Genomic DNA, 52009 nt, shown 5'->3' with positions numbered 1-52009 from the left:
CTGATTTCAGCTATCGGAGTATCTTTTTTACTTCAGGATATTGTTCGTTTTATTGCCGACTTGAAGACTGGGAGCTTCTTAGTGACAGGCATCTCGCTCTACAATGAGAACATTATCATTAAATCTTCTTCCATTTGGGACAGTTTTGATGACGCATTTTTGAAAATGAACTCGATTATCGTGCTTGCTGTTGCCGTATTGCTCATGATCGGACTCGATCTCTTCATCAATCGCACCAAATGGGGCGTAGCTATGCGCGCCGTTGCGCAGGACCGCGAAACGGCTTCTCTGATGTCCATCAATGTGAGCAAAGTCATTGCGTTGACGTTCTTTATCGGATCCGCATTGGGCGGCGGTACGGGCGTTTTGTTCGCCCAACAGTACGGTACGATTGATCCTTATATCGGTTTTATTTTAGGCTTGAAAGCTTTTACCGCAGCCGTGCTTGGAGGAATCGGCAACGTTCGCGGCGCGATGTTCGGAGGACTTTTTATCGGCGTGTTGGAAATGTTCTCCGCTGCGAACCTCGGGATCATTACGGGAGGCAATTTCGGCGGGGAGTATAAAGACGTGGTCGCATTCGTTATCTTGATTACGATCCTGATTTTCAAACCGGAAGGGTTATTCGGCAAAGCCGTCAAGGAGAAAGTGTAGGTGATCTTCATGGATAAATGGAAAACGTTGCTCAAGAAAAATCTGCCAACCCAGGCTTCGATCTATACGCTTTTTGTCGTTGTTACTGCATTGAGCGTCTATTTTTTGGATAAGTCCGTTGTTGCGTTTTTGCTCCTGCTTGGTTCGTTGCTCCTGCTATACTTTACTTCGTTTAAGAACTCCGTGAAGTGGGCGGTTGGCGGCATTCTTTTGTTTATCGTTATCCCGTTCGCCACCTCGGGAGGACTTGCCCACGAATCCTACATGGAAGTCGCTACGCAATGCGGCATCTATATCGCGATGGCGCTCGGACTGAACATCGTGGTCGGGTTCGCTGGTCTGCTTGATTTGGGGTTTGTCGCTTTCTTCGCGATCGGGGCATACACGTATGCCATTTTTGCCACTCCCCAAGCGAACAACTTTATTTCAGGCCAATTATTCCCGCTCTCCGGGTCGTCGTTCTGGGTGTTTATCCTGATTGGCGGATTTATTGCCGCCTTGTTCGGCGTGCTTCTCGGTCTGCCGGTGCTTCGGGTCAAAGGGGATTACTTGGCGATCGTTACGCTGGGGTTCGGCGAAATCATTCGAATCATCTTTAACAACATGGAAAAACCGATCAATATTACGAACGGGGCAATGGGACTTTCGTCGATTCAACCCCCGAATCTGTTCGGTTTAAAGTTTACGTTTCCGCATCAATTTTATTTTATCGTCATCGTGATTTTGGTACTCGTCATTTTCACCGTAAGAAGGCTGGAGCATTCCAAGATGGGGCGTTCGTGGAAAGCGATTAGGGAAAACGAAATCGCGGCCCAATCGATGGGTATTCCTTTAATCCGCACCAAATTGACTGCTTTCGCCGTAGGCGCATCTTTTTCCGGGATGATGGGCGTCGTATTTGCAGCTAAACAAACGTTTATCGATCCGACCAGCTTTACGCTTCTCGAGTCGATAACGATTCTGGTCATGGTCATTTTGGGCGGAATGGGAAGCGTTCCCGGGGTCATTCTTGGTGCCGCTCTGGTTACGATACTCAACCTGCAGGTGTTGACGGAGCTGACGAATTGGCTGAACCAATTGACGATGAATGGCACGATTAGTATTCCCAATGCGTTATCACCGTCGAAAATGCAGAGGTTCATTTTTGGCGCGATTTTGGTGTCCATCGCGATTTTCAGGCCGAACGGATTAATCGTCGCCAAAAATCGCAAAGTGGATGCCGAGCTTTTTAAAGCGGAACGTACTTTAGCTGCCATTCCCGTTCAGCAATCGCCCGGGCAAAGCGGGGGTGTTGCCAAATGACGATTCTCAAAGTGACGAATTTGGTCAAACGTTTTGGCGGTTTAACTGCTGTGGACAAAGTCGATTTTGCGTTTCCGAAAGGAAAAATATCCGCGGTTATCGGTCCGAACGGTGCCGGTAAAACTACCTTTTTTAATGTGATTACCGGAATCTATCAGCCGGATGAAGGCGACATCGTACTGGACGGTAAATCGATCTTGAATTTGAAACCTCACCAGATCACGGAAAGGGGCATCGCGCGTACGTTTCAGAATATCCGGCTGTTCGGCAGCATGACCGTTCTGGAGAACGTCATGGTCGGAATGCATATTCATTTGAAAGCGGGATTGTTCGGAACGCTGCTCCGTCTGCCTAGCAACCGGGCGGAAGAAAATAGATCGCAAGAAGAGGCATACCGGTTGCTCGAATATGTCGGGTTGGAGACCTTGCTTAACGAGCAGGCGAACAGCCTTTCGTATGGCGCCCAAAGACGTCTGGAAATTGCCAGGGCATTGGCAACCCAGCCGAAAGTTCTGCTGCTGGATGAGCCCGCGGCGGGAATGAATCCGCGCGAAACGGTGGAGTTGATCGACCTGATCAAGCGAATTCGGCAAGAGCTTGACATCACGATTATATTGATCGAACATGATATGAAATTGGTTATGGAATTGTCCGATTATATCTTGGTGCTCGATTACGGCACTAAGATCGCGGAGGGCGTTCCGGAAGAAATACGCAGCAACCCCAGGGTAATAGAAGCTTATTTAGGCAAAAGCGCAGCGCAATAAGGAGTGATAACATGAGCTTGCTTCAGCTTCAAAAGGTACATGCTTATTATGGCGCGATTGAAGCATTGAAAGGAATCTCGCTGACAGTGAACGAAGGGGAGATTGTAACGCTCATCGGATCGAACGGAGCCGGTAAGTCCACAACGCTCAAGTCGATTTGCGGTCAGGTGAAGACGCAAGGGGCGATTGTATTCAACGGAAAAGAGATAAGTTCCCAACCTCCTCATCAGACGGCGTTGGATGGCATTGCGCATGTGCCGGAAGGCAGGCGTATTTTCTCGCGGCTAACCGTTAAGGAAAATTTGGAGATGGGAGCGTTCTCGGTTAAAGATAAGAAGCTAATTAAAGAGAGAACGGAACGGGCATTCGCCTATTTCCCTCGCTTGAAAGAACGTTTTGGCCAATTGGGAGGAACGATGAGCGGCGGAGAGCAGCAGATGCTCGCCATCGCCCGAGCGCTGATGATGCAGCCTAGAATATTGCTTCTGGACGAACCGTCGATGGGATTGGCCCCAATCATCGTCGAACAAATTTTCGATATCATTCAGGAGTTGAACCGCGAAGGGATGACCATTTTGCTAGTGGAGCAAAATGCCTTTCAGGCGCTTCAGATCGCCCACCGAGGTTATGTGATTCAAACCGGCGAAATCATCATGGAGGGCGAGGCGAAATCATTACTCTCTGACGATCAGGTCAAGGAGGCCTATTTGGCATAATGCGTCCGATTCTGTATGGCATCTTGGCATCATTCTTCTTTTCATCTACCTTTGTATTGAATCAGGCGATGAAATTGTCCGACGGAAATTGGATGTACACCGCTTCACTGCGTTTCTTATTTATGATTCCTTTTCTGCTCGCAATTGTCGCGTTCAGAGGGAATCTGAAACCGTTGCTGTCGCATATGAAAAAGCGATTCTTGACTTGGTTCGGATGGAGCTTCGTTGGATTCGGTGTAATGTACGCTCCCGTATGTTTTGCGGCAGAATACGAACCGGGATGGCTGATAGCGGGAACCTGGCAAATTACGATCGTTGCAGGTTCTTTGCTCGCCCCCTTGTTTTACAAAGTTGTATCAACGCCAAACGGTCCTGTTCGAATAAGGGAAAGCATTCACTGGAAAGGCTTGAGTATGTCCCTCATTATCCTGTTCGGCGTGGGGGTCATGCAACTGAGTCAGGCCGGGCATCTCTCCGCAACAGATTTGCTGTTCGGCGTGGTGCCCGTTACTATTGCCGCGTTTGCTTATCCGCTCGGCAATCGGAAGATGATGGAGGTATGCGAGGGAAAGCTGGACGCCTATCAGCGGGTACTCGGAATGGCGTTGGCGAGCCTTCCGCTATGGATCTGCATGTCGATCTATGCATTTGTTCAGGATGGACTGCCGAGCGCAGGTCAAACCGGACAGTCAGTGCTTGTCGCCGTCAGTTCCGGTGTGATAGCGACCGTTCTCTTCTTCAAGGCGACGGATATGGCCAAGGGATCCACGCAGAAATTGGGCGCCGTAGAAGCGACGCAATCGGGAGAAGTCGTCTTCGCTGCGGCCGGTGAATTGCTGCTTCTTCCCGTCCCCATTCCACCGGCGCTGTCCTGGATCGGGATGTCCCTGATCATTGGCGGAATGACCCTTCATAGCTTATTTTCGGGAAGACCTCGCGGCGTCCGGACCAGTTTAGGGAGGATCGCTAAATGAAGATCTCCAGGGAGAAATGGAAGAGCAGAAACGATTTCGGCTTTCGATCAGCAAAAAAATGTTGATCGGTTTTTTATTTGTCGGGTGACCTGACTTCCAAAGAGATCAAAGTGAGAAGCCGTGACGAGGTTAGCGACTTGGCCGGTTCATTTAATGAAATGTCGAGGAGTCTTCGCATTTGATCCGTCAGGTTGGTACAGGCGCCGAACAAGTCAGTAAGGCAACGGAGCAAATTGCGCTAACGGTTCATGAAGCGGCGGAAGGGTCCAAGAAACAAGTACACAGCGTGGACGAGTGCGCTAAAGCGATTCATGAAGTGTTGTCCGCCGTACAGCATATTACCGCTAGTGCGCTTTTTTATTTGAACCTTCGTATGTGATAATTGCCTTCATTCCTTTTACCGACTCATTGTCGCCATGATCTTCGATCATCCACTGTCCGGGATTATTTGCTTCAAATTCAAAACCATAGCGTTCGCCAGGCGGACGACTTTGTCTTTCAGGATGCCGAGATTGTTTATCGCTTGTCCGTGGGTTGCCGTTATCTTAAATTCATGTCCGTGCAAATGGATTTGATGAGAGAGATATCCGGCATTGATCAAACGAATCCGTATTTTTCACCTTCCTTAACGAGTAACTTGTTTACAAGTGATCCGGATTTCCCGTTGATCGTGTAGGAGTAGATGAACAAGAGTCTGGTGTATTTGCAATAATGAACAAGCCCACTATCCTAAGATAGCGGGCTTCATTGCAATGCTCAAACAGTAACGTAAAAAGAAAGACTTGTGGTAAAAATGGGTTCGGAAGGAGGTCGTTACTCTTGAAGGTACCTCGGATGAAAATGCACGAAGAGGGATTGAATCGGTTTTTCGGGTCTCTTGAAGCACAGATCATGAAGATCATATGGGAGCATGAGGAAGTTACCATAAAGCAAGTTCAATCGCTCTTGGACGGTGAGCTTTCGTACAACGCGGTTATGACAGTTATGAACCGTCTTCACGAGAAGGGGCATTTGAATAAAAAGACAACAGGCGCAGGAAGAAATCGTCTCAGCACTTATCAATCTATCCAAAGCAAAGATGAATTTCTTCGTTTTTGATGTGGTTCAAAAAGCTGATCCGCAGCTGCTAAAACTTCTTGAAGCTAGGTTAAAGGAATGGAAGCGTGATCCTTCATGAGGATTAAACATCACTTTATATTCGGACTTATCATTCTAATCGGTGGCTTGTATGGGCGCAGATCTACATCTTAACGCAAGTGCTTCCGAGTCTTAGATTTGTCTTTTGTTTACGTTTTTTTTCTTATCCATCCATGTTGGTTTGATCCATTGTGCTCATATTGGTCTCCGTACTGAATAATAGATCTTCCCTCCAATCAAACTTCATAAATATTCACTATGAACTACTCTGTTACTCATTGAATATCGAAATGTTCAACCCAGAAGGATATCAAGTATAAAATGGCTAAATGCGCCGGATAAAAACTCCGATATAGCCATTTGCCAATGACAACCGAACGATATGGAATAGGATAGGCATTGGCGATTAGAACAGTCCCAAATATGCTAAATAATTGAATCCAGTAGCCTGGTCCATAGATTAATGAAAACATCAGGTTTAAAAGCATGTGGCAACCAATCATTCCCCATTGATTAAAATAACGCAATATAAAGATTAACAATATTCCATATAGGCCATAATCCATAGGTACAAGGATAGCAGAACTGAACACTCCACTGATCACAATTATTTTTAACGCCGGTGTCAAATGGTCCAAAGCATAAAGCGCAATTAGTGATAACAAAAGAGTGAAAATCACATTAAACTCCAATTGTTGTAAGGCTAGGGAGTAGGGGATCTGGGAGGCACACGCCAACCAGAAAAGTCTCTGCATATATTTCTTATGGTTTCTTGTATGCAGGTACCCTTGTACCAAAAACCAACTATATAGAGGAAACGCGATTCGTCCCACTATGCGAAATAATGAAGTATCAGGGAAAAAAATCAAACCAACATGGTCAACGAGCATAGTTATCATTGCGATTATTTGCAACATCTTTAGTCACCTTTAGGAACGGTTTTGTTTTTCGTAGTACCAAAATATTACAATATGTAGTTTTAAGTATCAAGAATTCAGTATAATTAACAATGATGCATCTGTTCAAGGTTTATTCAACCTGGATTGGATATGAGTTAAGACCTTTGTTCATAATAAAACAGTTGGGATTTACGACTCTGGCCCACATTATCTTATTAATGGTAAAACTGAGATGTTATTGGACAAAATTTGTAAAAGGAGTATCTATGGATCTGACCTCACTCTTAGAATCAGTCACAATCGATTACCCCTCTTCAACTGAAATTATTATATCGGGTATTCAATTTCATTCCAGTAAAGTAAGAAAAGGTGATTTGTTCGTTGCAATACGGGGGTTAAAAGTCGACGGCCACAATTATATCTTGGAAGCCATTAAAGCAGGGGCAGTGGCTATCGTAGGTGAAGAGAACTTAAATAATTTATCAGTTCCTTATTACCGTGTTAGCAATGCCCGTAAGGCTTTAGCTCTACTTGCCAGTGAATTTTACGAAAATCCGTCTCGACGGCATATGATGATCGGTATTACCGGGACTAACGGAAAAACAACGACAGCGCATTTACTTCGATATATATTGGAATCAGCCGGCATTTCTTGTTCTCTTATTGGGACCGTTTCTCATTACATCAATGGAATGGAAATACCTTCAACACAAACAACACCCGACGCTTTACAGTTACAGCAGTTACTGTATCAGAGTCAAGATCAGGTGGTAATAATGGAAGTCTCCTCTCATGGCATTGATCAAGACCGGATTCATGGAATTGAGTACGACCTCGCTTTATTTACTAACCTAAGTCATGACCATCTTAACTATCATAAGACACTGGAAGACTATTTTCAGACTAAGGCCCGATTATTTACACAAATGAAACGAAATGGAGTAGCAATCATAACAAGCCGATGCAATTGGGGAAAACGTCTTATAGATCAACTTTTGACTAAAAAGAGCAGTGTAAAGACTTTTGGAGACTCGGATAGAGATCAAATCGAACTTATCGTAGTCAAATCGGAATCTCCATTGAAGGTTGAGATAAGGGAGGGGGACAAGCATTATATTGTCAGTACATCACTCGAAGGAATTTATAATTTCTGGAATGTGGCTGCAGCTTGGTTGACAGCCCGTCAAATCGGTATAAAAGCCGCCATTATTCAGAATGCCTTACAATCTTTCCCGGGTGTTCCTGGCCGATATGAGGTTTACTCCCACCCTAACGGTGCACAGTTTATTATTGATTACGCTCATACTCCTGATGGATTCTTTCAATTTCTTCGAACATTGCATGCACGTAAACCTAGTCGGGTCATTCATATTTTTGGGTTTCGGGGAAATGGAGACCCCACCAAGCGACACGTCATGCTAGAGATATCGGCAGCTTGGAGCGACCGAATTATTTTAACTCAGGATGATTTGAACGACGTGGAACCCGAGAGCATATTAGAGCAACTTCATGGTTTTGCGAATGATTTTGAAGGAAAGCATTGTATGGTTATTGAGGATCGAACAAAAGCGATTGAATATGTGTGGGAACAAGTTGGAAAGGGGGACCTGGTTGCCATTACCGGAAAAGGAATTGAAACTTACGATCAATACTTTGCCTTGCCATGTAAATCAGATCGGGATACAATTCAATACTTGTTAAATAAGGAGACACGATGAAGTCGATGGCAAGGATAGAATTTGCAGTCACTCCCGGTTTCGAAGTGGGAGGCAGTATTTTTAAGCCAGAGCAGCTCGCTGTTCTGGGGTCAATTGTCGGCGAAGATTCGCGGATTGACTGACAACCTTCAAACAGATGTACGTGGAGGAGAAGAAGATCGCTTGGACGAAGTGAAACAGAAGCTGAAGGACACCGGGCTAGAAATTCATCCGTCTGGATTTTACAGCAAGAGTTTGATTGCATGCAATTTTTGTAGAGGGACCGAGGATGCAGGATTGGACATTGCGAAAGCTTTAGGTGGTGCCATTGCAGGACATGAAGTCCCGAGTCCGCTCAAAATCGGCTATGCCGGCTGCGCGCTCGGTACGAGTGAACCTTTGCTCAAAGACATTGGCGTCGTCAAAATGAGGGATACGTTCGACATCTATGTAGGTGGGGAAGGTAAGTCATTGAAAGCGACCCTTGGGTCCCGTTTGTGACCGACGTATCTGCGGATAAGTTGGTACCGATTGTTCTGCGGCTCATTCAAACGTTTCAGCAAGAAGGGAAAAATTAAGAGAAATTCTCCAAGTTTATCGAACGTATGTCGATGGAAAAGTTAAGGGAAGACGTAAGCTAATACTTGATAGTGAAAGTAAAGATCGCTTCCGGAGAGGAGAAGATCTCAGTATACTGATTATTTAATACAATGAGCGCTTTGGGAAAACCCCAAGGCGCTTTATTTCATTTCATTTAGCCTCCAAGGAAAACCGTCTCCCATCGAGTCTGTTCAAGCTGAGATGTCCGTGGAAGTGAATTAGACAACTAACCATAGTGCGAATGGGTGCATACACATGTCGAAGGGGAAATTCGACTGTTGGATTTTTTGTGGATTCACTCCGCAGACAGTTGATTATTTTCGTTCAGTATTATTCCAGTTCCTGGTTAGGGAGCCGGAGCAAGCTATTATTTAACAAACGGAGGTTATTAAAAATGGATGGTTTCAAACAAGAACTTCAGACGTTGAGTGTCGACAATTTTGCGGGAGGAACGGTGAGGCCTTGGGATAATCAAGACCAGTATAATAGTGTTCTAGCTCAACAATACGGTGCTGGGCATTGTCATGCTGCTCAATGTCATGCACATTGTCATGCTACTCATTGTCATGCACATTGTCATGCTACTCATTGTCATGCACATTGTCATGCTACTCATTGTCATGCACATTGCCATGCCACTCATTGTCATGCTACTCATTGCCATGCACATTGTCATGCTGCTCATTGCCATAGATAATAAAGTGTGAACATAGACAATAATTCTGAAGAAAACCGTAGTTACCTAAGAAAAAAATTGCCCCTGAGTACGGAAACGATTTGTATTATTAAAAAGCCGCTAGTCCAAACTCCGCCGATGTAAGTTTTTCGGCGGAGTTTTGTTCTTTAAGAGTTGTCCTCCTTGGCTTCATGAATCTTCACGACAGATATTATCGGCTAAACTTATGGCTCTAAAAATAACGAATCGTTGCCGTACCCATACATAAGATAAGTGTATATGATAGAGCAGTTTTTAGAGTGGCTCATGGATAGGAGAGACGGAATGACATATTTAAACCCTTCAATGCGTTTGAAAGTGAAAGGGGACACTTTTTATATCCCTGATCCAAACGGCGGTGTATATTTTCGGAATAACTTATGCTCGTTCCGTTTAGAAGGCAGGACGATCGATCAGTGGATTGAAAAACTGATACCGATGTTTAATGGGGAGTATACGTTGCACGACTTGACGGACGGATTGTCGGATCCATACATAGATCAGGTGTATAATATTGCCGAAATATTATACCAAAACGGCTTTATTAGGGATATAAGCCAAGACCGTTCGCATCAATTGCCGGATGAGGTGCTCGAAAAGCACGCTTCTCAAATTGAGTTTTTGGAAAATATAAGCAATTCGGGTGCGTACCGTTTTCAATCCTATCGTCAGGCCAAAGTGTTAGCGGTCGGGTCTGGCCCATTTTTTGTTTCGTTAGTTGCGGCATTGTTAGAATCCGGATTACCGAGGTTTCATGTGCTGATTACAGACTCATTGCCAACGAATCGGCAGCGATTAATGGAACTGGCGGCGGATGCCCGTAAAACGGATCCTGAGGTGACTTTGGAGGAGGTCACCTTACTGAAGGAGAGCATGAATTCTTGGCGGGAAGCTGTGCAACCGTTTGACTGGATTTTGTATGTGTCGCAGGCTGGCGATATCAAGGAAGTACGGGCACTTCATACGGTTTGCAGAGAGGAGAAGAAGGCATTACTTCCCGCCATGGTTCTGCAGCAGGCAGGTCTGGCGGGTCCGCTGGTGCATTCGGCTAATGAGGGAAGTTGGGAGTCGGCGTGGCGCCGCATACACCGATCCGCACTTTGCAAAGACTCGCAGTTGCACACCTTCTCTTCGACTGCGGGAGCATTGTTGTCGAATGTAATCGTATTTGAATTGTTTAAAACCGTTACAGGCGTGACAGATTCGGAACGGAATCATAAATTTTACTTGTTGGATCTGGAGACGCTGGAAGGAAACTGGCATTCGTTTTTGCCTCATCCGCTGGTGACAGGGCATACAGTGGCCGAACGGGTACAAGATCTCGAAATGCTGCTCGAACAAAATTCTGAAAGAAATAAGTCGAGCGGATTGCTTCCTTTCTTCAGCTTGTTGACATCGTCGGAATCGGGGATTTTCCATATTTGGGAGGAGGGGGAATTGAAGCAGCTTCCGCTCTCCCAGTGCCGCGTTCAAGTAGCCGATCCGCTTTCGGAAGGACCGGCTGAGCTTTTGCCGGAGATGATATGCACAGGTCTGACGCATGAGGAAGCGCGCCGGGAAGCGGGTCTTGTCGGAATTGAAGCGTATGTGTCACGAATGGCCGGTCTACTCGGTACATCGATTCCCGTACATCAGGAAGTAGAGTGTAGTATGGTAGAACCCCACGAATTTGTCGGCATCGGAGCGGGGGAGACGGCTACCGAAGGCATAAGTCGTGGGCTGCAAAAATGTTTGAACGAGGAGCTGCGCAAGCAACAGGCAGATCAAAAGCCTTCTATTTTTAAGGTGCACTTAAATGCAAATGCATTAGAAGATGAGCGAAGCCTGTTTTATTTGCAGGCATTGATCACGATGGAAAGATTGCCGATAATCGGCTTGGGAGCGGAAGTATGCGGCTTCCCAGTGGTGTGGGTAGGTACGGGCGGCCTCTGGTATGGATGCGTTGGATTGAATGTGACAATGGCGCTGCGGAAGGCGCTGCAATATTCGCTGTCGAAGGCTCAAAACAAATCGGCGTGCCTCGCGACACAAGCGATGGAGATTTCGTCCGTTCTTCTGGAAGAAAAGGGGCCGCAAAATCTTATGATCCCAGCGTGTGAAGAGGCGGTTCAATCGGAAGTCTTGCAGTCCGCCTTGCAGATCTTGAAACGGAACCATAAGCAGCTGTTAGTATTCGATCTGGCGCTGGAACCGTTTTTGAGAGAGGGAATGGCAGGCGTGTTCGGCGTGTTGTTGCGAGAGGAGGAATCCCGATGAGTGCTATCGTGTTAGTCGCCGGAGAAGGATTGTTGGCAGACTTCGTGTGCGGTGAACTGTCAGCGCAATACCACGTTATTCGTCAGACCGACTTCAAGGCAAGCGTTCCGGAAACAACAGATTTAGCTCTGGTGCTGCACGATTTCTGGCATCCCTCCATTCATCTCGAAGCGGAAAAGGTGTTGGTACCAGCGGGCATCCCTTGGCTTCGCGGCTTCGTTTCATTTGGCGAAGGCGTGGTAGGGCCATTGGTTGTTCAGGGTACGCCTGGATGCTCCCAATGTGCGGACTTGCGACGCCTTATGGGAGGATTCGACCGCAAGGATATGCGGGAATTAGAGCGGAAACTGGCGGTTCACGGGGGAATCTCACGTGACCCTTGGGCATCGCGGACGGGCCTTTTGCAGATGGGTCACCTGATTGTTGCGGAGACACAGAGGGTATTGCAAGGCCGACGGTGCCAATTAAAAGGACGGGTATTTTTGTTCAACCTGAAAACGCTGAAGAGCTCACGCCACTTCTTCCTGCCCGACCCGTTATGTTCGGTTTGTGGAGAATGGCCCGATGATTCGTCGATAGAGGCTTCAATTTCACTTGGGCCAAGTCCGAAGATTAGCGCTGACAGTTACCGCTGCCGTTCGATCGATGATTTGAAGGAAGTTCTGATCAAAGATTATCTGGACTATCGGACTGGTATTTTAAATGGGAAAAGGTTTGACCTCGCGTCCTCGTTTGCCGATACAAGCGTGAATCTGCCGTTATTCACGGAGGATGTAGTTACAGGTGGTCGGACTCATTCCTATGCAGAAAGTGAGTTGGCAGCCACTTTGGAGGGCTTGGAGAGGTACTGCGGTTTGGCACCCCGTGTCAAACGGGCGGTGGTCCGCGACAGTTTCCGCAATCTGTCAAATCAAGCGCTCAATCCCGTCAAGGTAGGGCTTCACACGAAGGAACAATATGAGCGATCCGATTTCCCTTTTAGACCGTTTGATCCTGACCGCTCAATGGATTGGGTATGGGGTTATTCCCTTTTACAAGAGCGTCCCATTCTGGTTCCGCAGGAGCTTGCCTATTATAACACGGGTTGTGGGGATGGCTTCGTCTATGAAACTTCCAACGGATGCGCGTTAGGCGGAAGTTTGGAGGAAGCCATTTTCTATGGCATTTTGGAAGTGGTGGAACGAGATTCATTTCTGATGACTTGGTACGCGCAATTACCTGTCCCGCGAGTTGACCCTTATTCTGCTGACGACCGGGAACTAATGTTGATGGTCAATCGTTTGGAGGCGGTGGCGGGATATGATCTCTATTTGTTTAATACGACGATGGAGAACGGGATTCCAACCGTTTGGGTAGTAGCGAAAAACAGGAAACTAGAGGGAGTGAATCTCATCTGTGCGGCCGGTGCTCATCTGGACCCCATACGGGCGGTGAAAAGCGCGATTCATGAGCTGGCCAGTACGATGCTGATGCTTGATAAAAAGTTTGAGGCGAACCAAGATAAGGTTAAGCAAATGTTAAACGATCCGTTCCTGGTGCAGCACATGGAGGACCATTCCATGCTGTATAGTTTGCCGCAAGCACAGGAGCGCCTGCAATTTTTGTTGGATGAAAATCGTCCAATTCGAACGTTTGAAGAAGAGTTCAAGCGGAAGGTGAAGCATGCGGATCTGACCGAAGACCTGAAGGATATTCTCCACGTGTTTCGCCTTCTGAACCTCGATGTGAATGTAGTGAACCAGACGAGACCGGAAATCAGTCGAATTGGATTGCATTGCGTAAAAGTGCTGATTCCGGGGATGTTGCCGATGACGTTCGGACATCACTTTACTCGCCTGGCAGGGCTGGAGAGGGTGTTGAGGGTACCAGTGGAACTCGGGTATGTTAAACAACCGCTTACGGTAGAACAGCTCAACCCGCATCCGCATCCATTTCCATAAGCCGTCACTAGGAGGGGTAAGGGATGAGTCTGGAGGCATTTCTGCACAATCTTCACTTTGACACGGGTAAGATCAGACCGCTGGATTGGAAGGTGGACTGGGATGACGCTCCGCTTCCGTATAAGCTCTACCGGGGCTTGCCTGTGTTTCCGTTTTCTCCGGAAGTACCGCTGACGCTCGAAGAACGGAAAGCACCCGCGAAGCCCGGCCTTCGTGAAATCGGCCATTTTCTTTGGTATGTATATGGGCTTACCCAATTGTGCCAATCTATCTATTCCTTGGATTCCACATTGTTCCGGCGTTTTGTTCCCTCCGGCGGAGGATTATATCCAAACGAGTTATACGTGTATCTAAAAATGGAGGATTTACCTGCCGGGATGTACCATTATGATGTGGCCCATCACCGCTTGGTATTATTACGTGAAGGCCTTTTCGATTCCTATCTAGTTCAGGCTCTTGGCAATCGTTGTGACGTATCGGCTTGTTTTGGTACTGTTTTTGTGTCGACAATGTTTTGGAAGAATTTCTTTAAATACAATAACTTTGCCTACCGTTTGCAAGGGTTGGATGCCGGCGTGTTGATCGGACAGTTGTTGGAAGTGTCAAAACGGTTTGGCTTCTCCTCGGGGGTGTACTTCCAATTTCTAGATCGGGCCGTCAACCATCTGATCGGGCTATCTGAACAGGAGGAAAGCGTATATGCGGTTATACCGTTGTCGGTTGAGCCTGAGATCACTTGGTTTGATAACGGGAATAAAAGAGACGGGAATGTCTCTGCCTCCGAATTGTGCCGTGAATTGACAGAGATTCAACATCAACACCATGTCCGGTCACAGAGAGTTATGGAGTATCCGATGCTGATCAAGATGAATGAAGAATCCATGCTGGAAACAACCCGAACCTTTCGGGAGATGGAGAAGGAGAAGATCGTTCACAGTGAGGAGCAGGCGGTGGCTCTACCAGACGTGAACCGATTATCGTATGATCTGACGTCGGTCAGCCGAAAGCGGTATTCACCGGGGATGGACTTCATTTTAAGAAAGATAAATCAACTGCAGTTGGCCGCCCTGTTGCAGGAGGCGACGGCTTCCTTCTCGTACCGTAATGATTTGGATGGAGACAATGTGAATTCCGAATCCCGTGTCTCATTAAATGCTTGTTTGTATGGTATTGAAGGTATTCCGGATGGTGCATACCAATATGACAGCGCTGCTCATGCATTGCGGCTAATACGACTCGGAGATCATCGGTTCTGGCTGCAACAGGGCATGTCTATGTATGATGTAAATCTGTTCCAAGTTCCGATTTGCCTGCATGTTGAAGGGTATCGGGATCATTTCAAAACGGCACTGGGGTACAGAGGATATCGTATTGGGCAGATGGAAGCGGGAATGCTCGTACAGCGTTTACTGCTGGCTGCGTCCGCCATTGGGATGGGAGGGCACCCGCTCCTCGGATTTGATGTAAGGTTGTGTGATGAGATCTACAAGATGGCGCCCCAAGGAAAAACCACCCTGATCCAAATCCCGGTCGGTACTTATCGTCCTAACCCTCGGTTGGAAGGAAGTTTGCATGGTTAGAGGATCGGCCAATTTTATTCGTCACAGCGTTTTCGGAATAGTACTGCATTTGTGACAGTGAGAGGGAGGTGAAGGAGCAGGAGTCGCAGCATCTACGGCTGCGACTCCTTACGCTTCTCCTGCTGCTTACGCCACCCGTACCGGGTTATGCCCCGCGGCTTGTACACCGACAGCGCCGCGGTCACGAGCAACACCAGCAGGCCGAGCCCGGGGTGGAGGAATTGACCCCCGCCCCCCAGCCTGCCGAGATCGGTACTGGGGTCTGCCGCTACGCTTGCCATGTAGCTAATTGGCTCCAGCTGCGACAGCAAGACGAGGGTGGCAATGACGGTTAGCAGGAGTTTCGCCAAGACCCAGTAGTGTCGGAACAAGCCCCACGGGGTACCCAGTGACATGATAAGCCCAGTTAGCAGCGAGGCGAAGGCCAACGGGACGAGGGCGAATCTGATGATTGGCTCCATCGCGATAAAGGCGGCACGTACCGTTTGTGCATCCTGGCTGGTCTGAGTGGCGACAACAAGAGCCAGGTAAGCAACGACAGCGCCGATCCAGCCGACCGAGGAAGTGATATGCGCGGTGAGCGCAAACTTCCGGAGACGGGGTGTCATGACCATGACTGTTTCACTCCTTGATCTATGCCGCTTGAGGTCGGCATGTGGCGACCAGGGCCGTGGTCACCACCGACGCCGGTGAGTTTGATGATGACAAACAGAATGACCAGGACGATGACGATGATCCCAACCACTTTCACCCAGCGTGGTGTGCTCGGTGGTCGATCCTCGGTCGGCCTCATGCCGTCATCGTTGCCGGTGTCGCTGCTTACGTTTGGTAATTTACTCATTGAGACATCCTCCACTTTGTTTTCATGATTTCTTAGTGCAAAATCCAGTATAGCAATGTTTTATGAACAGAAGGTGAACGAGAATCACTCTTTTTCAGGGTTTTTAGATATGTTCGGAGTTATAGGGAATGTAAAAGTGAAGATTGATCCATTTCCCGCTTCACTCTTCACGTGAATGGGGCTTTGATGGAGATCTAATATGTGCTTAACAATAGACAAGCCGAGCCCTATACCAGCCTTTTCAGTTCGGGCTCTATCTGCTTTATAAAATCGTTCCCAAATAGATTCAATGTCCTCTTGCTTGATTCCGGGTCCATAATCTTCATTAGGAACATGAACGGGCTAGAAGGTCAAAGTATCGCTATATTAAGTAGATCCCCTAACATCATTATTGATTTCAGTTCTTGTGATAGGCGAAAGAATGACAGTGGTTCAAATATTCGGCGCTATCCTGCTACTGGGATCAACATTTATTAGTGAAGTAAGCATAAAAATAAAATATCCTTATAGGACTAAAAATGAGTAACCTCTCATTTAATCGAAGTCAACTTCAACAAATAATCGAAGGCAGCCGTCCAGAAGGGATTGGCTGTTTATTTATATTAACGGGTTAAACTTGGGTGGTTTCTATGATTTCAACCATGCAATGCAGCTTAAGCTCCCTCAGTATGATTTTCTTACGTAGAATTGCTAGGGATGAGTCGTTAGGGAATTCCCGAAAAGGGTATTGGCGAATTGCAGGAATTCGATAGGCAGCTAATGTCCTTAAAAAATAAGCGTACTGGCCTTTCTGGCTTCAGCACGCTTATTTTTGCTGCGATTTTGATGAGTTTTTCAAAGGTCAATTCGTGTAATATATGATAGTTAACTCACTTATTGTAGAATGGTGTAAACAAGTTTTATGCCCGAGTTTTCAGGAGGGGAACAAATGAGGGGATATATTCCAAGAAAGATATATATGCCATTTACCTATAAGATGATGATTCCTTATCTCGTGCTTGTATTATTGACAGATGTGTTGATCGGCTACATTTCCTATACGATGCTCATTCAATCTAGGACCGAGATGGCGGAGACCAATATTCGAACTGCCTTGAAACAGACTAGGAACAATATTCAATACCAATTGGATGAAATCCAGCGAATGTCTAACACGCTGTTCACTAGTATTACATTCCAGAACGCTCTTCAGAATAGGGGAGAGCCGCTGGAAGTCATGCTTAAGATGAGGGATGACATGATCCCCCAAATGAAGGCGCCCTTACAGCTGTATGGGAATAAAATCCGATTGGCCGTTTATACGGTGAACGATAAGATGCTAGAGGTTCCCGGCGATAATATGTCGACTCCGATAAATAGAAGCGATTATTATGTTCTTTCCTCCCAAAGTATAGAGAACACCGAGTGGTTTAAGTCCATCCTATCCTTAAACAAAAATAATCTATGGATGCAGATCGATACGGATAGCCAGTTGGATAATATTTCGCATTTTCGTAAACTGGTTGATTCTAGCGGCATTTCATCCGTAATCGGTTATGTTCGCGTTACGGCCCGGTTTGATGAGCTGCTAGGTAATTTCGACACTTTTCCGATTGAACAAGGCATTAGCTTACGTCTTATTGATGTGGCTACAGGTGCGAATTTGTATATGCGAGGTGCTCCGGATGAGCAAATATACCAGGGATCCTATCTGAGCGTAAGGGAAGAGATCCCCGGAACGAATTTCGTCATAGAAACATTGGTGCCATACGCATACTTAAACAAAGATGCCAGCAGGATGCAAAAGGTGATCGGTACGGTTTGTTTAATCAGTTTCTTGGTGATGGCATTTATTGGTTTCATCGTGGCCCGTCTCTCAGGAAAGAAAATGAAGCGAATCGTGACATTGATACGATCTTTCCAAGAAGGCAATTTTCTTAAGAGGATCGAATTTTCGGGAAACGATGAATTCGTGCAAATTGCCAATTCGTTTAATAAGATGGCAACAAGCATTCAAGAGCTGATCGAGAATGTATATGTGCAGGGCATTCAGAAAAAGCAGGCAGAGTTAGATGTACTCCAAGCCCAAATTAGTCCTCATTTTCTATATAATACATTATCGACGATCGGCAGCTTGGCTAATTTAGGAGAAGTCCAAAAAGTCACGAAGATGGTCAAAGCGCTTTCTAAGTTTTATAGGCTGACTTTGAATGGCGGACAAGTATATATACCCATTGGAAAAGAACTGGAGCAGGTAGAATCTTATCTTGAGATTCAGAAAGTGAAGCATGCGGATGCTTTCAAGGTTTATTATGATATTGATCCTGAGATTAAGCCTATTCCCATAATCAAGTTAATTTTGCAGCCGTTCGTGGAAAATGTATTTAAACATGCTTGGTTTGGGGAAACGATAGCCATCCGAATTACAGGGAAACGGTTAGGGGATCGTATTGAGTTGAAAATAATCGACAATGGGATAGGAATGAGATCGGAAACGTTAAAAAGAATGCTGTCTAATACCATTCATCTGGATAGATATGGTCTGAGAAACGTGGAGGAACGTATAAAGCTTAGGTACGGAACGGATTTCGGAATTCATATTGCCAGTTATTATGGAGCAGGAACGACGGTTCAAATTATCCTCCCGATTGAAAATACTGAAATGCGCGAGAATGAGGAACAATTATCATAATCATATCATCATATGAGGTGCACAGAGGTATGAACATTAACATCCTATTGGTGGATGACGAGGCTGTTGATTTGGAATGGTTAAGGCGTCGCGTGGCGAGCAATGATCAATTAACCTTGCTTGAGGTTGGGACAGCGGCAAGCGGGTTCGCGGCTTTGAAAATGATGGAGCAGAAGCGTATTGATGTCATTCTCTCGGATATTCGAATGCCTATTATGTCAGGAATGGAATTTGCGCGAAAAGCGAAGGAAATCAATCCTCATGTCCATATCGTCTTTATAAGCGGACATCAAGATTTCAGCTATGCCAAAGAGGCGATTCAGTTAAATGCCAGCGATTATTTGCTTAAACCCGTGGATGACAGTGAACTGATCGAGATGCTTATCAAGCTCTGCACAAAAATCGAGCAAGAACGGAAACAGGATATTTCCTTGTCGGAAGCTTTGTCGCTTATTAATGAGGAGCTGCTGCTCCGCTGGTTTAATGAGGCAACTCCGGGGCCGGTCGATTTGCACATACACGGCTTTTTAACGCCATTATTAAGAGGCGGATCAGCTGTCGCAATAATAGAGATTGACGATATAACGTGGAAGATCAAAAATATGAACGAAGAAGAGCGGCGTTTGTTTACGACTAATGTCACGAATTTTATCCGTAATTTTACTCTGGAGAACCATTTAGGCACCGTCATGACAAGCTACGATTTTCACTTCGTTTTACTAGCAACGGTTCAAGAAGAATATTTTACGGGATTGCTTGAGGAGCTGATTCGAGCTTTCAGCCAACAATTTTCGAATTCCATTACGATCGGTACGGGGATGTACACAAACGAAATAGACAAGCTGCATGACTCCTTCAAACAAGCCCATGCCGCTTTAAGCATTAAATGGATTGTTGGTAAAAATAGGTTGATACAAGATGCTGCCGAATGGTCGCCGAAAGAAACGATGGCATCGAATCTCGAAGAAAGCGTTAATCGAATGCTGCAAGCCATGCTGGAATATGACCTTATGACCATTGATGATTGTTTGATTCAACTGTTTAATGGGGACAAGCCGCTAACTCAGAAAAACGATATTTATGATCTCGTCATTCGCATTACTTCAAAGCTTCATGCCGACTTGCAGCAGATGAATGAGCATTTATATGAAATTCTAAAGTGGGACTCGCATCAACCGTTTGTCCTATTTCAGTTCGAAACCGTACATGACATTCTCTCTTGGTTAAGAAGAAGGTTTTTCGAGTTATCCGAGCTGCTGTATCTAAAAAAACAAAGACAAAAACGAAAGCTGATCGAAGAAATCACGCAGTATGTGGAGAAAAGATTGGATCAGAAAATAACGCTTAACGAGGTTGCTGCTCATTTCGACTTTACTCCTAATTATCTGGGTTCCCTTTTCAAAGCCGAAACGAATACTTTGTTTAGTGATTTTCTAAATGAATTGCGCATGAAACGCGTATGCGGGCTTTTGGCGGATCCCACCAAGAAAGTCTATGAAATTGCCGAACAAGTCGGATATAAGAACATTATTTATTTCAACAGACAGTTTAAGCAAGCCATGGGAATGTCCCCTGGAGAGTATCGAAAGAAGCATAAAATATAGGAATGATGAACCATGTGGCTCAGGTCGAAGGTAGACTTTGGGCTATTTTTGTGTCGATTTTTAACCGTATCGTTGAATTAGTATTAGTTTTAGTTGTTTCACTTAATTAAATCGCTAACCTCTAATTTTTATAATATAGCTAACAGAGATAAGAGAGGGATGCAGAATGAATCGACACGGATTTTGGAATGATGTAGTTAAATATAGAGCTATATTGCTGATGCTAGCACCGGCAGTACTCTTTTTTCTCCTATTCGCTTATGTTCCAATGGTAGGGATCATCCTTGCTTTTAAACAGTACAATTACGCGGGCGGCGTATTCGGAAGTCCGTGGAACGGGCTGGACAACATTCGCTTTTTCTTTGAATCAGGGGATGCATGGAGAGTCACAAGGAATACCGCGCTTTATAATATTGCATTTATCGTTATCAATAATTTACTTCAAATTTTTGCCGCGATTCTGCTTTTCGAGGTCGGAGGCAAATGGTTTAGGAAAATAACCCAATCGGTCTTGTTTCTCCCCTATTTCATTTCGTGGGTCGTAGTTGGAGCTATCGCCTATAATTTATTGAATTATGATATCGGAACGGTGAATGTAATCCTCAAAGGATTTGGCATGGAACCCATCGACATTTACAACACGCCTGCATACTGGCCATATATCTTAGTCATCGTGTCAGCATGGAAAGGTCTGGGATACGGAACCGTAATGTACTTGGCCGCTATTACAAGCATTGACACCGAAATGTATGAAGCAGCTGAAATTGACGGCGCCAATATTTTTCAGCGAATTATGAAGGTGACCATTCCAAACCTGTATCCGACGGTTATTATTCTGACATTGTTAGCAGTAGGAAACATTTTCCGTGGAGATTTCGGAATGTTCTATAACATGATAGGTAATAACGGGATATTATTCTCTGCTACGGATGTCATCGACACCTTCGTATTCAGATCGCTCATTACGTCGAATGATATCGGAATGTCGGCTGCAGCAGGCGTTTATCAATCCGTTCTTGGATTTGCGACAATTATGCTTGTAAACTATGCCGTTCGCAAGCATGACAAAGACCGTGCCTTATTCTAAATGGAGGTGATTACATGAGTGCAGCTGAAATTAGCTTCGATAAAAAAGTTGTCAAATCTGCGGGTATGAAACAAATGGACCGTCTAATATTCGCAGCTATTGGTTATGTTTCAATAGCTTTGCTGTCTATCCTATGTATAGTTCCCTTTATTCTGATCATATCTTCTTCGCTAACCGAAGAAAGCAGAATTGTATTGGAAGGGTATAAGTTTTTCCCGTCAGAATTCTCTACGGAAGCTTATAAGATCCTGTTTAAGTACCCCGACCAGTTGATACAAGCCTATACGGTGACAATTCTCGTGACTTTAGCGGGTACGCTAGTCGGCTTATTCCTTACAGCGATGACCGCTTATTGCCTTTCTAGAAGAGACTTTAAATGGCGAAATCAATTTTCCTTCTTCTTTTTCTTTACGACTCTGTTCAGCGGCGGGCTTGTCCCTTGGTATCTAATGATGGTTAACTATCTCCACCTGAAAGATACCCCGCTGGCATTAATCATTCCTTTACTGCTTAACGTCTTCTACATCATCGTCATGAAATCATTCATGAGCAATATTCCGGAAGCGATTGTAGAATCGGCGAAAATAGATGGTGCAGGCGATTTCCTGATCTTCATGCGTCTTATTCTTCCCCTTGCTAAGCCGGCGTTAGCCACTATCGGATTGTTTCTCGCACTGGGGTACTGGAATGATTGGTATAATGCGCTGCTGTTCGTATCCAGCGAGAATTTGATGCCGCTGCAATATTACTTATATAAAATGCTCGGTAATTTGGATGGTATAAGAAAGGCCATGGCGGGATCAGGGGCGGTTGCTACGACGCCTCTTCCATCAGAGGGGTTAAAAATGGCGATGACCATCGTGGCAAGCGGACCGATTCTGATTGCTTACCCATTCATTCAGAAGTACTTCGTACAGGGTTTAACGATTGGCGCGGTAAAAGGATGATTCCAAGGAAACTTGGTTTATCAATAAATTTGAATATACTCATTAGGGGGAAATACCAAATGCAAAAAAAGAGCAAATTGATTTTGTTGTCAATCGTTCTCACATTGGTCATGATTCTAAGTGCATGCGGAGGCAACAACAACGCATCGGAAAGCACACAGCCAGCTGCGGAAACTGGGCCAGCAAGTGAATCGCAGTCCGCTGCAACGGACGGTGCATTGAATACCTCCGAAGAAGTTAAGCTGAAGATGATTTTCGTAGGGCCTAAACCGGTGGACTATGATGCGGTTTTCACTGAGCTTAACAAGAAGCTTAAAGAAAAAATCAATGCAACGATCGAGGGCGAATTCCTGGATTGGTCCGATTGGGCGCAAAAGTATCCATTGAAGTTAGCGGCGAATGAAGATTTTGATCTTATTTATTCCGCGAACTGGGCTGGATATGGCGATCAAGCGTTAAAAGGCGGATTTCTGGAATTAACCGAAGATATGCTCGCTAAATATATGCCAACAACTTGGAAAGAAATGCCTAAAGTTAGTTGGGATCAAGCAAAAGTAAATGGAAAGTTATATATGGTCCCTCAGAATAGAGGGGAATCCATTGAAAAGCTGATTCTTTACCGTGAAGATTTGCGTAAGAAATATAATCTTCCTGTTATCGATAGTCCAGAAGCTTATACTAACTATTTGAAAGCAGTTGCCGCAAACGAGAAGGGAGTTATCCCTTTCACTCCTGAAACGGGAGATTGGAAATTACACAACCTAGATCGTGTATTGCTCAAGCAACAGAGAGACTGGAACATGCTGGATTTCGATCTTCCGCTAGGCTTCAAGCTAACGGATGAAAAAGGACAAATTTTTAACGTATACGAAACACCGGAATTCAAAGAGCTGCTTCTTTATTATAAGGACCTCGCGGATAACAATGCATGGTCTAAGAACGTACTGAATAGCAAGAATGATCATCAACTGGACTTCAAAGAAGGTAAGACGGCATCCATATCACATAACATGGGGACCCTAGGCGCACTAATGGCTTTAATGCGTAAGGAAAATTCACCATTTGAAGTAGCACTGGCGGATGTCACTCCGAATAGCAAGAAGTCGACGGCCATTTCTACGCAAAACGGAACATCGGTTCATGCAACATCCAAAAACCCGGAACGGGCCTTGATGTTCATCGACCTCATGCAGAATGATAAAGAATTGCATGATCTTATCATGAATGGTATTGAAGGCGTACATTACGTGCCTGTTGGCGACAATAAATTCCAAGCAACAGACGCGAGCAATAATTATACCGGATTCTCTAATTGGAGCTTTAACTCTCCTCTAAACCGTGACAATGAGTCCTTCCCTCAGGAAGCAACGGATATGCAGAAGGGTTGGGATGCGAACGTGTATCATTATCCGCTTGAAACCTTCGTATTCAATAACACGAAGGTGAAGGCCGAGGTTGCTAATGTTGGTAATGTTATGCTTCGTTATGCGATTCCCCTTGAATACGGCGTGATCAAAGACGTCGATAAAGGATTAGAGGATCTGAATAAACAGATGAAGGCAGCTGGGATTGATAAAATTCAACAGGAAATGCAGAGCCAAATCGACGCTTTCCTTGCACAAAACAATGAATAGGGGAACTAAATTTCCGCCAATAAGCTCGAAGCTGCCTGTTATGCTTCATGGAGCCGACTATAATCCTGAACAATGGAGTAATTATCCGGATATTCTGCGCGAAGACATTCGTCTTATGAAGCTGGCCAACTGCAACGTCATGTCCGTCGGCATCTTTTCTTGGGTAAAGCTTGAGCCGGAGGAAGGGCAATTCACCTTTGAATGGATGGACCGGCTTCTAGAGACCTTGGCCCAGAATGGCATATCCGTATTTATGGCGACTCCGAGCGGCGCACGTCCGGCATGGCTCTCCGCCAAGTATCCCGAAGTGTTAAGGGTTGGCTCCAATCGGGTTCGCAATCTGCATGGACTCCGCCACAATCATTGTTTTTCTTCGCCTATCTACAGAGACAAGGTCGCAATCATTAATAGAGAGATAGCACTCCGATATGCGAATCATCCAGCCGTTATCGGTTGGCATATTTCGAATGAATTCGGCGGCGAATGCCACTGTGAGTATTGCCAGCAAGCCTTCCGAAGCTGGTTGAGAAGCAAGTATGGAAGTCTCGACAGCTTGAACCATGCTTGGTGGACGACTTTCTGGAGCCATACGTATACAGACTGGGAACAGGTCGAGTCGCCGGCTATACATGGAGAAACGCAGGTGCATGGGCTGAATCTGGATTGGAGACGGTTCGTAAGCGACCAAACGATCGACTTCTGCAAGCATGAAATCAACATTGTTCGTGCTTACAATACTGAAATACCGATAACAACGAACATGCATATGACCGAGGGGATCGATTATCGTAAGCTAGCGAAGGAGCTCGATGTAATCTCTTGGGATGCTTACCCCGAATGGCACTATACCGAGGAGGGCGATGATTCCAGATTGGCAGCGTGGACGGCGATGCATTATGATCTGATGCGTTCTCTTAAGAACAAGCCGTTTTTGTTAATGGAGAGCACGCCATCCCTAACCAATTGGCAATCCGTTAGCAAATTAAAGAGACCCGGAATGCACAAGCTGTCCTCTCTTCAAGCTGTCGCGCATGGGGCGGACTCCGTGCAGTATTTCCAATGGCGCAAGAGCAGAGGCTCAAGCGAGAAGTTTCATGGCGCGGTAATCGATCATAGCGGACATGAACATACCCGTGTATTCCGCGATGTGGCGGAGGTCGGAGAGATACTTGCAGGCCTTACGGAAGTTGTCGGTTCCATAACTCCCGCGGAAGTCGCAATCCTGTTTGATTGGGATAACAGATGGGCCGTTAAGGATGCTCAGGGGATAAGGAATTCGGGACTCCGGTATGAGGAAACCGTGCTGCAGCATTATCGTGCCTTCTGGGAGCTGGGAATTCCGGTAGATGTAGTGGGAACGGAGGATGATCTGTCTCGCTACAAGCTAGTCGTAGCACCGATGCTATACCTCGTTAGCGAAGAGAATGGTGCTCGGATTCAACAATTTGTCGAGAAAGGCGGGACGTTCGTCTCCACCTACTGGTCGGGGATTGTGAACGAGACGGATCTTTGCCACCTAGGGGGATTTCCTGGGCCGCTGCGTGCAACGTTAGGGATATGGTCTGAGGAAACGGAAGGCTTGCACGATCGGGATCTGAATGGTGTCGTTCTCCGCCCCGATAATGCATTGGGATTAACCGGAGATTATGACGCACATCAAATCGCCGAGCTTATTCACCTAGAAGGCGCGGAATCGTTAGCCGATTATCGCAGCGATTTCTACGCGGGGCGTTCTGCGCTGACAAGAAATAAGCTGGGTGAGGGCAGAGCCTATTATTTGGCTACTCGAGTCAAGGACTCCGACTTCTACATTGGGTTATATGCTTCGATTTCAAAAGAAGCGGGTATACAACCTGCGTTAGGTGTTGAGCTTCCACAAGGAGTAAACGCACAGATTCGTACGGACGGTGAGAGCGACTTCGTTTTCATTCAGAATTTTAGCAATACTGAGCAAGTTATCTCCTTGGATACACGCCATTATATCAGCCTTGAAACAGGCGAATCGGTCACAGGCCCAATTGTTTTACCTGTTAATGGGTTATCCATCTTGAAACGGTAATCGGTGACGCGGTATCATAACAGATAGACTAATACAACGAAAGGAAGCTGTCATGAAACAAAACCCTAAAACAATCCTTTTTCAAGGCGACTCCATTACCGATGGCAACTGGGACCGCAACGAAGACCCCAACCATATTTTAGGGCACGGCTATGTCTTTATCCTTGCAGGGCGGCTCGGTTGTGAATTGGCCCAAGATCGGCCGCGTTTTATCAACAGAGGCATCAGCGGAAATCGGGTTTCGGATTTATACGCCCGTTGGAACGAGGATGCGATCAGCTTGAATCCGGATCTAATCAGCATCTTGATCGGCGTAAACGACGCATGGCGGATCATGTCGGGTCACCCCGGCGGAGTTACCGACAGGTTCGAAAGAGCGTATCGGCATCTGCTCGCGGAAACGAAGGAAGTGTTGCCTCATGCCGGATTGGTCTTCTGCGAGCCGTTTATCCTGAAAACCGGTGCGACGGAGGAAAACTGGGACAAATGGCGCAAGCATATGGATGAATACAACCGGATCGTACTACAGCTTGCCAAGGAATACGATGCGGTTTTCGTTCCCTTGCAGGCGGCGTTTGATAAGGCAGCGTCCAGCACCGGTGCCGCCTATTGGCTATGGGATGGCGTTCATCCTACGGCGGCCGGCCATGAACTCATTGCCCGCGAATGGTTGTCCGTCGTTCAGAACAGCCCTTTGGCCATTCGCTGAAATCATCAATAAGCCTATTAATTGTTTGCACCCGGCGCCGCTGTGCCCGGGTTTTTTTTCGATGGATTCAGGATCGGACGATGAGGTGGAAAGTGAGGCAACACGTATTCTCCTAGTTCTTGTATGACCTCATTTGCTGGACGAGGGGTATCGAATAATGCAAAGAATAGATGATTAACGCCAATATTTTGGTATATTTTGAGTAATTCTAACAATCCATTGCGTCCGACTCGAAAACCAAGCCGAATCGGTGTTGCTTCTTCATCCGGATCTTCCGCTAAATCGAGATGCATGGGCATCGAGAATGGACGAAACGCAGCATGGTTTTGCAGAGCAGCCGACTCTCGCCATGCGTTTATGGCTTCTAATTGTCGGATCGGTGCTTGTGGGTAATACATCCATCCGTCACCGTTCCGTCCGAGCCAATCGAGATCTTGCTGCGCAAATCCGGTTACCATTGTTGGAATTCTTTGCTTCAATTTCGGAACGAGTGTCGCTTGATGGATATGACCATATCCGGAGTCGACCGTAGGGTAATGCTCATACAGCACCTTTTCCAGATAGGATAACGCTTCGCGGAACTGAATGCCGCGGCTCGGGTGGTCCACTCCAAGTCCTCTAAAGTCAGCTTGTCTGTCTCCGGAAGAGATACCCATGATGAGCCTTTCGGGAAAGAGGGCTTCGATGGTAGCTACTTCTTTCGCGAGTCTAAGCGGATGACGAAGAGGAAGTACAAGGGCCGATGTTCCAATTGCGATTCTATTTGTCTGACTGAGCAAATGCGTAGCGTATATCAAAATATCATAAATTTGACCGACGGCGGGGTCCGCAAAATGAGGATCTTCCAAGATAACGTCCCGGAGCCAAAGTGTAGTGAATCCATAGGTTTCAGCAGCCCGAGCAAGCTCAATTTGGTAAGCCATAGTCGGTGTTTCCGTTTGATAGTTTTCTAGAGGGATGTGAAGACCAAGCGTTAACTCGCTTTCCCTATACATTCTTTGATAGGTTTGATGATGCTCGAACAAGCGAATTCCCCCTTACTTTATTTTCGTTCAAGTTTGGCTGAAATGCCAGCAAGTATAATAGCGATGACAACCATCAGAGCCCCGATCCATGGGGTATGCACAAGTCCTATGGAGTCGATGACTACCCCGCCGACTATCGAGCCAAGAGCGATTCCGATATTGAATGCAGCGATATTGATCGCCGAAGCAACGTCGACCGCCGATGGCACGTACTTTTCCGCGAGTTGTACGACATAGAGCTGAAGACCAGGCACATTCATGAAGGCAAGCAAGCCCATTAATATTACGCCGATTACGCCAGCCACTTTAAATGGAGCGAGAAATGTCAAAAGTATGAGTACGGCCGCTTGAACAATAAACATCCAAAATAGCGCGCGAATAGGGTTCTTGTTGGCTAATTTCCCGCCATAGGAGTTTCCGAATGCTACGGCAATACCGTAAGCGATCAAGATAATGTTAATCATTCCTGTGCTTATACCGGTTACATCGTGCAGGAGCGGCGTTAAATAAGTGAAAGCAACGAACGTTCCTCCATAACCGAGCGCGGTTATAAGGAAGGCCAGAAGCAAGCGTACATTCGTGAGCAGTCGGAACATATCCGAGAATTTAGCGGGCGGAGATTGCTTAAGGTTTTTAGGGATAAGCGCGGCGCTGGAAATGATCGCAATAACGCCCAGCAAGGCTACGCCCCAGAAGGTAGCTCTCCAGCCGAATGCTTGTCCGATAAATGTCCCCAACGGAACTCCGGTAACAATGGCGATCGTAAGACCGGTGAACATGAGTGCGATAGCGCTGGCCTTTTTTTCCGGAGCAACGAGTTGAACGGCAATTGTGGCTCCGATGGAAAAGAAGACGCCATGCGAAAATGCCGTAATGAAACGCGCGATAAGCAGTATCTCGAAGGATGGCGAGAGTGCGGCCACGACGTTGCCGATGATAAAGACGACCATTAGCGACATGAGCAACGATTTACGGCTTATTCGATTCGTGAGCGCTGTGAGGATCGGGGCTCCTACCGCAACCCCGATCGCATAACCCGAAATAAGAAGGCCGGCTAACGTGATGCCGATATTCAAGTCATCCGCGATGGATGCAAGCAAACCAACCGGTACAAACTCGGTTGTCCCGATACCGAATGCGCTAATAGCAAGGGCAAGAAGCGCCCAAGTTCCCGATCTAGGCGTCGCTTTATGTTGAGAAGCGGATTGTGCAACTGTTTGGTTCATGTTATCCTCCTGATATTGAATTGTTTGAACAGTAGTGAGTACTATCCGTTCATGAGTGCTATTATATAACCGTCAAGATGATTATGATAAGTACGCACTTTAAAGGTATATAGGTACTTATAAGTACCCTAGACTAAGTAAAGGATGATTAAAAATGGCTTACAATATTCCAGTCGAAGCAACGCTAGATGTTATCGGAGGCAAATGGAAGGTTGTCATTATGTGTCATTTAATAAAGGGAGAAAAACGAACAAGCGAGTTAAAAAGGTTGATGTGCGGGATTACGCAGAAGATGCTTACGCAGCAGCTGCGCGAACTTGAAGTTGACGGGGTCTTAAAAAGAAAAATTTACGAACAGGTACCGCCGAAAGTCGTGTATTCACTTACGGACTATGGATGGTCTCTTAGACCTATTCTTGATGCCATGTGCGCATGGGGTGAGCAGCATATTGAACAAACTTCGGAATTAAATAGTTAATTGTGATAAATATTGTCCCACCGGATCAGGCTATTATGCCTGTAACTTGGCGACATTGGCTTATGCCGCGGCGAAAGCTGCTCTTGCCAACTACAGCAAAGGCTTGTCCAACGAGTTCACTCCGCGTGGAATACGTGTAATACGCTGGAACGATTCCAACTGTTTAATATATCTAAACTGAATGATATATAAACATACTAACTGGTACGACAATAATGTCGTACCAGTTGTTTTTACTTTGCAGCTTGCGGGGATTACAGAATTTTACTTTTAATATCCATCAAGTATTTCCAAATGACTCCGACCGCGCCGACGAAAAAGCCCGTCTTTACGATCCATCCCGTGGAATCGAGAGCCGTGAGGCTGGAAAGCATTAACAGAGGGAAAACGTAATAGAGCAGGTCTTTTAGAACGCCAAGAACCAGGTGATGATCGATTTTTTTTGCTTTTAGCGATTTAAACATGCCAACCAGGAAGTCCAATGCCATTAAGCCAAGCACGCCCCACATCGCATAGAGCATCCAACCCGTGAACGTAACTGCCATGTTGTATCACCTCCCGGCAGGAGGATCATTGCCGCACTACATTATATGACAGCACGTAATAGCCCGTACCGGAAAATGCCTTGTAATTCGCTAAATAGATCGCTGGAAGGCGGCTGATTATCGGTCGTCTTTGTTTGCTTCGCGCTCTCGTTGCCACTCCAAGAATTCCCTGCAAATTCAATCATTTTCCAGTATGATAGATAATGATAACTGCCTACGAGAGAAACCATTAATCTATTATTGGAGGTATGACAAGATGGAAATTATCGATCAGATGCAGAAACTGGCTGTCCGGAACTCTAATGTGAAGGGTGCCGAATTTGAATGTGCGGAGCTTAGCGAATCGACCTTCAAAAATGTGAATATGAGCCGAGTGTTGATCAATGATGCCAACTTGTCCGATCTAGAAATTTTCGAGGCGCAACTAGGCGGTGCTTACATCCATAGCATCGGATTACCGCCCAAGGGTCATCCGGGCTATCGGGAAGATCAGGGTGAACAGCGGCCGCTGCGTTTTGAACATTGCGAGCTGACCGGGAGCACCATCACGTCCTGCAACCTTAAGAATCTGCAAATAAATCAATGTAATATTGAAGGCCTCACCATTAATGGAATCGATATCGATGCACTTATCAAAAGATATCAGTCGGAGCCGGAGCAAACGAATCAATCGCCGAAGAAGCAATCGCCGTCGTTGACACCATTGTTAAACCGTACCGGAGCGATCTTCATTCCCGTACGCGACATTGGGAAAGCGCGGGATTGGTATTGCGGGATTCTGGGAATTCCGGCAGTGTCCGCTGAGATCATGAACGGTCATCTATGCCCGCTGCCGATGGAAGGAGGCGGCATCATTCTGGATACGATGCCGATGTGGGGCGGCAAAGAACCCGGCGGTCCTCCGACTTTTCAAACACCGGCCTTTATGTTCCTGACCAACGATCTGGCCGCCTCTTATGCTTTTATGAAAGAGCAGGGAGCCGAAATCGTAACCGAGATCGAGAATGATCATTGGTTTGCTTTCCGAGATCCTGACGGCAACCTGCTTATGGTGTGCCGCTAATGGAGGGGCTTTTATAAATGAAAGAGGTTATTTTAACGGACAGAGCGCAGCAACCGGGCAGTATGCCTTACTCCCAAGCCATCAAGGTCGGAAATACGGTTTACGTTGCCGGTCAAGGACCCTTCGAGCCCGATACGGGAATGTGCAAGGATGACACTCTGAAATATCAAGCCAGAAGAACGCTGGAAAATGTGAAAGCGATTCTTGAGGCAGCCGGTGCTAAGATGAGCGATATCGTGAAAGTGACGGTGTTTCTTGGGACAGGGGCCGATTTTAACGAGTTCAACGAGTACTACAAGGAGTATTTCAGCGCACCGTATCCTGCTAGAGCTATCACAGGTGTCAGTCAGGGATTTTTAGTTCAAATGGATGCGATTGCTGTTATTGAAGATAGGAAGGATTGAAATTTCGAAACCATTAAGCATTCAGGAGGCGTACCCGTGGAAAAGGGCGCGGTTGTTAAACTTGAGAATTTCAGCTTCTCCGGATTGGATGCATCCCAGCTAGGTGCCATTAAATCCGTTGCCGATTATTATCAAATTCCGTTAACGTCGTACAAAATCTACGGAATGACGGGACTTGCATTCCTATTCATTCTGGATGAGGGAATGGTTCAACCGAACGCGGGACCTCCAGAACCAGAAATCTTCCGGCTGACTCGGAATCTCGGTGACACGGAAGGTCTTATTTCCCTGCATTGGGCGGATCAAATCTCAGTAAAAGACGAAATCGCCGCTTTTCGGGAAGCGCTTGATTTCGTCATTCGTTTGAATGAGGAAGGGACGTAAACTTGGTCGGGACAAAAGTATTTTGTTGGTACAAGAGCCTATGAGCACTGGATAAAAGGATTGAAGAGCAACATTATTCAAAAATTTTGGTTCAGCCTGATTATGGAAGTTTTGAATGAGGCTAGATATCATGCAACGATTTTCTTAGGAGAGATGAAGGGCAAATTCACGGGGCCGGTGAAACAGTCGATTGAGGATGCCCTATCTCTGTTCGGTGAAGTATCCGTAAAGTGTAATTTATTGAAAGCTACGTTTCCATACGAGCAACCTCGTGAGCTGCTTAGCGATTCGGAGAGAGAAGAAACCATTCGATTCTGAAAGAAATCTCCGCACTGGAAAAGGATGCTTTAACTCAGTTGATGAAAATTCGATACGAAGTTTGTCACCCAAAAGAGTCATTCATGCCTTGATTCGGGGAAGGTGCTCTGGGTCTCGTTACCGCATGCATGGAACATCATACATCGCTCTTAATGCTTCACGCAGATGCGTTATCGGACGACTTCCGCAAGCTGCAAACAGGCTTGGCAGGACAGGTGCTGCAAAAATTCATAAACTATCGCATCAAGACGGCTATCGTGATCCCTCTTGCTTCGACGATCAAAGGTAAGTTCAAGGAGCTTATGGCCGAGTCTAACAAAGGTAATGATTTCAGAGTCTTCGATAATCGAATTGATGCCGAAAATTGGCTTATCAACCTCTAAAAATACATTAAAAGAATGATGCCGAGGGGCAAAAGACGAATAAAGCCTTTTTAGCGAGGCGGCCGCATCGTAATGATGTTGGCTGCCTTTTGCTTTTACGGAACGAAATATCCCTAATCGTGCCGAACCGTAACCGTCGTGGCAGAATTCGACAGATCGAGGAAATTTATTTCTAGTTCTCTAGGTATAGAACGTTAATGTCGAAAGCATGGTTTGCTTAAATTTGAAATAAACCTTTAATTATGCACCATTACATTTTTATGGAAATCGTTTCGGGGAATTAAGGTATTTATCCCCATCTTATCCTATGGATACTTCTGAATTTCGACACGCAGTCTATCATTTGTACTATGTTCGAGATATGTCGATATGCTTATCTTAATATTCAGAAAATTGAGGATTTAGGCGGATTTTAGGAATATATTGACACAGCTTATGATGAGATCATTCGAATCGGCGAACGGAATACTCCGCTGAATCTCGATAAAGGCAAAGCAGGCGAAAGCCTGTGACGCAAAGCTTTAGGGGCTAATGACGCATGTCGTTTATGCCAGCCAGCTGCCGAAAGATGAAGGGGAGCGTCTTAATTGAACCCTCCTTTCGGGAAAAGGTGGGTCATTTTACATACCAGGGGGTGGTCGCGTCGAAATGAAGCTGTTCATTCAAGAGAGCGGACAACAAGTCGGTCATCAGATCGAGGAAGCGCATACGTTCCTTAGGAGACTGAGAGGACTTATGCTCACTAAGTCGCTTGCTGAAGGAAACGGCCTACATATTCGACCTTGCCGAGGGGTGCATTCGTTTTTCATGAGGTATCCCATTGATGTGCTGCATCTAAGCGAAGACAACATCGTCGTAGGTATGGAGCAGGGGTTAAAGCCCGGACGTATCGGAAGGTCTTTCCGGGGAACCCGAGCGGTAGTCGAACTTCCTGCGGGGACTTTAGAAACAGCAGGGGTATGCGTTGGTCACACGGCAAAGTTTCAAAAACAAACTAAACTCATTTTAGGAGGAATTTACAATGATGAACAAATTCAAGAGCCTTTTGAAAGATGAGCAAGGACAAGGAATGACGGAGTACGGATTGGTGCTTGGACTGATCGCGGTTGCGGTCGTAGGCGCTTTGGTCTTGCTGCGCGGCCATATTATCGCCCTGTTCGATAATGCGGAAAAAACGGTTGGTGAGGGCGTTACCGACATGGCTCCTCCTTCCGGAACCTAAGCGGTTACGGTTGCACGAAGGCCGTGCGTTGACTCAACGTACGGCCTTCTTTTCATCCGCGTGCGAGAAACGGAGGAACCGTTGTGTGGGTCAATATCGTGCTGTTGATTGTCGTAACCGTCTGTGTCATAACGGACCTGAAGAGCAGAAAGATCTATAATAACTTGATTTTCCCTGCATTGGCCATTGCATTCGGAATTCATATCATCACGGGCGGTTGGGAAGGTTTAGCGCACTCTTTATTAGGATTTACCCTCGGATTAGGGATCCTAATCATCCCTTATCTCCTCGGCGGCATGGGGGCTGGCGACGTCAAGCTGCTAGCATTGGTCGGAGCGCTTAAAGGGGCAGGATTTGTTTTCGCGGCATCTGTCTATATGGCCCTTATCGGTGCGGTTATGGCATTGGCAATTGTATTTTTTAAGGAAGGCATTCGTGATCGGATCCGGTTTGTCGGATATGTACTTCTTTGCCTGCGTTTTAGGATGAGACCCCATATTCAGGGATACTGGACTTCGGGAGCTTATCCGTACGGAGTTGCCATAGCCGGCGGATCCGTGGTTTGTTTATGGCTGAAAGGATGGGGAGCGGGATGATCAAGGAACAGAAGGGGCAATCGCTTGTCGAATTTGCCCTGCTGCTTCCGCTGCTGCTGCTGCTAATATGCGGCATCGTTGATCTGGGACGGCTGTTATTTGCCTTCGTCAGTCTCAATATGACGGCACAGGAGGCAGTTAGGCTTGGAGGGCTTGGAAAGGATGATATGGAGATCGTCTCCTATGCCAGAAATCATGTCCGCGTCGGGGATGCATCCGAGTTGGAGGTAACCATATCGCCTGAGCAATCGACAAGAAAATCCGGCGGGAACGTTACCGTAACTTTAACTTACTCCCTCCCTCTAATTACGCCGCTGATGACGCAGATCATACCGGACCCGGTTCTTTCAGCGAATTCTACCATACGCGTGGAGTAGGAGGAATTTAATATGACGTTAATACGTTTAGGAAGGAAGCTGGTTAGGGAGCAACGGGGAAGCACGATTGTTTTGATGGGATTTTCCATGCTTCTGCTGCTTACTGTCGTAGGTTTGGTCGTGGATGGCGGGACGATGTATGCGTCCAAAAGCCATCTTCAGAAGGTTGCCAATGCTGCGGCGTTATCCGGCGCGCAGGAGCTTACGGGAGAGGAATCCCGAGTGAAAGAAATAATAGACGACATTTTGCTCCATCATCATGAGGAGGAAAGCTTGGTCGCAACGGAAATTCAAATGAAGTCCAATGTACGCGTGCAGCTAGAGAAGGAAGTTTCGTTAGGATTCAGCGGGCTATTCGGCAAAGACAGCGTTTCGGTAATCGTCGAAGCGGCGGCCCAGGTTATGCCGATGGCGGTTGCTTCCGGCGTGGCTCCGCTAGGCATCGATGAATCGATTCCTCTTATTTACAACAAGCCCTATAAGCTCAAGGTGGACAGCTCCGGCGTTGAAGCGGGCTATTTCGGCATACTGGCGCTTGGTGGCACCGGTGCCAGTACATACGAAAATAACTTGAAATACGGATACCAGAATGAAATCAAAGTTGGTGATATCATCGAGACGGAGACAGGGAACGTAGCGGGAAAGACAAGAGACGGCGTACAGCTCCGCATCGATTCGGACCCATACCCGCCGGGTGATTATTCGCACCGGGATTCCCCGCGAGTCATCCTCATTCCCGTCTATCAGCCGTATGACCAGAATTCCAACCAACTCAAGAACATTAAGGTAACGGGCTTCGCCTACTTCTACATATCGGAGCCGATGTCGAGCAAGGATACTTCGATTACCGGCATGTTCATCGAAAGAACAGGTACCGGCTATACCAATCCGGGTACGGTGGACAAAGGCGCTTTTACGATCAAACTGATCGAGTAGTTACACATTTTCTGCTTAGGACAGGTGACACCGATGAGATCAAAACTCATATTGATAGCGGCGCTGCTGATGGGAATCGTCACGACCGTGCTATTCTTCAATTACATGAAACAGTATAAAGAGGCCCCGGCATTCAAGAACGATAAACTTGTCAATGTGGTGGCGGTGAAACAGGAAATCCGCGAAAATACGAAAATTTCCCCCGGGATGCTGGAGATCTTGCAAATTCCGGAAAGCGGCGCGCATGCGCAAGCATTGAAAAACCAGAAAGATGCGGAAGGCAAAATCGCGGCTGCGAATTTGGCGGCTGGCGAAGTGCTTCTCCCTAACCACCTGAAGGACCAGAAGGAGGAGGCGATGTTCGTCTCCAAGAAAGTGCGGGACGGTTATCGGGCGGTATCGATCGGGGTCAACATCGTACAGTCCGTATCGAATCTCATCGAACCTGGCGACTTCGTCGATGTCGTGTATTCCAAAAAGGACAAAGTGACTGACAAGCTGCTTTCCCAAGTCATTTTAGAGAAAGTTCATGTTCTCGCAATCGGAAGGCGGATGGTAGAGGCAGAGTCGGAAACTCCCCATGTGGAATACGCTCAGGTTACTTTGGAGTTGATGCCGGAGGACGGGGTAACGGCCATTAACGCCGATGAGGACTCGGATGCAACGGTGGGTCTGATGCTGCACAGCCGTATCGTGAAAGATCAGGAGAAGGAACAGACGCAGACGCAAAAGTAAGCGCCTGAAAGCGGAAATACGGAATCAGGTACGGGAGGAAAAGGCAATGAACCACGCGGACAGGATGAATGAAGAGCAGCCAGGCGGAAAAAGAGGCGAAATGATCGTCGTCTGCGGCGCTAAAGGCGGAATCGGGAAAACGGCGCTGGCAGTCAATCTGGCCGTCGCGCTGACGAAGAAAAACATTCAGATCAGCGTGATGGACGGCGATTTCCAATTCGGCGATGTCGCGCTTGCGCTTGATCTGCATCCGACTTTTAGCATCAAAGACATCGTTGCGGATATCGATTCGATGGACCGTTTCGCGCTGGCAGGCTTCCTCATTCATCATAACAGCGGAGTGAAGGTACTTGCAGCGCCGGAACGGCCGGAATTCGCCGATATGATCAAGGCGAACATTATCGACCGCGTATGTGATTTGCTCCTGTCTCAGCAAGACTACCTCATCGTCGATACCGGCGCCGGTCTGCCGGAGAATACGTTGCAATTCATTGAGAAAGCCGATCAAATATTCGTGGTCACGACACTCGAAATGACAGCCATCAAGAATACGAAGCTAATGCTGGATACGCTTGATGTGCTTGGTTACCGGAACAAAACACACCTGGTCATCAATCGGGCCACGATGGAGAGCGTCATCAAGGCGGCGGATGTGCCGGACATTCTCGGTTTCGATACATCGATATATATTCCGAACGAATTCCATTTGGTAGCGCAGTCGCTTAACATCGGAATTCCTTTCGTGTCAAACCAAGCGAAATCCGATCTTGCGAAGGCGGTTTTCAAAATGGCGGAGCAGCTCATCTCGCGACGCGAGATTTCGTTGTTTAAACCGAAACAGAACTCATTCATAAAGCAACTGTTCCATAGAGGAGGCCACCTATGAGTCTTCTAGACAAGGTTCAAGCCAAATCGGTTCAAGCAGGAACCGAAGACGCTTCTAACGAATCGGCGGAAGGCGCACAACAACCGATAGCGCCGAAGAAAGACTTATTGACGACATTCAGGCAAATCCGCGGCACCGACCCTCGTCCCAAAGAACAGCCGGGGCAGATCTCCAAGCATCAGGAACTCAAAAACAAGCTTCACAAGCAAATTTTGAACGATTTGAAGGACGGGGACGTCGAGGCCGTCCTTCCCAAGATCGACGCAATGGCGATCCAGTTGATTACGGAGGACGAATCGTTTCGGGGCAAAGTAGACCGGAAAAAAGTGGTCGACGAGCTTATTCACGATCTGACGGGTTTCGGCCCGATCAATCCGCTGCTGCTTGATCCGGAAATAAGCGAGGTCATGGTTAACGGTCCCAACCAAGTTTATGTAGAGCGCGACGGAAAAATCGAACTGTCCTACGTTCAGTTCCGCGATGACGAGCACGTCATGAACATTATTGAGAAAATCGTATCGCCGATTGGCCGCCGCGTCGACGAAAGCAGCCCTATGGTCGATGCCCGGCTGCCTGACGGATCGCGCGTGAACGTCATCATTCCGCCGCTTGCTCTCAAAGGACCGACGATCACGATCCGGAAATTTTCCAAGGAACCGTTCACGATCGACAATCTCATCGACTTCGGCACCCTTACCCGCGACATGGCGATTTTTCTGGAAGCTTGCGTTAAAGCCAGGCTGAACATCTTCGTTAGCGGCGGAACGGGCTCCGGAAAAACAACATCGCTCAACGTTCTGTCGTCGTTCATTCCGAGTGACGAGAGGATCGTCACGATCGAGGATGCCGCCGAGCTGCAGCTGTCGCAGGAGCATGTCGTCTCGCTGGAATCCCGCCCTCCGAACATCGAAGGCAAAGGGGCGATTACCATCCGCGATCTCGTGCGCAACTCGCTGCGGATGCGTCCTGAGCGCATCGTGATCGGGGAGGTGCGCGGCGGCGAGGCGCTCGACATGCTGCAGGCGATGAATACCGGCCACGACGGTTCGCTCGCGACGGGACACTCGAACAGCCCGCGGGACATGATCTCGCGCCTCGAGACGATGGTACTTATGGGCGGCATAGAGCTGCCGGTCAGGGCGATTCGCGAGCAAATCGCCGGAGCGATCGACTTGATCATCCAGCAGTCCAGACTAAAGGACGGAACGCGTAAAATTACGAACATCACCGAAGTGCAGGGGATGGAAGGCGACGTCATCGTTCTGCAGGATATTTTCGCCTTCCGGCAAACGGGCGTCGACGAACGCGGTAAAATCATCGGCAAGCTGTTGCCTACCGGCGTGCGCCCCAAATATTACGAACGGCTGGAAACCTCCGGCATTCATATTCCGGCGTCCGTGTTCATCGAAGAGGAGTGAAGCTATGATCTGGATCATCGTGGGCATGTTCGCGATGAGCAGTTACCTGCTGTTTTCCGCGGTGCTGCAGCTGTTGTTCTTGTCCAATAAGCGGATGGAGAAACGGTTGAACCGTTTTTTGGAGCTCAACGACAAGAAGCAGCTAAACCGTAAAAAGTTCAGTCTCCTTGTCCGCATGCAAATGTACAAGCAGACGGTTCGCGAAAAGGTACTGACCAAAAAGGGAAGCACGCGTCTTGAGACGATGCTCCGCCTATCCGGAGTACCGCTGAAACCGGAAGAATACGTGCTGTTCCAATGGATCAGCACTGCCTTGTGCGCAGGGGTCGGTTATCTGCTATTCGATCAGCTGCTCCTGCTTCCTGTTGGAGCGGTTGTCGGGTTTATTCTGCCGCGTTGGTGGATCGGAAGGAAGCGGCGAGCGCGGGTCCATGCTTTTAACGAAGGGCTTCTGGACATGCTGACGACTGTGATCGGTTCGCTGCGCGCCGGCTTCAGCTTTGCCCAGGCGCTGAAAACCGTCGTTGACGAGTCCGAGGGACCGGTGCGGGAGGAAGCGGAAGTCGTGCTGAAAGAGATGCAGTACGGCACGACCATGGAGGATGCGCTCACCGAATGGAAAGAACGGATGCCAAGCGAGGATCTTGACCTGATGATCCAGGCGATCTTGATCCAACGCCAAATCGGCGGCAACCTTGCGATCATTCTTGAAACGATCGTGCAAACCATTCGCGACCGCAGCCGCATTCAACGACAGGTCGTTACGTTGACCGCGCAAGGACGGTTGTCCGGTATCGTAATCGGATTGTTGCCCTTCGTGCTCGGTATTCTCCTCTATATGATCGAGCCTGAGTATATCGGATCGCTCTTCAATCATCCCATTGGAATCGGAATGCTGGCAGCCGGTCTGGTATCCGGTGTGATCGGGTTTATTTTCATCCGTAAAATCACGACGATCGAGGTGTAAGCGAATGCTGTACGCAGCTTTTTGTATGACGGTCACGTTGACGATTTACTCGTTCTTCGTGCTTCGGGAAGAACGGCTCAAAAGGCTCAAACGGCGACTTGCCCATATTACAGGCAGCGTTGAATCGAGTTTGCCGGCATTGTCCGAGCCTGCTGCTGAGCGGGAAGGATCTCTGCTGCGACGCTTGATGTTTCCGGTATGGAAGGAATTCCGCCGCGGGTTCAGGCGGACTATGGAAGAGCGTCAGGTTGCTAGGATCGAGCTCAGATTGCTGCAAGCCGGGCAGCCTTTCGGTATGTCTCCGATCGATTACCGGATCGCGCAGCTGACGCTGCTTGTCGCGATTGCGGGCTTGTCGGCATTTTACGCTACCCTATTAAACGCCGGATTTGGCATATCCGTTCTGATCGTGCTTGTCGGATTTATTATTGCGATCGTCCTTCCGGGTTACTATCTGAAATTGAAATCGAAAGCCCGTTGCCGGCTTGCGCTGAAGGAGCTGCCGGACGTGCTGGATTTGCTGACCGTCAGCCTGGAGGCCGGCCTCGGTTTCGACGCCGCATTAAGCAAGCTCATTTCCAAAAAAGAAGGAGTGCTGGCGGGAGAGTTTCGGCGCTGTCTCGAAGAAATTCGGCTGGGCAAGACGAGGCGGGAGGCGCTCACCGGAGTCAAAGAACGGCTCGTGCTGGATGAACTCAAAGTACTGATCAGCAGTATCCTGCAAGCGGAAAAACTCGGAATCGGGATGGTGCAGGTACTTCGGGTACAGTCGCATGAGGTGCGTGAAAGGCGCAAGCAACGAGCCGAAGAGGAAGCGATGAAGGCTCCGATCAAGATGCTGTTTCCTCTGGTATTGTTCATATTTCCGAGCTTGTTTATCGTCCTGCTCGGTCCAGCCGTTATCCAAATCATAGAGACGTTTTCCAAGTAAATAGATTCATAGGCAATATCCGCTGTTCCGCAATATTAAAAGGAGGGCATTATGCGCATTGGCGAACTTCTGATTATGAACGGTCTGATTACGGACGAGCAGCTCGAGCAGGCGCTGAAGGAGCAACAGAGCACTCCGGCGAAGCTAGGGGAAATCATGATTTCCAATCAATTCATCAGCGAACGCCAGTTGGCGGAAGCGTTAGAGTTTCAGTTGGGCGTGCCCGTCGTGAAGATGTCGGAGACGACCTTCGACCCCGCCTCCGTCCATCTGATTCCGGAATCCCTTGCCCGCAAGCATCGCGTCCTGTCGGTCGGTCGGGACGGAGGGAGGCTTCGGGTAGCCATGCTGGATCCCCTCGACCATGAAGCGATCAAACAAATTCAAATGGTATCCGGTCTCCGGGTGCTTCCGATGATCGCCACCCGCTCGGAGATGGACGAAGCGATCGTTCGCTATTACGGAACGGACGAGTCCGCGGAAGAATTGAATAGCATATTGAAAGCAGGCATGGAACGCAAGGCGTCCGGCATCGATCTTGAAGCGTCGGACCAAGGATTAAAGGTCCGGTTCAGAATCGGCAATTCGTTCGAAGAACACGGGCAGGTAGCGAAGTCGATACAGTCTCTCTTAATAGAAAGGATAAAACGGTTGGCAGGTTTAACGGTAGAAACCCGGAGCGTCCCGCAAACCGGACGCTATGAGACGGACGTCGACCATAAACCATTGGAGGTTCGCGTATCTACGCTGCCGACGTATCATGGAGAGAGTCTTTATTTGGTGTTATCGGATCCTTATTCCCCGCTCCTCAAGCTGAGTGAGCTTGATTTCGGCGAAAGCGATTTGAAAGAGGTAGAGAAAGCTCTTCTGCATCCCGGGGGGCTATTGCTAGTATCGGGTCCGCCGGGTGCAGGCAAAACGTCGACCGCTTACTCTCTGATCGAACATAATAAACAAAAGATCCGAAAAATCATCAGCCTGGAAAATCCAATCGCGAGAGTAATGCCCTCTCTGACGCAAGTGGAGATTAACGAAGAGACGGGCTTAACGATGGATCGGGCCCTGCGCGCCGCGCTGCGACATAAGCCCGATCTGGTTCTGGTAGACGGAATCGCGGATGCGGATACCGCCGAGACGGCGCTCTCCGCATCCAGGTTCGGATTGCAGATTGTCGGTACGATGACGGCTCGTCATGTCTTCGATACGTTGGGGCGATTAATGGCGATGGTACGCGAGAAGGATTTGCTAGCCTCGTCAATTAATTGTATCGTGGCTCAAAGGCTATTGCGGAGGGTTTGCAAGCATTGCGCGCAATCGGTAACGGCGAGCGATGAGGAGATACGCCGGTTTGAAGCGGCTGATCTCGTGTCGAGAGACGATGCCAAAAACTCCGGAAAAGGAACGATAGGAAACTTCAGATCGTTCATCTTCACCCAGATGAGCGGAAAACCGGCGGTCATTCGCGGAGCAGGCTGCAGATCGTGCGGGGAATCCGGATACCGGGGAAATGTCGCCATTCAGGAAGTGCTGACGATAGACGACTCCATTCGCGAACGAATCTCCCAAGGAAAACCGATTGCGGATATCCAAAAGCACGCTTTGCAGAATGGCCACAAAGATTTGCTGCACAACGGCTTGCTGAAAGCGCGGGAAGGCCTCACGACTGTCGAAGAAGCGCTAATTGCGTTGAAATAATAACCAAAGGTGGACGAAATGATGGCTCATCGATTCTTAGTCGTAGACGACACGAATTTTATGCGCAAGATGGCAACCGATTGCCTAAGCGAGTTTGGTTACGAAGTAGCGGGCGAAGCAACGAACGGCAAAGAAGCTATACGCTTGTACGAGGAGTTGAGGCCGGACGTCGTGATGATGGATCTGACTATGCCCGAGATGAATGGCACGGAAGCCACTAAAGCCATCTTGGGGATTAATCCGGAAGCCGTTATTCTGATCTGTACGGCTAGCAACGAGAAGGAGCTGATCCTAGAGGCGATGGATGCCGGAGCCAAAGGGTATATCATGAAGCCTTTTAATCAAAATCGCTTGCAGGAGGTCATTCGTAAATACGCGGAGCCTTATTTAACTATGCAACTAGATGCGGAGGAAACGGAACCCGAATCGGAGATGACGGAACCCGAATCGGAGATGACGGGAATAATGCAAGAGAATTTGCTAGGATCTCCGGTAGAGGAGCCAACCTCGTATACCGGGACTCAAATCGCTCTGGATATCGATAGGGGGAATGGGAGAGTGAAAAGCTTCGTAAGCAGTTTTATGTGCCAATGGCAGGAAGACAGGAACGGAGGGATCGTTGAATACTCCGTCGTCTGCACGGAAAGCGAGAACAAGCTGGTGATCGAAACGGACAACAAAGCGGAGAAGCAGGTCATCACCTTCACCTTGCAAGGATTTCGCGAGCTCGCAGACTGGCTGGACAATCACTTAGGGGCTCGGCAAGGGACCATGTAGCGAAAAAACATTCGAATGGTTTGCGTAATTCCAATATCCTATTTATATTTCACGGGAGATACCCCCGTAATCTTCTTGAAAGCCTTATAGAAATTCGAGTAATCCTCGAAGCCGGTCATCGTGCAAACCTCCGAAGGCGGAACGGAAAGCTTCAATAGTTCTATCGCCTTCGCGATGCGTTTATGGATGATATATTGCTTGAAGCTCAACCCGGTCATTTTCTTGAACAGGTGCGAGAAATAATAGCGATTGATGTAAAAGGTGTCTTCGATGTGCTGAAGAGTTAGCGGGCGATATAGGTTATTGTGAAGATAAGCGACGATCTGCTCGATCTTGGAGTGATAATCGCCTTCGAGCTCGAAGGAATGGATGTGGGAAGCGATGACTTCATTCATGCGGATGAGCAGCTGGATAAAGGCTAGTTCAATCAAGACGTTTTTTGCCGGATGATTGCTTCTTTGATACTCTTCCATATCCATGAAGTATCGGGCCAACTGCTCTTGCTCGACCAACTTGCTCGGCAGACGGTTAAAGCTGCCGGGTTTTTTGCGCTCGAAATATTGGAGAATGGGATAGCTCTCGTCATGATAATGGCTGCAGAATTCGGGTGTAAAAAATAGGATGATCCGTTCGTAACTCGTGCCGGAATTAAAATAAGGACGGTGCATCTCCCTATTGTTGATAATGAGAAGATCTCCGGGACTGAGCGTATAGGTCTGGTCTTCAACTTGGTAGTCTACGTTGCCGGATATCAGATAATAGATCTCGTAGCGAGCTTGCGTGTAAGTGTGATGTTGGTTATCGTGCGGGCTCTTAGTGAGCGTGTGCAAGTAGGTAAAATTGCCATTATTTAAGTTGATGGAGGCCATTAACTCGTTCATGTAGATTCACCCTCCTTTACGTTGAAAATCAAAGAGAGTATAACACATAAAGCAAGGCGAAATAGCAAGATATGCAAAGTAAACCGCAAGATCTACCCTATCTACGGATCCCGATCGAATCTATACTCTACTTAGAAAGTCATCTTATTTTTCAACGACTTAACCTATGGGGGAGTAACGGATGCGAGATTTGCTGCTGGAAAACAAAGCGTTCATTCTAGACACTTGGGATCGGATCGCGGGTAAGGTCGCCATTACATCGGAGCGGATCAAGGACGGTATGCCGTATACGACTCGCAATGGCGTTTACGACGATTGGCAAGACTCGGATTCCTGGTGGACGAATTCGTTCTGGACGGGAATCTTGTGGCATATGTACCGGGAAACGAAGGTTGAGACGTACAAAGAATACGCTCAAAGCATCGAGAAGAAGTTGGATGAAGTATTGTACGGATACGATAGATTGGACCATGACGCAGGATTTATGTGGTTGTTGACCAGCGTAATGAATTACGAATTAACCGGGGATGCCAAGGCCAGACAGCGGGCGATGCTCGCAGCAAGCGTCTTATCCGCACGAGGCAATATCGCGGGCGAGTATATTCGCGCTTGGAACGGGGATAAACAGGGCTGGGCCATTATTGACTGCATGATGAATATACCCTTGCTCTTCTGGGCAAGCGAGCAAAGCAAGGACGCGCGTTTCAAGCATGTAGGGATCATGCACGCGGATAAGACGATAAGGGAATTCGTTAGGGGAGACGGCTCGGTCAATCATATCGTGATCTTCGATGAAACGAACGGTGAAGCGCTGGAAGCTCCTGGCGGACAAGGTTACGAAAGCGGTTCTTCCTGGTCGAGAGGCCAGAGCTGGGCGATCTACGGTTTCGCGCAAACCTATCATTGGACGAAAAAGCCCGAATATCTGCATACCGCGAAGAAAATCGCCCATTACGTGTTATCCTGTTTACCATTTAGCGGGTACGTGCCTCTGTGCGATTATAGACAACCAGCCGACTCCGCTCTGCTCGATAGCAGCGCGGGAGCGATTGCCGCTTGCGGTTTAATCGAGATCGCCAAGGCGGCCCCGGACGCGGAGCAAGCATTGTATCTAAGATCCGCCTTCTTGATCTTGAAAGCGCTGGAGGAGCGGTGCGCGGTGTGGGACGATTCGGACGAGTGCATCCTCACGAACGGGACGACGGCTTTTCATCCCAGCGATTATAAAAGAGCCGTAGTTGAAAACGGCGCATTGATCTACGGAGATTACTATTTCGTAGAAGCCATTTGCAAGCTGAAAGCGCTGCTGTAGGGTGTTTGTTTGTAATAGCGGCACGCCGTGCCGCTATTCTTCCAGTTGGGGCAGGTTTCTCCGAGCTTAACGGCACGCCGTGCCGTTAAGCTTCCCGATGGTATTGGTTTTTCCAGTACATCCCCGCATAATCTATAATCGATATAAAAAGAAGCTGCTCAAAACTGTTGTGGCGCTAGGCCATGGTAGTTTTGAGCAGCTTCTTCGGTTTCGTTTAGGCGTGTTTCCGAACGATCATAGAGGTTGATGCTTTTCGCCGTCGGATCAATTGCTTTAAGCTGTTTATATTGGTGAGCAGCGTGCCAAAGAGAATCGTAACGACGCCGATGACGGAGAGCCAGGTGATCGTCTCGCGATAGAACATCACGCCTACCGCAAGAGCAATTAGCGGCGAGATATAGAGCCAAGTCGACGGAAAGACGGGATTTGTCTTAGCGACGAGCCAATAGAACAGGCTGTGTCCGACCATTGAGCCGATGACAATCAAATAGAAAAGCGATCCGATCGCCTCCGTCGTCATTAGACCGTTGAAGTGCACCCGCTCGGTAAACGCGGACAGGATAAGCAACAGCAATCCGCCGTACATCATCTGGGCCGCATTTAGAGCAATAGGCGATGCGGCCGGGTAGCGCTTAATGACCTTTGTGGAATACAAAGCACCCGCCGAATAGAACATTTCGCCGATCAGGATGACCACGCAGCCCATTACCCAGACCAAGCCCGCGGATAAAGTTAGGTTCGGGAGAAGCAGCATGACGACGCCGGTAAAACCGATAATGCAGCCAATCGAAGAGAGGGCAGTCGTCCGTTGCCGTTGGAAGACGGCCTGAAACACGAGAATCATGAGCGGACCCGTTGCCGATAACACGGCGGCGATACCGGAAGAAACATATTGTTCTCCCCAGTACAACCCGGCAAATGTACCGAACGTCAAACAAATTCCCGTAATAAGCATTTCTTTGCGAATGAGCAGGGAGAATGAGGCTTTTCTTTTCCAAACCATCCAAATAAACAAGATCAAGCCTGCGACGAAAAACCGAATCCCTGCCGAGAAGAACGGCGGAGAAGAAGCGTCGATCCCGACCTTAATAGCCAGAAAAGTCGTTCCGAAAATGAGACACATCAGCAAATAGTTTACGATAATCATGTCTGTTCACCCCTGTGTAGGTATCATACAAGGAGAAGAACAGAACAGATGCTATTTAGTAGAACAGATGGAACGGTTATAGTGTACAATTGAACTAAAAAGGAGGGGGGGGTAGACATGAAAAATGCGCCGAGAACCACGGATGAGGGCAAACGGCTTTTTAGGCAAGTCTACGATCACATCGTCACCCGGATCGAACGCGGCGAATGGAAGCCCCATGATAAGCTTCCTTCGATACGGCTGCTCTCCGAGCAATTGCGGATGAATCGGTTAACCGTATTCCGGGCTTATCAATTGCTTAAGCAGGACAGAAAGGCATACGTAAAGGAGAAATCCGGTTACTACGTAAGCTCTGGAAATCAGGAGCATTTCCCGGTCGGACATGAGGGGAACCGTCCCCTATCCGCGTCCGTGCACTTAAAGAACAGCATGAACGACATTCAACAGATTCCGGTCGTATATCAATTTTCCCAGGCGCTCATAGATCCGAATTTATTGCCGAATTTATTCCTGTCGGATTACGTGAAAAAGGTCTTCGATATTTACCCGAAACTAATGGGCACGTACTCAACTCCGCAAGGAGACGCGGAGTTGCGCGAAACGCTCGGCCGTTATTTGGTCGGTGAGTTGCGGACTCAATTGACCGCAAGCGAGCTATTGATCACATCGGGGGCGCAGCAAGCCATAGACCTGATCTCCCGTACGTTCGTAAGGCCGATGGATGCCATCTTGGTGGAAAGGCCTACCTATAGCGCGGCTATCGATATTTTCCGCCAGCAGGGCGCAAGGTTTCATTCGGTCGACATCCAACCTGACGGATATGATCTGGAGCAAGTCGAAAACTTGATGAGAACTCATAAACCTCGGCTTTTTTATATGAATCCTACCTTTCACAATCCGACAGGATATACGGTTCCGTCTTCTCAACGCAAACGTCTGGTCGAGCTGGCCGAACGTTACCGCTGCCTATTGATCGAAGACGACGCGTTTCACGATATCTATTTCGACGGACCGCCTCCACCGCCTTTGTTCACTTACGATACGGATGGTTGGGTGGTGTACTTGAGAGGCTTTAGTAAATATGTCGCTCCGGGCTTGCGTATTTGCGCGGTCGCGGCTCGCCAAGCCGTACTCCAACCTCTTATCACCGCCAAATCGCTAGCCGATAACGGAACGCCGCTCGTCAATCAGAAAATTTTCCTCCATTATTTCGAATCGGAGCGGATGAGGCAACATATAGAGAAGCTGCGCACGGCACTTCATATGCGGAAAGACATCGTCGAAGAAGAGTTGGCGGCAACGGACTGGAAATGGGTCACTCCGCAAGGCGGTCTAAATCTTTGGCTGCAACTGCCCGAATCGTTATCCGTCGAAGCCTTGCTGAACGAGTGCCTTCGGCAATCCATCTCCTTTGTCCCCGGTACAATTTGCGATCCGCTAGGGGAGATGACGTCGTGGATTCGATTAAGCTATTCCTTCGTCAGTGAAGGACAATTAAGGGATGGAGTCAAGCGTTTGGCGGACATAGCCCGTCGATAAGGAAAATCATCATGTAACTGCAAAGAGAGGTTTTATACTTGCTAGTCGGCAACACTTCGCTTACTTCCGTTTCATTCCGTTATCGGTTCATCTCCTTGTTGCTGGTCGTTGTCGTAGCGGGGATGAGCCAAGGTCTTCTGCTTCCGTTATTATCGATCATGCTGGAACGTTCCGGTATTTCGTCTGATCTGAACGGAATCAATTCAACCGCGTTATATATCGGCGTTTTCTGCACGATGTTTTTTATCGAGAAACCGGTCGTTCGGTTCGGATACAAGAAGGTCATTATAGCCGGGATCTCATTGGTAACGGTTTCCATGCTGCTGTTTCCGCTGAATCAATCGCTGGAATTATGGTTCGTCCTTCGGCTGCTCGTCGGCGTTGGCGACAGCTCCTTGCATTACGCGACCCAACTCTGGATCGTAAGCTCCAGCCCGGCAGACCGAAGAGGGAGATACATATCCTTGTACGGGATGGCGTATGGGGTTGGCTTTAGCGTGGGTCCCCTCGGCATTAATCTGCTTCCGTTTGGCGAGGCGGTTCCGTTCGTGGTAACCGGCTTATTCTTTATAGCCGTTCTTCAGCTCGTTTTCCGATTGCCGAATGAAACCCCGGAACGTTCAGCAAGAAGCGTATCTGCCGAGAATAGATTCGTCAGAACCTATCGTCTTGCTTGGTTTGGCCTCATCCCGGCTTTGCTCTACGGTCTCATGGAAGCTTCTATGAATAGCAGTTTTCCTTTATACGGACTGCGCATTGGGCTGAACCAGGAGTGGATATCCCTGTTGCTGCTAAGTTTCGGAATCGGCGGCCTTATTCTTCAGTTGCCGCTCGGCATATGGAGCGATCGCATTGGACGCAAGCCGATTCTGATGGCATGCGGGCTGACGAGCGCCTTCGTCTTCTGCGCGATCCCGTTTGCGGGAGATCGGGTGATATTCCTATGTATCCTGTTCGCTTTGGCAGGAGGATTGGTAGGATCCTTCTATTCGCTTGGCCTTGCGTTCGTTGCGGATATTTTGCCTCGGGCCATCATGCCAGCCGCCAACGTAATCGCGTCCATTCATTTCAGCATAGGCAGCATTCTCGGCCCAAGCCTTGGGGGATACGGCATCCGCTATGTTTCAACGCACAGTATATTCTTTTTGTTGGGAGGGGCTTTCTTGCTGTTTTCCTTGCTCGGGATCCTGTTCCGGTCCCAACGGATTCTTTAACGGATGTAGGGAATGATAGTCCCAAATGTTTCCTAAAGGGGAGAAGGGTATGCATAGAACGGTACAAAGCGTTCCGTACGGCTATGAGCTGCCGGTTGAACGAGAAAAAGGCACGTTGATCTACTATGATTCTTTTGAACGGACGACGGATGAGGAACTGGATCTCGCGGCGGAGATTGCGGTTTCGCGCTCATTTGAGAAGCTTGTGCTGTATCCGATACATGAGGAAACCATGAGGAGGATGTCGAAGGAGCCGATAAGTCCCTATTACAAGCGGGAAAAACGACTTCAGGATTGGAAGCGGGAACGACAACGCGACGAGATTGCAATCGATGGTTGGGAAGGGAAGAGAAAAAAGTATACTCCGATCGATTCGGCGCTTCGTCATTTGACGGAATCGTTAGCCGCCCCTCATTTTATTTTCGTCGCACCCGAAATGGCAAACCTGTTCGCTTCTTTTTCTTCCTTCGAAGACTGGATTGCAAAAATTCGATTACTGATAACGGAAGAGCCCAAGGTGCTTCATCCGAGATTGGAACAATATCGCAGCCGATGGGATTCGGCCGGCGATTAAACTGCCAGAACCCGGGCTTCGCATTTCAATGCGAAATCCGGGTTTTTGCTTATGATGCGTAAATCCCGCGAAACTCGGTCGGACTGAAGCCCGTTTCTTTGCGGAAAAACTTCGTGAAATGATTCGTATCGGCGAACCCCGTGAGAGCGGCGACTTCCTTTATGCTAAGGGCGGTCGTCATCAATAAAGTCTTCGCTTTTTCCATCCTTTTGCGGTTTACGTATTTGTGCGGGGAGATGCCGAAGCGTTTCTTGAAATAAGCGATGAAATAATTCGGATGCAGGTGAAGAAGAGCTGCCAATTCATCGACGCTGACGCTCAAATGAAGATGTTTGTCAACGTAATCGTGAATGATGTTCAGCCTGTTAATTTCTTCGCTTCGGTGCTGAAGAATACGTACGGGCACATGTTCTAGAAAAGTCGCCAATATTTCAAGCATAACGGCTTTCTGCCGAATGAGGGTAACGAGAGCGGAATTTCCTTGCGGTTCGACCAATTGTTCGAATAACCGGGACATCCGCTCTTTGTCTTGGATATCGATGCAGTACGGTACGCCGATCCACTGGAACAAGTCGAACGCTCCCGCCCTTGTCGTGAAGTGGCACCAGTATTTCAGGAAGGGCTTATCGCTAATGGCGGAATAGCCTTGATTCGTATACGCCGGCATGAAGCAAAGCTGGCCCGGACGCGGACGGATTTGTTGGTCGTCGACGCGGATCCACCCTTCTCCGTCAAGAATGAAATAGAACTTATTGTAATCGGGCGAATAGTCGATATCCCGCCAATTGGAGGTGCATTGCGTCCGGTGCGCAGAGGTTACGTCGATCTGAAGGTTATGAAGCAAATCGGAAATCGCCTGTTCGCTCTTGCTGGAAGTCATCAGTTCACCTACGCTTTCCCCGTTATATCGTTCCGGGGGGTTGTCTCTTATCGATTCTATTCTAAAGGATCGCACCCGCATTGTGTATGCTGAGTTTTGTACCCTTCATTCTTAGCTTCTTCCATTTTCGGCGGGTTGACCCTTCACTATAATGAACTTACCGACATAGAGGAGGAAAAAACGCAATGAAAACAAGGGAACCGCAATTATTGACGGATGAGCAAATGAAAAGGTTTATCGTAGACGGAGTGTTATTGCTCAAGACGGATTTCTCGAAGGAATTTCATTCCCGGCTGCTCGAACGCATGAATCAGGTACATGAAGAAGAAGGCAATCTCGGCAACAACATTTTGCCGAGAATCCGCGAGCTTCAGAAGGTGTTCGAGCATCCCGTCATTACCGGAGCGTTAACGAGCGTGCTTGGACCGAATTATCTGATGCACACGCACAGACATTGCCATTATAATGCGTTACCTACGGCGGGCGGTTGGCATAAAGACAGCTATTGGGGCTACGATCGCATTCGCAACCATCATCCTTGGTGGGCGATGATCATGTACTTTCCGCAGGATACTCCGGTTGAACTTGGACCTACGGGCGTATTTCCGGGAAGTCATCTTTACGAAACTCGCACGTTCGGCACGGATGATCCAGACGAAGAAGTGACGGCGAACGGGGAAGCGGGCACATTCGTGCTCATTCACTATGATATTTGGCACCGGTCGACGAGAAACCTGATTGGGAAACCCCGTTATATGTTGAAGTTCGAGTTTATGAGAACGGTTGCGCCATCCGTGCCTTCATGGAATTACGGGGGCAGCGAATGGTCCGTTCCCGATACGGCTTTGGCGACGGAATTCCCGCAGGAAGAATGTTGGCAAGACACTTGGAACTGGCTGCGCGGAGAGGTCGGGTTCCGTTACGGCGCGGACATGGAGAGCAAAGAGAAGCTTGCGCTGCTAGCCGGTAAGTTAACGGAATCCGATGAACGCGTTGCGCTGAATGCCGCTTACCGGCTGGCTGCTTACGGTGATGCGGGTCGGGACGTCTTATTGGATACGCTTAGCGGAGCGAATAAACAAGCCTCATTATTAGCCGCTTACGGGTTGTCGGCTTGCGGAAACGATGCGGTCGCGGGGTTGTCTCGAGCGTTGGAAGACGAGAAAGAGCATACGGTTAACCATGCCGCGTTCGCGCTCGGCGAGCTTCGGCATTACGCCGGGGAAGTAGCGCCTAAGCTCGTATCGATGCTCGGAAGTCAGCCGCCGAGGGTTCGCCGTACGATCGCGGATTCGCTTGGCATGATC

54 protein-coding genes, 1 pseudogene and 1 riboswitch (1 of these 56 only partly in view) are annotated in these 52009 nt (G+C 47.9%); of the genes and pseudogenes, 44 read left to right on the top strand and 11 right to left on the bottom strand.

Going from position 1 to position 52009, the window contains the following annotated elements; genetic code table 11:
* The 7 genes from E2980_RS07575 to E2980_RS07545 all read left to right on the top strand — a co-directional run.
* On the top strand, positions 1-654 hold a 654-nt coding region (locus E2980_RS07575; protein WP_135151557.1), incomplete at its 5' end, for a branched-chain amino acid ABC transporter permease.
* Between the two features lie 9 nt (positions 655-663).
* Positions 664-1956 (top strand): branched-chain amino acid ABC transporter permease, encoded by a 1293-nt coding sequence (locus tag E2980_RS07570; RefSeq protein WP_135151579.1) that lies wholly within the window; start codon positions 664-666, stop codon positions 1954-1956.
* A complete protein-coding gene (locus E2980_RS07565) occupies positions 1953-2723 on the top strand; it encodes an ABC transporter ATP-binding protein (protein ID WP_135151555.1) in 771 nt (256 codons plus the stop codon). The genes E2980_RS07570 and E2980_RS07565 overlap by 4 nt, the downstream gene beginning before the upstream one ends.
* Positions 2724-2734: 11 nt before the next feature.
* Entirely contained in the window at positions 2735-3439 is a 705-nt protein-coding gene (locus E2980_RS07560) for an ABC transporter ATP-binding protein (RefSeq protein ID WP_135151554.1), read from the top strand.
* On the top strand, positions 3439-4413 hold the full coding sequence (locus tag E2980_RS07555) for a DMT family transporter (protein ID WP_135151552.1): 975 nt from the start codon (positions 3439-3441) through the stop codon (positions 4411-4413). The genes E2980_RS07560 and E2980_RS07555 overlap by 1 nt, the downstream gene beginning before the upstream one ends.
* A gap of 77 nt (positions 4414-4490) precedes the next feature.
* Positions 4491-4595 carry a HAMP domain-containing protein gene (locus E2980_RS07550; RefSeq protein ID WP_135151551.1) on the top strand — a complete coding sequence of 35 codons (105 nt, stop codon included), beginning with the start codon at positions 4491-4493 and terminating at the stop codon, positions 4593-4595.
* Entirely contained in the window at positions 4592-4792 is a 201-nt protein-coding gene (locus tag E2980_RS07545; RefSeq protein ID WP_135151550.1) for a methyl-accepting chemotaxis protein, read from the top strand. The genes E2980_RS07550 and E2980_RS07545 overlap by 4 nt, the downstream gene beginning before the upstream one ends.
* On the opposite strand, the pseudogene E2980_RS07540 reads toward E2980_RS07545, so the two are convergent.
* A pseudogene (locus E2980_RS07540) lies at positions 4770-5088 on the bottom strand (multicopper oxidase domain-containing protein); the annotation flags it as partial. The gene E2980_RS07545 and the pseudogene E2980_RS07540 overlap by 23 nt on opposite strands.
* 144 nt (positions 5089-5232) lie before the next feature.
* Here E2980_RS07540 and E2980_RS07535 point away from each other — a divergent pair.
* Entirely contained in the window at positions 5233-5511 is a 279-nt protein-coding gene (locus E2980_RS07535) for a BlaI/MecI/CopY family transcriptional regulator (protein WP_240702922.1), read from the top strand.
* Between the two features lie 314 nt (positions 5512-5825).
* On the opposite strand, the gene E2980_RS07530 is transcribed toward E2980_RS07535, so the two are convergent.
* Positions 5826-6467, bottom strand: a complete 642-nt coding sequence (locus E2980_RS07530) for a TraX family protein (RefSeq protein WP_135151548.1) — start codon at positions 6465-6467, stop codon at positions 5826-5828.
* 248 nt (positions 6468-6715) lie between these two features.
* Between E2980_RS07530 and E2980_RS07525 the strand changes: the two genes are divergently transcribed.
* From E2980_RS07525 to E2980_RS07500, 6 genes are all read left to right on the top strand, one after another.
* Positions 6716-8167: a UDP-N-acetylmuramoyl-L-alanyl-D-glutamate--2,6-diaminopimelate ligase gene (locus E2980_RS07525; RefSeq protein ID WP_167747027.1), complete on the top strand. Its 1452-nt coding sequence runs from the start codon at positions 6716-6718 to the stop codon at positions 8165-8167.
* A 162-nt stretch (positions 8168-8329) separates the two neighbouring features.
* The gene (locus tag E2980_RS24600) at positions 8330-8647 is read left to right on the top strand and encodes a hypothetical protein (RefSeq protein WP_240702921.1); all 318 of its coding nucleotides are present in this window, start codon (positions 8330-8332) and stop codon (positions 8645-8647) included.
* 340 nt (positions 8648-8987) lie between these two features.
* On the top strand, positions 8988-9443 hold the full coding sequence (locus tag E2980_RS25090; protein WP_135151545.1) for a heterocycloanthracin/sonorensin family bacteriocin: 456 nt from the start codon (positions 8988-8990) through the stop codon (positions 9441-9443).
* Positions 9444-9746: 303 nt separating this feature from the next.
* Positions 9747-11717 (top strand): putative thiazole-containing bacteriocin maturation protein, encoded by a 1971-nt coding sequence (locus tag E2980_RS07510; RefSeq protein WP_135151543.1) that lies wholly within the window; start codon positions 9747-9749, stop codon positions 11715-11717.
* Positions 11714-13657, top strand: a complete 1944-nt coding sequence (locus tag E2980_RS07505) for a TOMM precursor leader peptide-binding protein (protein WP_135151542.1) — start codon at positions 11714-11716, stop codon at positions 13655-13657. The genes E2980_RS07510 and E2980_RS07505 overlap by 4 nt, the downstream gene beginning before the upstream one ends.
* Positions 13658-13680: 23 nt before the next feature.
* Positions 13681-15237 (top strand): SagB family peptide dehydrogenase, encoded by a 1557-nt coding sequence (locus E2980_RS07500; RefSeq protein WP_135151541.1) that lies wholly within the window; start codon positions 13681-13683, stop codon positions 15235-15237.
* A 92-nt stretch (positions 15238-15329) separates the two neighbouring features.
* Here the strand turns inward: E2980_RS07500 and E2980_RS07495 are convergent, their stop codons facing one another.
* From E2980_RS07495 to E2980_RS07485, 3 genes are all read right to left on the bottom strand, one after another.
* The gene (locus E2980_RS07495; RefSeq protein WP_205699941.1) at positions 15330-15851 is read right to left on the bottom strand and encodes a DUF2269 domain-containing protein; all 522 of its coding nucleotides are present in this window, start codon (positions 15849-15851) and stop codon (positions 15330-15332) included.
* On the bottom strand, positions 15842-16078 hold the full coding sequence (locus E2980_RS07490) for a hypothetical protein (protein WP_205699940.1): 237 nt from the start codon (positions 16076-16078) through the stop codon (positions 15842-15844). The genes E2980_RS07495 and E2980_RS07490 overlap by 10 nt, the downstream gene beginning before the upstream one ends.
* Before the next feature lie 84 nt (positions 16079-16162).
* Positions 16163-16360, bottom strand: a complete 198-nt coding sequence (locus E2980_RS07485) for an ATP-binding protein (protein ID WP_276322254.1) — start codon at positions 16358-16360, stop codon at positions 16163-16165.
* Positions 16361-17006: 646 nt separating this feature from the next.
* Here E2980_RS07485 and E2980_RS07480 point away from each other — a divergent pair.
* The 7 genes from E2980_RS07480 (at position 17007) to E2980_RS07450 (ending at position 26789) form a co-directional block, all read left to right on the top strand.
* Positions 17007-18749 (top strand): sensor histidine kinase, encoded by a 1743-nt coding sequence (locus tag E2980_RS07480; protein WP_135151540.1) that lies wholly within the window; start codon positions 17007-17009, stop codon positions 18747-18749.
* Between the two features lie 29 nt (positions 18750-18778).
* Entirely contained in the window at positions 18779-20353 is a 1575-nt protein-coding gene (locus E2980_RS07475; protein WP_135151538.1) for a response regulator, read from the top strand.
* A 166-nt stretch (positions 20354-20519) separates the two neighbouring features.
* Positions 20520-21440, top strand: coding sequence for an ABC transporter permease (locus E2980_RS07470; RefSeq protein WP_135151537.1), 921 nt, complete (start codon positions 20520-20522; stop codon positions 21438-21440).
* 74 nt (positions 21441-21514) lie between these two features.
* Positions 21515-22387, top strand: a complete 873-nt coding sequence (locus tag E2980_RS07465) for a carbohydrate ABC transporter permease (protein WP_420808626.1) — start codon at positions 21515-21517, stop codon at positions 22385-22387.
* A gap of 59 nt (positions 22388-22446) precedes the next feature.
* Positions 22447-24021, top strand: a complete 1575-nt coding sequence (locus E2980_RS07460) for an ABC transporter substrate-binding protein (RefSeq protein WP_135151535.1) — start codon at positions 22447-22449, stop codon at positions 24019-24021.
* 40 nt (positions 24022-24061) lie between these two features.
* Positions 24062-26080: a beta-galactosidase gene (locus E2980_RS07455; protein ID WP_167747025.1), complete on the top strand. Its 2019-nt coding sequence runs from the start codon at positions 24062-24064 to the stop codon at positions 26078-26080.
* Between the two features lie 52 nt (positions 26081-26132).
* Positions 26133-26789: an SGNH/GDSL hydrolase family protein gene (locus E2980_RS07450; protein WP_135151532.1), complete on the top strand. Its 657-nt coding sequence runs from the start codon at positions 26133-26135 to the stop codon at positions 26787-26789.
* 17 nt (positions 26790-26806) lie between these two features.
* Here E2980_RS07450 and E2980_RS07445 read toward each other — a convergent pair whose 3' ends face one another.
* Positions 26807-27784, bottom strand: a complete 978-nt coding sequence (locus tag E2980_RS07445; RefSeq protein ID WP_420808625.1) for a TIGR03571 family LLM class oxidoreductase — start codon at positions 27782-27784, stop codon at positions 26807-26809.
* A gap of 47 nt (positions 27785-27831) precedes the next feature.
* Complete coding sequence (locus tag E2980_RS07440) at positions 27832-29040, bottom strand: MFS transporter (RefSeq protein ID WP_135151529.1); 1209 nt, start codon at positions 29038-29040, stop codon at positions 27832-27834.
* A gap of 154 nt (positions 29041-29194) precedes the next feature.
* On the opposite strand from E2980_RS07440, the gene E2980_RS07435 reads away from it, so the two are divergent.
* Positions 29195-29518: a winged helix-turn-helix transcriptional regulator gene (locus tag E2980_RS07435; protein WP_135151527.1), complete on the top strand. Its 324-nt coding sequence runs from the start codon at positions 29195-29197 to the stop codon at positions 29516-29518.
* A 254-nt stretch (positions 29519-29772) separates the two neighbouring features.
* On the opposite strand, the gene E2980_RS07425 is transcribed toward E2980_RS07435, so the two are convergent.
* The gene (locus E2980_RS07425; protein WP_135151525.1) at positions 29773-30063 is read right to left on the bottom strand and encodes a hypothetical protein; all 291 of its coding nucleotides are present in this window, start codon (positions 30061-30063) and stop codon (positions 29773-29775) included.
* Between the two features lie 256 nt (positions 30064-30319).
* On the opposite strand from E2980_RS07425, the gene E2980_RS25005 reads away from it, so the two are divergent.
* From E2980_RS25005 to E2980_RS07340, 17 genes are all read left to right on the top strand, one after another.
* Positions 30320-31126, top strand: a complete 807-nt coding sequence (locus E2980_RS25005; protein WP_167747024.1) for a VOC family protein — start codon at positions 30320-30322, stop codon at positions 31124-31126.
* A 17-nt stretch (positions 31127-31143) separates the two neighbouring features.
* Positions 31144-31530, top strand: coding sequence for a RidA family protein (locus tag E2980_RS07415; RefSeq protein WP_135151524.1), 387 nt, complete (start codon positions 31144-31146; stop codon positions 31528-31530).
* Positions 31531-31566: 36 nt separating this feature from the next.
* The gene (locus E2980_RS07410) at positions 31567-31914 is read left to right on the top strand and encodes a hypothetical protein (RefSeq protein ID WP_135151522.1); all 348 of its coding nucleotides are present in this window, start codon (positions 31567-31569) and stop codon (positions 31912-31914) included.
* A gap of 60 nt (positions 31915-31974) precedes the next feature.
* Positions 31975-32232: a hypothetical protein gene (locus E2980_RS07405; RefSeq protein ID WP_167747023.1), complete on the top strand. Its 258-nt coding sequence runs from the start codon at positions 31975-31977 to the stop codon at positions 32230-32232.
* Positions 32233-32339: 107 nt separating this feature from the next.
* Positions 32340-32615 (top strand): DUF4180 domain-containing protein, encoded by a 276-nt coding sequence (locus E2980_RS07400; protein ID WP_276322253.1) that lies wholly within the window; start codon positions 32340-32342, stop codon positions 32613-32615.
* 478 nt (positions 32616-33093) lie between these two features.
* Positions 33094-33181: riboswitch (cyclic di-GMP riboswitch) on the top strand.
* A gap of 82 nt (positions 33182-33263) precedes the next feature.
* Positions 33264-33671, top strand: a complete 408-nt coding sequence (locus E2980_RS07395) for a DUF192 domain-containing protein (RefSeq protein WP_135151517.1) — start codon at positions 33264-33266, stop codon at positions 33669-33671.
* Positions 33637-33837: a Flp family type IVb pilin gene (locus tag E2980_RS07390; protein ID WP_135151515.1), complete on the top strand. Its 201-nt coding sequence runs from the start codon at positions 33637-33639 to the stop codon at positions 33835-33837. Before E2980_RS07395 ends, E2980_RS07390 begins: the two co-directional genes overlap by 35 nt.
* 83 nt (positions 33838-33920) lie before the next feature.
* Positions 33921-34433, top strand: coding sequence for an A24 family peptidase (locus E2980_RS07385; RefSeq protein ID WP_135151514.1), 513 nt, complete (start codon positions 33921-33923; stop codon positions 34431-34433).
* The gene (locus tag E2980_RS07380) at positions 34430-34810 is read left to right on the top strand and encodes a TadE family protein (RefSeq protein ID WP_135151573.1); all 381 of its coding nucleotides are present in this window, start codon (positions 34430-34432) and stop codon (positions 34808-34810) included. The genes E2980_RS07385 and E2980_RS07380 overlap by 4 nt, the downstream gene beginning before the upstream one ends.
* Before the next feature lie 12 nt (positions 34811-34822).
* On the top strand, positions 34823-35746 hold the full coding sequence (locus E2980_RS07375; protein WP_135151512.1) for a pilus assembly protein TadG-related protein: 924 nt from the start codon (positions 34823-34825) through the stop codon (positions 35744-35746).
* Positions 35747-35779: 33 nt separating this feature from the next.
* Positions 35780-36481 carry a Flp pilus assembly protein CpaB gene (gene cpaB, locus E2980_RS07370; RefSeq protein WP_135151510.1) on the top strand — a complete coding sequence of 234 codons (702 nt, stop codon included), beginning with the start codon at positions 35780-35782 and terminating at the stop codon, positions 36479-36481.
* A 46-nt stretch (positions 36482-36527) separates the two neighbouring features.
* Positions 36528-37367 carry a CpaE/TadZ family protein gene (locus E2980_RS07365; protein WP_135151509.1) on the top strand — a complete coding sequence of 280 codons (840 nt, stop codon included), beginning with the start codon at positions 36528-36530 and terminating at the stop codon, positions 37365-37367.
* Entirely contained in the window at positions 37364-38785 is a 1422-nt protein-coding gene (locus E2980_RS07360; RefSeq protein WP_135151508.1) for a TadA family conjugal transfer-associated ATPase, read from the top strand. Before E2980_RS07365 ends, E2980_RS07360 begins: the two co-directional genes overlap by 4 nt.
* 4 nt (positions 38786-38789) lie before the next feature.
* Positions 38790-39752, top strand: coding sequence for a type II secretion system F family protein (locus E2980_RS07355; RefSeq protein ID WP_135151506.1), 963 nt, complete (start codon positions 38790-38792; stop codon positions 39750-39752).
* A 4-nt stretch (positions 39753-39756) separates the two neighbouring features.
* Positions 39757-40683: a type II secretion system F family protein gene (locus E2980_RS07350; RefSeq protein WP_135151505.1), complete on the top strand. Its 927-nt coding sequence runs from the start codon at positions 39757-39759 to the stop codon at positions 40681-40683.
* A gap of 51 nt (positions 40684-40734) precedes the next feature.
* A complete protein-coding gene (locus E2980_RS07345; protein ID WP_135151503.1) occupies positions 40735-42378 on the top strand; it encodes a GspE/PulE family protein in 1644 nt (547 codons plus the stop codon).
* 21 nt (positions 42379-42399) lie between these two features.
* Positions 42400-43155: a response regulator gene (locus E2980_RS07340; RefSeq protein WP_135151502.1), complete on the top strand. Its 756-nt coding sequence runs from the start codon at positions 42400-42402 to the stop codon at positions 43153-43155.
* A gap of 38 nt (positions 43156-43193) precedes the next feature.
* On the opposite strand, the gene E2980_RS07335 is transcribed toward E2980_RS07340, so the two are convergent.
* On the bottom strand, positions 43194-44036 hold the full coding sequence (locus E2980_RS07335) for an AraC family transcriptional regulator (protein ID WP_135151500.1): 843 nt from the start codon (positions 44034-44036) through the stop codon (positions 43194-43196).
* A 181-nt stretch (positions 44037-44217) separates the two neighbouring features.
* On the opposite strand from E2980_RS07335, the gene E2980_RS07330 reads away from it, so the two are divergent.
* Positions 44218-45348, top strand: a complete 1131-nt coding sequence (locus tag E2980_RS07330; RefSeq protein WP_135151499.1) for a glycoside hydrolase family 88 protein — start codon at positions 44218-44220, stop codon at positions 45346-45348.
* A gap of 214 nt (positions 45349-45562) precedes the next feature.
* On the opposite strand, the gene E2980_RS07325 is transcribed toward E2980_RS07330, so the two are convergent.
* The gene (locus tag E2980_RS07325; protein WP_135151497.1) at positions 45563-46495 is read right to left on the bottom strand and encodes a DMT family transporter; all 933 of its coding nucleotides are present in this window, start codon (positions 46493-46495) and stop codon (positions 45563-45565) included.
* Positions 46496-46612: 117 nt separating this feature from the next.
* Between E2980_RS07325 and E2980_RS07320 the strand changes: the two genes are divergently transcribed.
* The 3 genes from E2980_RS07320 to E2980_RS07310 are packed head-to-tail and all read left to right on the top strand — an operon-like array spanning position 46613 to position 49822.
* On the top strand, positions 46613-48034 hold the full coding sequence (locus E2980_RS07320) for an aminotransferase-like domain-containing protein (RefSeq protein ID WP_135151495.1): 1422 nt from the start codon (positions 46613-46615) through the stop codon (positions 48032-48034).
* A 38-nt stretch (positions 48035-48072) separates the two neighbouring features.
* Entirely contained in the window at positions 48073-49248 is a 1176-nt protein-coding gene (locus E2980_RS07315; RefSeq protein WP_135151494.1) for an MFS transporter, read from the top strand.
* Between the two features lie 49 nt (positions 49249-49297).
* Positions 49298-49822: a hypothetical protein gene (locus E2980_RS07310; RefSeq protein WP_135151492.1), complete on the top strand. Its 525-nt coding sequence runs from the start codon at positions 49298-49300 to the stop codon at positions 49820-49822.
* A 49-nt stretch (positions 49823-49871) separates the two neighbouring features.
* On the opposite strand, the gene E2980_RS07305 is transcribed toward E2980_RS07310, so the two are convergent.
* Positions 49872-50702 carry an AraC family transcriptional regulator gene (locus E2980_RS07305; RefSeq protein WP_167747022.1) on the bottom strand — a complete coding sequence of 277 codons (831 nt, stop codon included), beginning with the start codon at positions 50700-50702 and terminating at the stop codon, positions 49872-49874.
* A gap of 185 nt (positions 50703-50887) precedes the next feature.
* Here E2980_RS07305 and E2980_RS07300 point away from each other — a divergent pair, with 185 nt between their 5' ends.
* Positions 50888-52009 carry the 5' portion of a HEAT repeat domain-containing protein gene (locus E2980_RS07300; RefSeq protein ID WP_135151490.1) on the top strand. It continues 288 nt past the right edge of the window, so the window shows 1122 of its 1410 coding nt (coding positions 1-1122); its start codon is at positions 50888-50890; its stop codon lies beyond the right edge, outside the window.

The organism is Cohnella luojiensis (assembly GCF_004564235.1).
GTDB classification, from domain to species: domain Bacteria; phylum Bacillota; class Bacilli; order Paenibacillales; family Paenibacillaceae; genus Cohnella; species Cohnella luojiensis.
The sequence above is the reverse complement of the archived record's forward strand: the minus strand, read 5'-3'. Positions and strand labels throughout refer to the sequence as shown.

What these genes read in the sequence shown, in the direction of transcription:
- E2980_RS07450 (WP_135151532.1), top strand. Translation starts at nt 26,133, where the DNA reads ATGAAACAAAACCCTAAAACAATCCTTTTTCAAGGCGACTCCATTACC.
- E2980_RS07435 (WP_135151527.1), top strand. Translation starts at nt 29,195, where the DNA reads ATGGCTTACAATATTCCAGTCGAAGCAACGCTAGATGTTATCGGAGGC.
- E2980_RS07465 (WP_420808626.1), top strand. Translation starts at nt 21,515, where the DNA reads ATGGACCGTCTAATATTCGCAGCTATTGGTTATGTTTCAATAGCTTTG.
- E2980_RS07340 (WP_135151502.1), top strand. Translation starts at nt 42,400, where the DNA reads ATGGCTCATCGATTCTTAGTCGTAGACGACACGAATTTTATGCGCAAG.
- E2980_RS07355 (WP_135151506.1), top strand. Translation starts at nt 38,790, where the DNA reads ATGATCTGGATCATCGTGGGCATGTTCGCGATGAGCAGTTACCTGCTG.
- E2980_RS07555 (WP_135151552.1), top strand. Translation starts at nt 3,439, where the DNA reads ATGCGTCCGATTCTGTATGGCATCTTGGCATCATTCTTCTTTTCATCT.
- E2980_RS07335 (WP_135151500.1), bottom strand. Translation starts at nt 44,036, where the DNA reads ATGAACGAGTTAATGGCCTCCATCAACTTAAATAATGGCAATTTTACC.
- E2980_RS07490 (WP_205699940.1), bottom strand. Translation starts at nt 16,078, where the DNA reads ATGAGTAAATTACCAAACGTAAGCAGCGACACCGGCAACGATGACGGC.
- E2980_RS07510 (WP_135151543.1), top strand. Translation starts at nt 9,747, where the DNA reads ATGACATATTTAAACCCTTCAATGCGTTTGAAAGTGAAAGGGGACACT.
- E2980_RS07320 (WP_135151495.1), top strand. Translation starts at nt 46,613, where the DNA reads ATGAAAAATGCGCCGAGAACCACGGATGAGGGCAAACGGCTTTTTAGG.
- E2980_RS07445 (WP_420808625.1), bottom strand. Translation starts at nt 27,784, where the DNA reads ATGTATAGGGAAAGCGAGTTAACGCTTGGTCTTCACATCCCTCTAGAA.
- E2980_RS07375 (WP_135151512.1), top strand. Translation starts at nt 34,823, where the DNA reads ATGACGTTAATACGTTTAGGAAGGAAGCTGGTTAGGGAGCAACGGGGA.
- E2980_RS07505 (WP_135151542.1), top strand. Translation starts at nt 11,714, where the DNA reads ATGAGTGCTATCGTGTTAGTCGCCGGAGAAGGATTGTTGGCAGACTTC.
- E2980_RS07360 (WP_135151508.1), top strand. Translation starts at nt 37,364, where the DNA reads ATGAGTCTTCTAGACAAGGTTCAAGCCAAATCGGTTCAAGCAGGAACC.
- E2980_RS07495 (WP_205699941.1), bottom strand. Translation starts at nt 15,851, where the DNA reads ATGGTCATGACACCCCGTCTCCGGAAGTTTGCGCTCACCGCGCATATC.
- E2980_RS07525 (WP_167747027.1), top strand. Translation starts at nt 6,716, where the DNA reads ATGGATCTGACCTCACTCTTAGAATCAGTCACAATCGATTACCCCTCT.
- E2980_RS07380 (WP_135151573.1), top strand. Translation starts at nt 34,430, where the DNA reads ATGATCAAGGAACAGAAGGGGCAATCGCTTGTCGAATTTGCCCTGCTG.
- E2980_RS07475 (WP_135151538.1), top strand. Translation starts at nt 18,779, where the DNA reads ATGAACATTAACATCCTATTGGTGGATGACGAGGCTGTTGATTTGGAA.
- E2980_RS07325 (WP_135151497.1), bottom strand. Translation starts at nt 46,495, where the DNA reads ATGATTATCGTAAACTATTTGCTGATGTGTCTCATTTTCGGAACGACT.
- E2980_RS07460 (WP_135151535.1), top strand. Translation starts at nt 22,447, where the DNA reads ATGCAAAAAAAGAGCAAATTGATTTTGTTGTCAATCGTTCTCACATTG.
- E2980_RS07350 (WP_135151505.1), top strand. Translation starts at nt 39,757, where the DNA reads ATGCTGTACGCAGCTTTTTGTATGACGGTCACGTTGACGATTTACTCG.
- E2980_RS07440 (WP_135151529.1), bottom strand. Translation starts at nt 29,040, where the DNA reads ATGAACCAAACAGTTGCACAATCCGCTTCTCAACATAAAGCGACGCCT.
- E2980_RS07310 (WP_135151492.1), top strand. Translation starts at nt 49,298, where the DNA reads ATGCATAGAACGGTACAAAGCGTTCCGTACGGCTATGAGCTGCCGGTT.
- E2980_RS07565 (WP_135151555.1), top strand. Translation starts at nt 1,953, where the DNA reads ATGACGATTCTCAAAGTGACGAATTTGGTCAAACGTTTTGGCGGTTTA.
- E2980_RS07365 (WP_135151509.1), top strand. Translation starts at nt 36,528, where the DNA reads ATGAACCACGCGGACAGGATGAATGAAGAGCAGCCAGGCGGAAAAAGA.
- E2980_RS07500 (WP_135151541.1), top strand. Translation starts at nt 13,681, where the DNA reads ATGAGTCTGGAGGCATTTCTGCACAATCTTCACTTTGACACGGGTAAG.
- E2980_RS25005 (WP_167747024.1), top strand. Translation starts at nt 30,320, where the DNA reads ATGGAAATTATCGATCAGATGCAGAAACTGGCTGTCCGGAACTCTAAT.
- E2980_RS07305 (WP_167747022.1), bottom strand. Translation starts at nt 50,702, where the DNA reads ATGACTTCCAGCAAGAGCGAACAGGCGATTTCCGATTTGCTTCATAAC.
- E2980_RS25090 (WP_135151545.1), top strand. Translation starts at nt 8,988, where the DNA reads ATGGGTGCATACACATGTCGAAGGGGAAATTCGACTGTTGGATTTTTT.
- E2980_RS07330 (WP_135151499.1), top strand. Translation starts at nt 44,218, where the DNA reads ATGCGAGATTTGCTGCTGGAAAACAAAGCGTTCATTCTAGACACTTGG.
- E2980_RS07455 (WP_167747025.1), top strand. Translation starts at nt 24,062, where the DNA reads ATGCTTCATGGAGCCGACTATAATCCTGAACAATGGAGTAATTATCCG.
- cpaB (WP_135151510.1), top strand. Translation starts at nt 35,780, where the DNA reads ATGAGATCAAAACTCATATTGATAGCGGCGCTGCTGATGGGAATCGTC.
- E2980_RS07345 (WP_135151503.1), top strand. Translation starts at nt 40,735, where the DNA reads ATGCGCATTGGCGAACTTCTGATTATGAACGGTCTGATTACGGACGAG.
- E2980_RS07470 (WP_135151537.1), top strand. Translation starts at nt 20,520, where the DNA reads ATGAATCGACACGGATTTTGGAATGATGTAGTTAAATATAGAGCTATA.
- E2980_RS07480 (WP_135151540.1), top strand. Translation starts at nt 17,007, where the DNA reads ATGAGGGGATATATTCCAAGAAAGATATATATGCCATTTACCTATAAG.
- E2980_RS07530 (WP_135151548.1), bottom strand. Translation starts at nt 6,467, where the DNA reads ATGTTGCAAATAATCGCAATGATAACTATGCTCGTTGACCATGTTGGT.
- E2980_RS07560 (WP_135151554.1), top strand. Translation starts at nt 2,735, where the DNA reads ATGAGCTTGCTTCAGCTTCAAAAGGTACATGCTTATTATGGCGCGATT.
- E2980_RS07390 (WP_135151515.1), top strand. Translation starts at nt 33,637, where the DNA reads ATGATGAACAAATTCAAGAGCCTTTTGAAAGATGAGCAAGGACAAGGA.
- E2980_RS07570 (WP_135151579.1), top strand. Translation starts at nt 664, where the DNA reads ATGGATAAATGGAAAACGTTGCTCAAGAAAAATCTGCCAACCCAGGCT.
- E2980_RS07425 (WP_135151525.1), bottom strand. Translation starts at nt 30,063, where the DNA reads ATGGCAGTTACGTTCACGGGTTGGATGCTCTATGCGATGTGGGGCGTG.
- E2980_RS07395 (WP_135151517.1), top strand. Translation starts at nt 33,264, where the DNA reads ATGAAGCTGTTCATTCAAGAGAGCGGACAACAAGTCGGTCATCAGATC.
- E2980_RS07415 (WP_135151524.1), top strand. Translation starts at nt 31,144, where the DNA reads ATGAAAGAGGTTATTTTAACGGACAGAGCGCAGCAACCGGGCAGTATG.